At 64.0% G+C, this 57,671-nt stretch carries 52 protein-coding genes and 1 tRNA gene (2 of these 53 running past the window's edge); 23 read left to right on the top strand and 30 right to left on the bottom strand.

Annotated features, from left to right (window positions below):
* Together ASD80_RS03195 and ilvA are read right to left on the bottom strand one after the other, a co-directional pair.
* On the bottom strand, positions 1-455 hold the 5' portion of the coding sequence (locus ASD80_RS03195; protein WP_056228855.1) for a hypothetical protein. It extends 787 nt beyond the left edge of the window; 455 of the gene's 1,242 nt are visible here — the first part of the coding sequence; its start codon is at positions 453-455; its stop codon lies beyond the left edge, outside the window.
* A 193-nt stretch (positions 456-648) separates the two neighbouring features.
* Positions 649-2,172, bottom strand: a complete 1,524-nt coding sequence (ilvA, locus tag ASD80_RS03190; protein ID WP_056228852.1) for a threonine ammonia-lyase, biosynthetic — start codon at positions 2,170-2,172, stop codon at positions 649-651.
* Between the two features lie 428 nt (positions 2,173-2,600).
* Here ilvA and ASD80_RS03185 point away from each other — a divergent pair, with 428 nt between their 5' ends.
* The 4 genes from ASD80_RS03185 to ASD80_RS03170 all read left to right on the top strand — a co-directional run bounded on the left by ASD80_RS03185 (position 2,601) and on the right by ASD80_RS03170 (position 5,608).
* Positions 2,601-3,026 carry a nitroreductase/quinone reductase family protein gene (locus ASD80_RS03185; RefSeq protein WP_056228849.1) on the top strand — a complete coding sequence of 142 codons (426 nt, stop codon included), beginning with the start codon at positions 2,601-2,603 and terminating at the stop codon, positions 3,024-3,026.
* Between the two features lie 95 nt (positions 3,027-3,121).
* A complete protein-coding gene (locus ASD80_RS03180) occupies positions 3,122-3,406 on the top strand; it encodes a hypothetical protein (RefSeq protein ID WP_056228847.1) in 285 nt (94 codons plus the stop codon).
* A 106-nt stretch (positions 3,407-3,512) separates the two neighbouring features.
* Positions 3,513-4,118 carry a TetR/AcrR family transcriptional regulator gene (locus ASD80_RS03175; RefSeq protein WP_162247307.1) on the top strand — a complete coding sequence of 202 codons (606 nt, stop codon included), beginning with the start codon at positions 3,513-3,515 and terminating at the stop codon, positions 4,116-4,118.
* Between the two features lie 8 nt (positions 4,119-4,126).
* Positions 4,127-5,608: a DHA2 family efflux MFS transporter permease subunit gene (locus tag ASD80_RS03170; RefSeq protein WP_156460304.1), complete on the top strand. Its 1,482-nt coding sequence runs from the start codon at positions 4,127-4,129 to the stop codon at positions 5,606-5,608.
* 52 nt (positions 5,609-5,660) lie between these two features.
* On the opposite strand, the gene ASD80_RS03165 is transcribed toward ASD80_RS03170, so the two are convergent.
* Together ASD80_RS03165 and argB are read right to left on the bottom strand one after the other, a co-directional pair.
* Entirely contained in the window at positions 5,661-6,326 is a 666-nt protein-coding gene (locus tag ASD80_RS03165; protein ID WP_082555021.1) for an outer membrane protein, read from the bottom strand.
* Positions 6,327-6,462: 136 nt separating this feature from the next.
* The gene (gene argB / locus ASD80_RS03160) at positions 6,463-7,362 is read right to left on the bottom strand and encodes an acetylglutamate kinase (protein ID WP_056228839.1); all 900 of its coding nucleotides are present in this window, start codon (positions 7,360-7,362) and stop codon (positions 6,463-6,465) included.
* A gap of 200 nt (positions 7,363-7,562) precedes the next feature.
* On the opposite strand from argB, the gene ASD80_RS03155 reads away from it, so the two are divergent.
* From ASD80_RS03155 to ASD80_RS03130, 6 genes are all read left to right on the top strand, one after another.
* Positions 7,563-8,114, top strand: a complete 552-nt coding sequence (locus ASD80_RS03155; protein ID WP_056228838.1) for a sigma-70 family RNA polymerase sigma factor — start codon at positions 7,563-7,565, stop codon at positions 8,112-8,114.
* On the top strand, positions 8,111-8,830 hold the full coding sequence (locus tag ASD80_RS03150) for an anti-sigma factor domain-containing protein (RefSeq protein ID WP_056228834.1): 720 nt from the start codon (positions 8,111-8,113) through the stop codon (positions 8,828-8,830). The genes ASD80_RS03155 and ASD80_RS03150 overlap by 4 nt, the downstream gene beginning before the upstream one ends.
* A 253-nt stretch (positions 8,831-9,083) precedes the next feature.
* Complete coding sequence (locus ASD80_RS03145; RefSeq protein WP_056228833.1) at positions 9,084-9,647, top strand: fasciclin domain-containing protein; 564 nt, start codon at positions 9,084-9,086, stop codon at positions 9,645-9,647.
* Positions 9,648-9,830: 183 nt separating this feature from the next.
* Complete coding sequence (msrB, locus tag ASD80_RS03140; protein WP_056228827.1) at positions 9,831-10,334, top strand: peptide-methionine (R)-S-oxide reductase MsrB; 504 nt, start codon at positions 9,831-9,833, stop codon at positions 10,332-10,334.
* Positions 10,335-10,456: 122 nt separating this feature from the next.
* Positions 10,457-11,164, top strand: coding sequence for a glutamine amidotransferase-related protein (locus tag ASD80_RS03135; protein WP_056228824.1), 708 nt, complete (start codon positions 10,457-10,459; stop codon positions 11,162-11,164).
* A gap of 1 nt (position 11,165) precedes the next feature.
* Positions 11,166-11,561 carry a DUF1801 domain-containing protein gene (locus ASD80_RS03130; protein WP_056228821.1) on the top strand — a complete coding sequence of 132 codons (396 nt, stop codon included), beginning with the start codon at positions 11,166-11,168 and terminating at the stop codon, positions 11,559-11,561.
* A 39-nt stretch (positions 11,562-11,600) separates the two neighbouring features.
* On the opposite strand, the gene yihA is transcribed toward ASD80_RS03130, so the two are convergent.
* The 4 genes from yihA to rpmH all read right to left on the bottom strand — a co-directional run bounded on the left by yihA (position 11,601) and on the right by rpmH (position 14,807).
* Entirely contained in the window at positions 11,601-12,245 is a 645-nt protein-coding gene (gene yihA, locus ASD80_RS03125) for a ribosome biogenesis GTP-binding protein YihA/YsxC (protein ID WP_056228818.1), read from the bottom strand.
* Positions 12,246-12,424: 179 nt separating this feature from the next.
* The gene (gene yidC / locus ASD80_RS03120; RefSeq protein ID WP_056228816.1) at positions 12,425-14,257 is read right to left on the bottom strand and encodes a membrane protein insertase YidC; all 1,833 of its coding nucleotides are present in this window, start codon (positions 14,255-14,257) and stop codon (positions 12,425-12,427) included.
* The gene (gene rnpA, locus ASD80_RS03115; protein ID WP_244488925.1) at positions 14,257-14,649 is read right to left on the bottom strand and encodes a ribonuclease P protein component; all 393 of its coding nucleotides are present in this window, start codon (positions 14,647-14,649) and stop codon (positions 14,257-14,259) included. Before rnpA ends, yidC begins: the two co-directional genes overlap by 1 nt.
* A 23-nt stretch (positions 14,650-14,672) precedes the next feature.
* The gene (rpmH, locus tag ASD80_RS03110) at positions 14,673-14,807 is read right to left on the bottom strand and encodes a 50S ribosomal protein L34 (RefSeq protein WP_056228810.1); all 135 of its coding nucleotides are present in this window, start codon (positions 14,805-14,807) and stop codon (positions 14,673-14,675) included.
* A 230-nt stretch (positions 14,808-15,037) separates the two neighbouring features.
* Between rpmH and ASD80_RS03105 the strand changes: the two genes are divergently transcribed.
* The 7 genes from ASD80_RS03105 (at position 15,038) to ASD80_RS03075 (ending at position 24,316) form a co-directional block, all read left to right on the top strand.
* Positions 15,038-16,462, top strand: coding sequence for an FAD-dependent oxidoreductase (locus ASD80_RS03105; protein ID WP_056228808.1), 1,425 nt, complete (start codon positions 15,038-15,040; stop codon positions 16,460-16,462).
* Positions 16,463-16,519: 57 nt separating this feature from the next.
* Complete coding sequence (locus tag ASD80_RS03100) at positions 16,520-17,944, top strand: sensor histidine kinase (RefSeq protein WP_056228807.1); 1,425 nt, start codon at positions 16,520-16,522, stop codon at positions 17,942-17,944.
* Positions 17,945-18,073: 129 nt separating this feature from the next.
* A tRNA-Arg gene (locus ASD80_RS03095) sits at positions 18,074-18,150 on the top strand.
* A gap of 316 nt (positions 18,151-18,466) precedes the next feature.
* Positions 18,467-19,462: a hypothetical protein gene (locus ASD80_RS03090; RefSeq protein WP_056228804.1), complete on the top strand. Its 996-nt coding sequence runs from the start codon at positions 18,467-18,469 to the stop codon at positions 19,460-19,462.
* A gap of 129 nt (positions 19,463-19,591) precedes the next feature.
* A complete protein-coding gene (locus ASD80_RS03085) occupies positions 19,592-21,283 on the top strand; it encodes an alpha/beta fold hydrolase (RefSeq protein WP_056228801.1) in 1,692 nt (563 codons plus the stop codon).
* Positions 21,284-21,369: 86 nt separating this feature from the next.
* Positions 21,370-23,592, top strand: a complete 2,223-nt coding sequence (locus tag ASD80_RS03080) for a vWA domain-containing protein (RefSeq protein WP_056228799.1) — start codon at positions 21,370-21,372, stop codon at positions 23,590-23,592.
* 4 nt (positions 23,593-23,596) lie between these two features.
* Positions 23,597-24,316: a hypothetical protein gene (locus tag ASD80_RS03075; RefSeq protein ID WP_056228796.1), complete on the top strand. Its 720-nt coding sequence runs from the start codon at positions 23,597-23,599 to the stop codon at positions 24,314-24,316.
* Positions 24,317-24,715: 399 nt separating this feature from the next.
* Here ASD80_RS03075 and ASD80_RS03070 read toward each other — a convergent pair whose 3' ends face one another.
* The 9 genes from ASD80_RS03070 to ASD80_RS03030 form a co-directional block, all read right to left on the bottom strand.
* Positions 24,716-25,774, bottom strand: a complete 1,059-nt coding sequence (locus ASD80_RS03070) for a tartrate dehydrogenase (protein WP_056228789.1) — start codon at positions 25,772-25,774, stop codon at positions 24,716-24,718.
* 31 nt (positions 25,775-25,805) lie between these two features.
* Positions 25,806-26,456: a polysaccharide deacetylase family protein gene (locus ASD80_RS03065; protein ID WP_056228787.1), complete on the bottom strand. Its 651-nt coding sequence runs from the start codon at positions 26,454-26,456 to the stop codon at positions 25,806-25,808.
* Positions 26,443-27,951 carry a tripartite tricarboxylate transporter permease gene (locus ASD80_RS03060; protein ID WP_056228782.1) on the bottom strand — a complete coding sequence of 503 codons (1,509 nt, stop codon included), beginning with the start codon at positions 27,949-27,951 and terminating at the stop codon, positions 26,443-26,445. The genes ASD80_RS03065 and ASD80_RS03060 overlap by 14 nt, the downstream gene beginning before the upstream one ends.
* 114 nt (positions 27,952-28,065) lie before the next feature.
* The gene (locus ASD80_RS03055) at positions 28,066-28,521 is read right to left on the bottom strand and encodes a tripartite tricarboxylate transporter TctB family protein (protein ID WP_082555018.1); all 456 of its coding nucleotides are present in this window, start codon (positions 28,519-28,521) and stop codon (positions 28,066-28,068) included.
* A 27-nt stretch (positions 28,522-28,548) separates the two neighbouring features.
* Positions 28,549-29,739 (bottom strand): CaiB/BaiF CoA transferase family protein, encoded by a 1,191-nt coding sequence (locus ASD80_RS03050; RefSeq protein WP_056228893.1) that lies wholly within the window; start codon positions 29,737-29,739, stop codon positions 28,549-28,551.
* A gap of 21 nt (positions 29,740-29,760) precedes the next feature.
* A complete protein-coding gene (locus ASD80_RS03045) occupies positions 29,761-30,624 on the bottom strand; it encodes a fumarylacetoacetate hydrolase family protein (RefSeq protein WP_056228778.1) in 864 nt (287 codons plus the stop codon).
* Positions 30,621-31,016: a Zn-ribbon domain-containing OB-fold protein gene (locus tag ASD80_RS03040; RefSeq protein ID WP_056228776.1), complete on the bottom strand. Its 396-nt coding sequence runs from the start codon at positions 31,014-31,016 to the stop codon at positions 30,621-30,623. Before ASD80_RS03040 ends, ASD80_RS03045 begins: the two co-directional genes overlap by 4 nt.
* Before the next feature lie 10 nt (positions 31,017-31,026).
* Positions 31,027-32,229, bottom strand: coding sequence for a thiolase family protein (locus ASD80_RS18905; RefSeq protein WP_056228773.1), 1,203 nt, complete (start codon positions 32,227-32,229; stop codon positions 31,027-31,029).
* A gap of 92 nt (positions 32,230-32,321) precedes the next feature.
* Entirely contained in the window at positions 32,322-33,275 is a 954-nt protein-coding gene (locus ASD80_RS03030; protein WP_056228769.1) for a Bug family tripartite tricarboxylate transporter substrate binding protein, read from the bottom strand.
* A 294-nt stretch (positions 33,276-33,569) separates the two neighbouring features.
* Between ASD80_RS03030 and ASD80_RS03025 the strand changes: the two genes are divergently transcribed.
* The 3 genes from ASD80_RS03025 (at position 33,570) to ASD80_RS03015 (ending at position 36,691) form a co-directional block, all read left to right on the top strand.
* Complete coding sequence (locus ASD80_RS03025) at positions 33,570-34,985, top strand: CoA transferase (protein WP_056228767.1); 1,416 nt, start codon at positions 33,570-33,572, stop codon at positions 34,983-34,985.
* Positions 34,986-35,047: 62 nt separating this feature from the next.
* Positions 35,048-35,830, top strand: a complete 783-nt coding sequence (locus ASD80_RS03020) for an IclR family transcriptional regulator C-terminal domain-containing protein (RefSeq protein ID WP_056228764.1) — start codon at positions 35,048-35,050, stop codon at positions 35,828-35,830.
* Between the two features lie 18 nt (positions 35,831-35,848).
* On the top strand, positions 35,849-36,691 hold the full coding sequence (locus tag ASD80_RS03015) for an SDR family NAD(P)-dependent oxidoreductase (protein ID WP_056228761.1): 843 nt from the start codon (positions 35,849-35,851) through the stop codon (positions 36,689-36,691).
* A gap of 56 nt (positions 36,692-36,747) precedes the next feature.
* On the opposite strand, the gene tssH is transcribed toward ASD80_RS03015, so the two are convergent.
* The 13 genes from tssH to ASD80_RS18420 all read right to left on the bottom strand — a co-directional run bounded on the left by tssH (position 36,748) and on the right by ASD80_RS18420 (position 51,835).
* Positions 36,748-39,393, bottom strand: coding sequence for a type VI secretion system ATPase TssH (gene tssH / locus ASD80_RS03010; protein WP_056228759.1), 2,646 nt, complete (start codon positions 39,391-39,393; stop codon positions 36,748-36,750).
* Between the two features lie 23 nt (positions 39,394-39,416).
* Positions 39,417-40,424, bottom strand: coding sequence for a type VI secretion system baseplate subunit TssG (gene tssG / locus ASD80_RS03005; RefSeq protein WP_056228756.1), 1,008 nt, complete (start codon positions 40,422-40,424; stop codon positions 39,417-39,419).
* On the bottom strand, positions 40,421-42,370 hold the full coding sequence (gene tssF, locus ASD80_RS03000; RefSeq protein WP_056228753.1) for a type VI secretion system baseplate subunit TssF: 1,950 nt from the start codon (positions 42,368-42,370) through the stop codon (positions 40,421-40,423). The genes tssG and tssF overlap by 4 nt, the downstream gene beginning before the upstream one ends.
* On the bottom strand, positions 42,367-42,924 hold the full coding sequence (locus tag ASD80_RS02995) for a type VI secretion system baseplate subunit TssE (protein WP_162247306.1): 558 nt from the start codon (positions 42,922-42,924) through the stop codon (positions 42,367-42,369). The genes tssF and ASD80_RS02995 overlap by 4 nt, the downstream gene beginning before the upstream one ends.
* A 245-nt stretch (positions 42,925-43,169) precedes the next feature.
* Positions 43,170-43,652 (bottom strand): Hcp family type VI secretion system effector, encoded by a 483-nt coding sequence (locus ASD80_RS02990; RefSeq protein WP_056228747.1) that lies wholly within the window; start codon positions 43,650-43,652, stop codon positions 43,170-43,172.
* Between the two features lie 74 nt (positions 43,653-43,726).
* On the bottom strand, positions 43,727-45,220 hold the full coding sequence (tssC, locus tag ASD80_RS02985; protein WP_056228744.1) for a type VI secretion system contractile sheath large subunit: 1,494 nt from the start codon (positions 45,218-45,220) through the stop codon (positions 43,727-43,729).
* Between the two features lie 40 nt (positions 45,221-45,260).
* Positions 45,261-45,779, bottom strand: coding sequence for a type VI secretion system contractile sheath small subunit (gene tssB / locus ASD80_RS02980; protein ID WP_056228741.1), 519 nt, complete (start codon positions 45,777-45,779; stop codon positions 45,261-45,263).
* Positions 45,780-45,861: 82 nt separating this feature from the next.
* Positions 45,862-47,184, bottom strand: a complete 1,323-nt coding sequence (locus tag ASD80_RS02975) for an ImpA family type VI secretion system protein (RefSeq protein WP_056228739.1) — start codon at positions 47,182-47,184, stop codon at positions 45,862-45,864.
* 30 nt (positions 47,185-47,214) lie between these two features.
* Positions 47,215-47,727: an OmpA family protein gene (locus ASD80_RS02970; RefSeq protein ID WP_082555014.1), complete on the bottom strand. Its 513-nt coding sequence runs from the start codon at positions 47,725-47,727 to the stop codon at positions 47,215-47,217.
* Between the two features lie 89 nt (positions 47,728-47,816).
* Positions 47,817-49,082: a type VI secretion system-associated FHA domain protein TagH gene (gene tagH / locus ASD80_RS02965; RefSeq protein ID WP_056228736.1), complete on the bottom strand. Its 1,266-nt coding sequence runs from the start codon at positions 49,080-49,082 to the stop codon at positions 47,817-47,819.
* Between the two features lie 108 nt (positions 49,083-49,190).
* Complete coding sequence (locus ASD80_RS02960; protein ID WP_156460301.1) at positions 49,191-49,727, bottom strand: DUF6931 family protein; 537 nt, start codon at positions 49,725-49,727, stop codon at positions 49,191-49,193.
* 17 nt (positions 49,728-49,744) lie between these two features.
* Positions 49,745-51,472, bottom strand: a complete 1,728-nt coding sequence (locus tag ASD80_RS02955; protein WP_056228730.1) for a type VI secretion system Vgr family protein — start codon at positions 51,470-51,472, stop codon at positions 49,745-49,747.
* Positions 51,473-51,544: 72 nt separating this feature from the next.
* On the bottom strand, positions 51,545-51,835 hold the full coding sequence (locus ASD80_RS18420; RefSeq protein WP_082555023.1) for a PAAR domain-containing protein: 291 nt from the start codon (positions 51,833-51,835) through the stop codon (positions 51,545-51,547).
* 132 nt (positions 51,836-51,967) lie between these two features.
* On the opposite strand from ASD80_RS18420, the gene tssK reads away from it, so the two are divergent.
* The 3 genes in view from tssK to tssM are tightly spaced (at most 33 nt apart) and all read left to right on the top strand, a layout consistent with a single transcriptional unit that may run on beyond the window.
* Entirely contained in the window at positions 51,968-53,371 is a 1,404-nt protein-coding gene (tssK, locus tag ASD80_RS02945; RefSeq protein WP_320410337.1) for a type VI secretion system baseplate subunit TssK, read from the top strand.
* Positions 53,368-54,873, top strand: a complete 1,506-nt coding sequence (tssL, locus tag ASD80_RS02940) for a type VI secretion system protein TssL, long form (protein WP_056228723.1) — start codon at positions 53,368-53,370, stop codon at positions 54,871-54,873. Before tssK ends, tssL begins: the two co-directional genes overlap by 4 nt.
* Positions 54,874-54,906: 33 nt before the next feature.
* Positions 54,907-57,671, top strand: the 5' portion of a protein-coding gene (gene tssM / locus ASD80_RS02935) for a type VI secretion system membrane subunit TssM (protein WP_056228720.1). The gene runs 802 nt beyond the window's last position; the window shows 2,765 of its 3,567 coding nt (coding positions 1-2,765); the start codon lies at positions 54,907-54,909; its stop codon lies off the right edge, out of view.

Raw genomic sequence — 57,671 nt, 5'->3', positions numbered from 1 at the left:
GTGCTGAACGACTTGAACAACTGTATCAGCCCGATAGCCGGCACCGGATCGCCGGCCGGCAGATAGAAGCCTTCGGCAAGGATGTCGCTGAGGTTCAGGTGACCAGCAGGGTCGGCGGCGAAATCGGTGTCGATATCGGGAATGCTGACGGAATCGGCGATGTAGCTGCCATCGGCATTCTCGACCACGCCCGAAAAGGTGACTTCGGTATCGAAAACCATCGGCTCCAGCTTCGCATCGGGCGAGGAGACGATGGTCACGGTGCCGCCATCGACCGTGATAGTGTCGCCATCGAGCGTGGCGGCGCCAAAGGTGAAATCATAGCCGAGGGGCTTGTAGACTTCGGCGATGCGATCGACGAAGGCCTGGGCGTCGAGCGCCATGGCCTGACCCATCAGGGCGACGGTGGCAACGCCGCTCAGCAACAGCAGGCGGGCGGTCTTTGTGGTCCTCATGTCATCTCCGGCATTGTGTTTGTGATTTGATTTGTCGGGGCGGGCGCGTTGAACAGCAGAACCGGCGCCGTCTCGTGGCAGATGGCTTCTTGTCCGTTGAATTGCAATAGATTCCGGCCAGATGTTGGCCGGGGACTTTTGGTGTCGGTTTATTGCATCATAACGCCGATGACAGTGTTGCGACACTCCCGGTTCAGGGGCGGTCGTGGTCGAGGAATGCCCGGTAGGCGGGGTTGTCGGTCTCATCCCAATAGGGAAAGCCGATGGCGTCGACATGGGCGATGAAGTCGCTCCTCGTCGCGGGTGGCACCTGCACGCCCACCAGCACGCGGCCATAATCGGCGCCGTGGTTGCGATAGTGGAACAGCGAGATGTTCCAGGCGTCGTTGAGCCCTTCGAGAAATTTCAGCAGCGCCCCCGGCCGCTCTGGGAATTGGAAGCGATAGACCACCTCGTCGTCGAGGTCGCTGACCCGGCCGCCGACCATGTGGCGCACATGCAGCTTGGCCACTTCATTGTCGGTGAGGTCGGTCACCCTGAGGCCGTGGCCTTCGAGCAGGGTGATGATCTCGTGCTTTTCGGCGTCGCCGCCCACCAGCTTGATGCCGACGAAAATCTTGGCGGTGGCGCCATGGGCGAAGCGATAGTTGAACTCGGTGATGGAGCGCTGGCCGAGCAGGCGGATGAAGGCGCGATAGCTGCCGGGCCGCTCGGGAATCTCGACGCTGAGCAAAGCCTCGGCCCGCTCGCCGATCTCGGCGCGTTCGGCCACATAGCGCAGCCGGTCGAAATTGACATTAGCGCCCGAATTGATGGCGATCAGCGCGCCCGCCGGGGCCTCGCCCCGCTCCACCTGCCGCCGCAACCCGGCAAGGGCCAGCGCGCCGGCCGGTTCGGCAATGGCGCGCATATCGTCGAAAATGTCCTTGATGGCGGCGCAAATCTCGTCGGCGGTAACGGTGACGATATCGTCCAGCAGTTCGCGGCAAAGCCGGAAGGTTTCGGTGCCGACCTGCCGCACCGCCACGCCATCGGCAAACAGCCCGACCTGGTCGAGCGCCACCGGGTGGCCGGCCGCTATGGCGGCCTTCATGCTGGCCGCCTCCTCGGGCTCGACGCCGATGACACGGATTTCGGGGCGCAGGAACTTGACGAAGGCGGCAATGCCTGCCGCCAGCCCGCCGCCGCCAACCGGCACATAGATGGCGCCGATATCGCCCGGATGCTGGCGCAGCAGTTCCATGCCGATCGTGCCCTGGCCGGCAATGACATCGGGGTCGTCGAACGGGTGCACGACGACGTAAAGGTGCTTTTCGGCCAGCTCGGCCGCGTGGGCGCGGGCGGCGTCGAACCCGTCGCCGAACAGCACCACCTCGCCGCCCAGCCGGCGGACCGCATTGATCTTGATGACCGGCGTGGTGGTGGGCATGACGATGATGGCGCGAATGCCCAGCCGCGTCGCCGACAGGGCCACGCCCTGCGCATGGTTGCCGGCCGAGGCGCAGATGACGCCGCGGGCCCGCTCTTCGGCGCTGAGTTGGGCAATACGGTTATGCGCGCCGCGAATCTTGAAGGAGAAGACCGGCTGCATGTCCTCGCGCTTGAGCAGCACCTCGGCACCCAGCCGGGCCGAGAGCAGGTTCATCGTCTCGAGCGGGGTTTGCTCGGCGACTTCATAGACCGACGAGGTGAGGATGCGGCGGACATAGTCCTGCATGGCGGGCACTCCATTTCGTGCCGTGTTGGATGCCCGGCGCGGTGTTTTGTCAATCGGGCATGGGGAAGCGCCGCCTGCAACGCGGTTGTCGATAGACGAGCGGATCCCGAGACGGCTTTCGCCTCTGGTAAATTTAGTAATGAGACGGAAGCCGTCTCGGGATGCCGGGACTTGCTCGGACGGCGCGATCGCAGACCCTGGCGGTTAGCCGTAGCACTGATACGCGCGGTTTTGGGGTGGGGGATAAGTTTTGCTTTTGGGCACCACGCTTTCCTCATGCGCGGTGTCATCCCGGCTCAAGGCCGGGATGACATCGGGGGTTGGGGGGCAAGGGTGCTACCGCCCCGGATATTTTTCCCGCGTGGCGGGTTGAACTCTCGACGCCATCTACCGATGTCGGGATTGGTGCACACCGAGAGGATTTCAGCATGAACGACTTCAACACGCAGGTCATTGCCGATTTCAAGCAGCATGGCGGCAAGCCCGGCGGCCATTTCAAGAATTCGCCGGTTCTGCTGCTGCATGCCATCGGCGCCAAATCGGGGCAGGAACGGGTGCAGCCATTGATGTACCTGCGCCAGCAAGCCGATGGCCCCTGGCATATCTTCGCCTCCTATGGCGGAGCGCCCAAGCATCCGGCCTGGTTCCACAACCTGGTCGCCCATCCCGATGTTGAAATCGAGATTGGCGACGGCACCACGATCGAGCGCATCCCGGTGCGGGCGCGGGTGGTCGAGGGGGACGAGCGCGACACCATCTATGCCGAGCAGGCCCGTCGCTTCCCCCAGTTTGCCGACTATGCGGAAAAGACCACGCGCGAGGTCATTCCGGTGGTGGAGCTGGTCCGCCGCTGACAGCGGCGCGATACCGCATTATCCACTTGCCTGAAGTTCTCTTTTTGTTCTAATCTGCCTGGACTGAAGAATCCGGTTCGGGAAGACATTCGAAAATGCGGGCGCTGCAATCCTCTACCGGCCAGGCGCCGGAAGCCAAGCTCAAGACGCTGGTGGTATTGCTGGCCTTCGTCCGCGACGAGGAGGGCGAACTCCAGCCCGCCTTCGAAGCGCGCGAGGCGCCCTCTGCCGACAAGGCCAGGATGGATGGCCGCCGCATGGCGGCACAGGGCACCTATGCCGGGGTGATCGCCTGGTCGCGCACGGCGGACCTGGTCAATGGCGAATTTGGTGATCCGGTGGTGCTGTTCGAGCATGGCGACGTGCCGCAGATGGAGTGATACGTCCGGGCAGAGCCCTGCCATGAACGCATGGCAGCATTGTCTCAATCAAATGATTGATTGATTCCGCGCGCAGATGTATAGCACCTCCCGCCAAGAGGATGCGATGAACCCCGATCAACCCAATAGCAAGCGTGAGAGCGGCGATGACCGCCGGGTCGCCATTGCCCTGGCGGCGCGGCAGATCATCGTCGAAAAGGGCCTCGAAGGCCTGCGCACCCGCGATATCGCCGCTCGCGTCGGCATCAATATCGCGACGCTGCATTACCATGTGCCTTCCAAGGAAGCGCTGGTGGCGCTGGTCGCTGAAAGCATCCGCCATGACTTCAGGGCGCAGTCCATGCGCCACCCGCGCGAAGGCAAGAGCGCACTCGAGCAGATCCATCTTGAATTCGACGATTTCCGCGAAACCGTCCGCGATATGCCCGAGCTCATCATCATACTGACAGAACTTGGCGAGCGGGCGCGTAGGGATAGTGCCGTCGCTGCGATCGTCACGCCGCTGCATCAGTTCTGGCGCAACCAGTTTGTCGAAATCTACCGCCTCGGCATTGCCGATGGCTCGTTCCGGCCCGACCTCGATCCCGAGGGAGCCGCCTTGATCACCACCGGCGCCATGTCCGACTGCTGGCGCCAGTCCACCGTTTCACGCGTCGACCGGCTCGAACTGGTTCTGGCCGAACTCGAACGTGCGTTTTTCCGCAAATCCTGAGGTATCCGATGTCCAACCGCAATCCAGGGGCCGATGCCCCGCCCGATCCGCGCCGCTGGCTGGCGCTGTTCGTGCTGCTCATCGCCAATTTCATGAACCTGATCGACGTGACCATAGTCAACGTCGCGCTGCCCTCGATGCGCGATGGCCTGGGGGCCACCGACAGCCAGATCGAATGGGTCATCGCCGCCTATATCCTGGCCTTCGCGCTGGGCCTGCTGCCCTTCGGCCGCCTGGGCGATATCGTGGGCCGCACCACGCTGTTCCTATGGGGCGTGGCCGGCTTCACCGCCGCGTCAGCCCTGTGCGGGTTGGCGCCCAATATCGAATTCCTCATCGCGGCCCGCGTCATCCAGGGCCTGGCCGGCGCCATGATGACGCCGCAGGTGCTGGCCATCGCCACCGTCACCTTCCCCTCCCATGAGCGCAGCCAGGCCTTTTCGCTGTTCGGCCTGTCGGCCGGCCTCGCCTCGGTCTGCGGCCCCATCCTGGGCGGCGTGCTGATCTCGGCCAATCTGTTCGGTCTCGACTGGCAGCCGATCTTCCTCGTCAATATTCCGATCGGCATCGCTGCGGTGGTCGCCGGCTGGTTCCTCATCCCGCGCCTACCGGGCCATGCCGCCCTGCGCAATGACTATGTCGGCATAGTCCTGTTCGGCCTCGGCATTGTCGCGGTGGTTTTCCCCATCGTCGAAGGTCGCGCCTATGGCTGGCCGCTCTGGGCTTTCGCCATGATCGCTGCCGGTATTGTGCTGCTGGCCGCCTTCGTGCTGTGGACGCGCGGTCGCGCCGCTGCCGGCGCATCGCAATTGCTGAATTTCGACCTCATCACCAACCGGCAGTTCATGTTCGGCGCACTCGTCGTCACCATCTATGCCTCGGGCATTCCCGGCTTCTTCATGGTGATTTCCCTGCTGTTGCAAGGCGGCTTCGACTTCACCCCGCTGCAATCGGGCCTGACCAATACGCCTTTCTCGGTGGGCGTGCTGATCGCCTCGGGCATCGCCGCGCGCTTCGGCGCCAACTACCTGCGCTCCCGGCTGGCCATTGCCGGCGCCCTGCTGTCCCTGGGCATCCTCTGGCTGCATTTCTACATTGCCGGGGTGACCGACAGCATCGATTCATGGGCCTTCCTGCCGCCGCTGCTGATTGCCGGCATCGGCCTGGGCCTGGGTTTCTCCTCGCTGTTCCAGCTCGTGCTGGCCAATGTGCCGCCGCGCGACGCCGGGGCCGGCTCGGGGGCGCTGCAGGCTTTCCAGCAGGTGGCTGGCGCGCTGGGCGTCGCCATCATCGGGGAAATCTTCTTCACCAATCTCGGCAATGGCTTTGCCGGCGGCGCAACGCCTCATGCGGCCTTTGCCGAGGCGTCGAGCCTGGCGCTCTGGTACGTGGTGGGCAGCTTTGCCCTGGTCCTGCTGCTGTCGCCCTTCTTCAAGGGCCCCAGGCGCGGGCAGGGCGCTTCCGTCCAGCCGGTGCTGGTCGAAGCCTAGTAATGCAAAGGCCGCCCCGCGGGGCGGCCTTTTTGATTTTCGGGGATGGTGTCTAGAACTTCCAGGCGAGACCGGCGCGCACCACGACGTCGCTGGGCTCGCTGGTGCCGCCGCCGACCACCGGCACGGTGTTGACGCCATAATGGGTCCAGGTGGCGTTGAGGCGCGCCATGACATTGCTGGTGACCATCATGTCGACGCCCAAGCCAAGCTGGAAGCCGCCGGCGGTATATTTCGCGTCAGGGTTGCCATAGCCGGGGCTGAGGTCGAAATGCGCCCAGGAATAGCCCACCGTGCCATAGGCCAGCACATTGGGGGCCACCGGGTAGCCCAGCGTGGCGCGCACGGCCGCATCCCACTTGATGGCGCCGTAATTGACGGCATTCCACAGATATTCGGTGGCGACGTTGTTCGCTTCGGCATCGATGCCGAGCACGAACCAGTCGTTGATCGTGTAGCGGTAGCCCGCGAAGACGCCGGCATTGCCGCCGATATCGCCCAGCAACTGTTCGACGCCGACCACGCCGCCAATCTCGTGGGTCTTGGTGGCGACGAGGCTGCCCTGTGCACCGACATAAAAGCCGTCCCAGGCCGAATAGCCCGGCTGATACATGCCGCTGGTGACGACGGGCGCCACCATGGACTGGGCCTGTGCCGCCATGGTCGAACCGAGCACGGCAATAGCGGCCACTGCCGCCAACTTCATTTCGCTACGCATCACAAAAGCCCCCGCAACTGATGGCTAAAATTTGCCACGACTTGTCCGGACCGGACTAGGGCAGATGCGCCACAGCCCGGTCAAATCGACCGAGCTGTGCCAAATGGTTAGCAAAGCGTCAATGCGGCGGGCTGGCCTACCGCACGATCAGCGTGCCTGCGCCGAATTCGGTGAACAGCTCGACCAGCACCACATGGGGCATCTTGCCGTTGAGGATCACCACGCCCTCCACGCCATTGTCGAGCGCTTCGAGACAGGTTTCGACCTTGGGAATCATGCCGCCCGAAATCGTGCCATCGGCGATCAGTTCCTTGGCCTCGCGCACGCTGAGTTCGGGGATCAGCTTGCCGTCGCTGTCGAGCACGCCCGGTACGTCGGTGAGGAACAGCAGGCGCTTGGCGCCGAGCGAGCCGGCAATCGCGCCGGCAAAGGTATCGGCGTTGATATTGTAGGTATTGCCATCGCGGCCCGGTGCCACCGGGGCGATGACCGGGATCATCTCGGAGCGCGCCAGCAGGTCGAGCAGGGTGCGGTCGACCTCGATGGGCTCGCCGACAAAGCCAAGATCGAGCACCTTTTCGATATTGGACGTGGGATCCTTCATGGTCTTGATGGCCTTGCGGGCGAAGACCATGTTGCCGTCCTTGCCGCAGAGGCCGATGGCCCATTCGCCCTCGGCATTGATCAGCGCCACGATTTCCTTGTTGATGGAGCCGGCCAGCACCATCTCGACCACTTCCATGGTCCGCGCATCGGTGACGCGCAGCCCGCCCTCGAACTTGGATTCGATGCCCAGATTCTTGAGCATGGAGGCGATCTGCGGCCCGCCGCCATGCACCACGATCGGATTGACCTTGGACTGCTTGAGCAGCGCGATGTCGCGGGCAAAGGCCTGGCCGAGCTTGAGGTCGCCCATGGCATGGCCACCATATTTCACCACGACGGTCTTGCCCTCGTAGCGCTGCATATAGGGCAGGGCCTGCGCGAGGATCCCCGCATCGTGGCTGAACCGGTCGGTCGAAGGCTGATCAGTCATGGACGGACCCATTCTATTGGCAAGGAGGCGCTGAAAAGACCGCAACGGGTCTAGAACATCAATGGGCAAAGGAAAAGACGGTTCTGTGGCATTTGCGCATTGATCCATTTTGCGGTTTGTTGCGTTGTGATGCTGCCAGACGTCGCACCGGGCAAGGGGCGGGTCTGGCAGGGCTCGGGAGGCCAGCACCATCGATGTCTATGCAGACGACGACTCCATCTCAGGACATCGCCGACCTCATCGCCCGCTGCGCCCTGCGCGACCGGGTCGCGTTTCGTTCACTTTACGAGCGGACCAGCGCGAAACTCTTCGGGGTGACGCTGCGTATCTTGAAGGACCGTTCGGAGGCCGAAGAGGCCATTCAGGAAATCTACGTGAAGATCTGGCAGCGCGCCGACCGTTACGTGGCCGGCAATACCAGCCCGATAAGCTGGCTCGTTGCCGTCGCGCGCAACCATTCGCTCGACATCCTGAGGGCCCGTCGCCCGGCCGCCGACGATATCGATGTGGCGCTGGAAATCCCCGATAGCGGTCCGACCCCGGAACGCGCTGCCGAGGATAATGAGGAAAAGGGCCGCATCGAGCAATGCCTCGGCACGCTCGAACCCGATCGTGCCGCCGCCGTGCGCGGCGCCTATCTCGATGGCTACAGCTACGAGGAACTGGCGAGCCGCTTCGCGGTGCCCTTGAACACGATGCGGACCTGGCTGCGCCGGAGCCTCATCAAATTGAAAGACTGTCTGACGACATGAGCACCAGCGACGGCATCGGCCAGGACCACGAGGGGCATAACGCCCTGGTTGCCGAATATGTGCTCGGCCTGCTCTCGGCCAGCGAGCATGACCGCATCGGCCGGCTGATCGAAGCAGACCAGACGCTGCGTGCCGAGCGGGATTTCTGGGTGTCGCGCTTTGCCGCCCTCAATGCCGAATATGAGGAAACCCCGGTCCCTGCCCACCTTTATGCCGCTATCGAGGCCCGCGCCTTTGGCGACCTGGTGCGGCCGCGCGCAACCGCGTCCTTCTGGGAGAGCCTGATGGTCTGGCGGTCCATTGCCGCCGGCGCACTGGCCGTGGCCGTCGCCGCCATAGGCTTCAACCTCATGCAGCCGGCGCCCGATGTGAGCGCGCTCACCACCCAACTCGTCGCCGCGCTCGAAGAAGAAGGCAGTGACGTCAAATTCGTCGCGCTCTATGACGGCAGCGGCAATGTGCGGCTGACCGCCCTGTCCGGCGCCGATGTGCCGGATCGCGATTTCGAACTCTGGGCCATCCAGGGCGACCATGCGCCGATCTCTATGGGGGTCATCCCGGTCAATGAGCGCAGCGCCGTCGCCATCTCGCCCGAAGTCATGGCCGGCTGGGGCGAGGGCTCCGTCCTGGCCATCACGCTCGAACCCGAGGGCGGCTCGCCCAGCGGCTCGCCCACCGGCCCGATCGTCGCCAAGGGCGCCGTTACGAAAATCTAGGCTGGCTGGCACCGGTCCCTTGATCGGACAACCCACCCCCTCCATCGTTATTGCCCGGCTTGTCCGGGCAATCCACGCAGTGACGACGGGGCGATCGGCTGGCGCCCGGTCCCTACGCAACCCGGCCCGATAAAGTTTCACCCCGAAGGTGAAATAAACCCCTGAAACTGCCGAAACTGTAGCCCCCACGGCATCCGTTCCTTCCCATGTCCCCGCCGAACAAGGGGAACGAAACACAGGAAGGAACGACCAAATGAATTTCCGCACCCTCACGCTCGCTGCCATGCTCTCGGTCTCCGCTCTTTCGGGCGCTGCCTTTGCCCAGGACAATCCGATGGTTGGCGGTGCCGCCATGTTCGCCGACAAGAACATCATCGAAAACGCCGTGAACTCGGCTGACCACACCACCCTGGTCGCCGCCGTCAAGGCTGCCGGCCTGGTCGAGACGCTGTCGGGCGAAGGCCCGTTCACCGTGCTGGCTCCCGTCAATGCTGCCTTCGACGCCCTGCCGGAAGGTACGGTGGAAACGCTGCTGAAGCCGGAAAACAAGGAAATGCTGTCAACGATCCTGGCTTGCCATGTGATCCCGGCCAAGGCGCTGTCGACTGACATTGTCGGCATGGTCGAAGCCGATGGCGGCGAGCATGTCGTGGACACCGTCGGTGGCTGCAAGCTGACCCTCAAGGCAGCGGACGGCAAGGTCACCGTGACTGACGAGAACGGCACGGTTGCCAATGTCACCATCCCCGACGTGATCCAGTCCAATGGCGTGATCCATGTGATCGATGCCGTGCTGACGCCCAAGTCGGCAATGTAACCAAAAGAGGCACCAGTTCGAATGGTGCCCATAGAGAGGCCGCACACGGTGGCCTCTCACCATAACTTGACGTGTCATTGCCTTGCCCGAGGTTTTACAATGACCGTCGGCTCAGCCCCGCGCCGCCGCCCGCATCCCTCCTGCGGTCCCGGGCGCGGGGTACCTGCTGAAAGGGATAGAGAAATGGCTGTCATCGATCGTCGTAACCTGTTGCTGGGCGGTACCGCCATCGCCGCTCTCGCCGCCTTTGCCTGGCTGCGCCCCATGGGCGCGCCGGCCGCCGCCGAGGGTGATTTTCCCTACAAGCTGACCGAGGCGGAGTGGCGCGCCAAGCTCTCGCCCGACGCCTATTACATCCTGCGCGAGGAAGGCACCGAGCGCGCATTCACCTCGCCCTTGCTCGATGAGCACCGCGACGGAATTTTCGCCTGCGCCGGTTGCGACCAGCCCCTGTTCGAGTCCGAGACCAAGTTTGAAAGCGGCACCGGCTGGCCCAGCTTCTACACCTTCATCCCCGGCGCCATCGGCACCAATGTCGACAGCACGTTCGGCATGACCCGCACCGAGGTCCATTGCTCCAATTGCGGTGGCCATCAGGGCCACGTCTTCGAAGACGGCCCCCCGCCCACCGGCCTGCGCTACTGCATCGATGGCCTGGCGCTGCAGTTCATTCCCAAAGCGGCCTGATTCGATCCGGACGCCGCCAACAGCCACAATGATATCCCCGCGAAAGCGGGGATATCTGTTTGCAGCAAAGAAACGGCGGTTCCTGCTTTCGCGGGCATGAACCGGTGGGATATATGTGTCCCATGAAACTCACCATCATCCAGACCGGCGAAGTGCCAGTGTCGTTGCGCGACCGGTTCGGCCCCTATCGCAAGATGTTCGAGACCATGTTCGATGGCACCGGGCAGGGCTTTACCTATGACATGGTGGCGGTTTCCGATGGCGCGCCGTTTCCCGATCCGGCCACGCTGGAGGGCATCGTCATCACCGGCTCGGCCGCAGGCGTCTATGACGACTATGCCTGGCTCGACCCGCTGCGCGCCTTCATTCGCGATGCCTATGGCAGGCAGACCCCGATGCTCGGCGTCTGCTTCGGTCATCAGATCATGGCCGATGCCCTGGGCGGGGATGTGCGCAAGTCCGAAAAGGGCTGGGGCCTGGGCCGGCACAATTATGCCGTTGCGGCTCGTCCCGATTTCATGCGCGCTGCGCCTGCCGCGCTGGCCGTGGCCTGCTCGCACCAGGACCAGGTGATCACCCCGCCCGATGAGGCCGAGGTGATCCTGGCGTCCGATTTTACCCCCAATGCCGGACTGGCCTATCGAAACGGCGCGGCGCTGAGCTTCCAGCCGCATCCCGAATTCCTCGACGACTATACGCTGGCGCTGGCCGAGCTGCGCCGCGGCAAGGCGCCGGACAATGTGGTGGAAACCGCCATCTCCTCCATTGCCACGCCGTCCGACAGCGCTGACGTTGCGGGCTATATCGGACAGTTCTTTAGAGGACGCTGACATGGCCGTGGCGGAAAAGCTGTCAGCGGTGGACGCCTATCTCGATGGGCTCGAACACGGGCGCAAGGCGGAGATCGAGACGCTGCGCCGGCTGATCCTCGCCGCGGTGCCCGATCTCGTCGAGACCATCAAATGGAACGCTCCCAGTTTCGGGCCGGGGGAGGATGACCGCATCACCATGCGCCTCCATCCGGGCGACCGGCTGCAACTGATCCTGCATCGTGGCGCCAAGGCGGGAACCGATGATTTCTTCCGTTTTGAGGATCCGGACCGGCTTTTGTCCTGGGCCGCGCCTGATCGTGGCGTGGTGACGTTCAGGGATGCCGACGATCTCAGGGCCAAGTCGGCAGCGCTGGGCGAAGTGCTCAGGCGCTGGGTGGCCTGTACGACGCGGTAAGCGCCGCTTCACCTCTCCCTCTGGGGTGAGGTAGGAGTGTCAGCTCTCCAGCAGCATGGCGATTTCGGTGCGCAGTTCGCGCAGGCCCTCGCCCTTCTGGCTTGAAGTCAGCACCACATGCGGATGTGCCGCAGGACGCTTGAGGATGGCGGCCTTCGTCGCGGCGATGACCTTGGCGAGCTCGCCCGCCGAGGGCTTGTCGGATTTGGTCAGCACCACCTGGTAGCTCACCGCCGCCTTGTCGAGCTCGTTCATTACGGTCAGGTCATTGTCCTTGGGTCCGTGCCGGCCATCGACCAGCACATAGACGCGGCGCAAGGTGGCGCGGCCGGTGAGATATTGATGGATCAGCTTGGTCCACTGCCGCACCTTGTCCTCGGGCGCCTTGGCATAGCCATAGCCGGGCATATCGACGATGCGCAGGTTTTCGCTCTGGCTCTCGAAGATGTTGAGCTCCTGCGTGCGGCCGGGCGTATTGGAGGTTCGGGCCAGCGAGGACGTGCCGCAGAGCGCGTTGATCAGGCTCGACTTGCCCACATTGGAGCGGCCGGCAAAGGCGATCTCGACCTTATCCATGGGCGGCAGGTCGGCGATGCGCACGCAACCCTTGATGAACAGGAAAGGCCGCGCGAACAGCAGGCGGCCGCGCTCGATCATGTCGGGTGCGTAGTCGATATCGCTCATGGTGCTGCTCGCTTCAAAAGATTATCTCCGTTGCAACGAACATCTCGGTTCGGCGCCTCCCTCCCCCTTGAGGGGAGGGACCGAGGGAGGGGGTGGTTCAGTGGATCGCCGATGGACCCCCACCCCCGACCCCTCCCCTCAAGGGGGAGGGGAGGCCCTGCGCCTGGTTCAGTCTGAAGTCAGGACTTGGTGGGCTCACTCGCCTTCGGCTTGCGCTTGAAGGCATCGAGGATATTGCCGAGCAGGTTCACCTCGGCGCCATGGCGCTTCATGATGAAATACTGCTGGGTCACCGACAGCGTGTTGTTCCAGGCCCAGTAGATCACGAGGCCCGCCGGGAAGGTGCCCAGCATGAAGGTGAAGATAACAGGCATCCAGTTGAAGATCATCGCCTGGGTCGGGTCCGGCGGCGGCGGATTGAGCTTCATCTGCACCCACATGGTGATGCCCATGATGACCGGCCAGATGCCCAGATGCAGGAAGCTGCCGATGAAGGGCAGCACGGTCGGATCCCACGGGATCAGGCCGAACAGCGTGAAGATATTGGTCGGATCGGGCGCCGCCAGATCCTGGATCCAGCCGAAGAACGGCGCATGGCGCATGTCGAGGCTGATGAAGATAACGGTATAGAGCGAGAAGAAGACCGGGATCTGGATGAGGATCGGCCAGCATCCGCTGAGCGGATTGATCTTTTCCTTGCGGTAAAGCTCCATCATGGCCTGCTGCTGGGCCGGCCGGTCGTCCTTGAAGCGCTCCTGGATCGCCTTCATTTCCGGCTGCACGCGCCGCATCGCCGCCATCGAGGCGAAGGAGCGGCTGGCCAGCGGGAAGAAGATCGCCTTGACGATGACCGTCACGCACAGCACGGCGACGCCGAAATTGCCGATGATGCCGTAGAGGAAGCTCAGCAGGTAATACATCGGCTTGGTGATGAACGAGAACCAGCCCCAGTCGATCATCAGCTCCAGCCGGTCGAAGCCATAATCCGTCTGGTAGGCGGAGATGACGGCTTCTTCCTTGGCGCCGGCAAACAGGTAGCTCTCATGGGTCACGGTGGCGCCGGGGGCGACGGTGACCGGCGTCGTTTCCACGAAGCTGGTCTGGTAGTCGTCATAGCTGCCGGTATTCTTCCACGAGAACAGCGCGTTGATGGCGGCATCGGGCTTGGGCAGCACGGCCGTTGCCCAGTACTTGTCCGAGAAGCCGAGCCAGCCGGTGGTGTTGTCGAAGCGCGCCTGCTGGTCCTTCTGCAGGTCGGTATATTTCTTCGAGATCAGGTTGTTGCTGCCCAGCACGCCATGCGGGCCTTCATGCTGGATGAAGAAATTGGCCACCTTTGGCGTGCCATGCCGTGCGACGCGGGCATAGGGGAACAGTGCCACATCACTCGTGCCGGTATTCTCGATCGATTGGGTGACGGTGAAGAGGTAGTGCTCGTCCACCGAGAAGGTGCGGTGGAAGATCAGGCCCGCGCCATTGTCCCAGCGCAGGGTAACCGGCGTGTCGGCCGTGAGCGTGGTGGCCTCGCTTTCGACGGTCCAGACGCTCTTGCCATCGGGCACGGCAATCGTTGCGCCGGCGGCGGGCACCCAGCCCTGCTCGGCGAAATAGGCATTGGGCGCGCCGGCCGGCGTCAGCAGGGTGATGATCGGGGAGGCCGGATCGACCGTCTCGCGATATTGCTTCAGTTCGAGGTCATCGAGGCGGGCGCCGGTCAGGTTGATCGAGCCATGCAGGTCCTCGGTATCGATGACAACGCGGCTGGTCGCGGCAATGGCGGCGGCGCGGTCGGCATAGACGGCGCTGCCATCGGCGGCCGGGGCCATGGTGCCATCGGCGGAAACGGTGCTGGTGGGCGTTGCCAAGGCGGCTTCGGCCTGGGCCTGTTCGGCGGCGACCTGTGCCTGCTGCTGGGCGCGTTCCATTTGCGGTCCGGCCACGAAGAACTGCCAGCCGAACAGCACGACCATGCTGAGCACGATGGCCAGGATGATGTTGCGATTATTTTCCATTATCTTGGTTTCCGTGGGCCGCGGCCGGAAGATTGGCGCTCGTCGGGCGATCTGGGCTTGTGTACGCGCTCGATCAGCGCGCCCAGATCGTCGACCAGCTTGGTGAAGGGTTCGCCGAGCGCTTCCCGTCGTCCGACCAGCACATAGTCATGGTGAGCGACAAAGTCACGCGCGCATGCTGTCACAGCCGCGCGAAGGCGACGTTTTATGCGATTGCGCTCGGGGGAATTGCCGGTTTTCTTGGTGACGGTGAAGCCGATGCCGGGTTCGGCACTCTCGGCAGCAATCACCTGCAGCCCAAACGCAGAACGCCCGGCGCGATTGCCCCGGGCGGCCCGTTGAAACTGCGAACGCTTGATCAGCCGGCGCAAAGGCCTGGTCGGCTTTTCCACGGCCGTCATCCGGCCAGGCGGCCTTAGGCCGAGAGCTTCTTGCGGCCGGCGTTGCGGCGGCGATTCAGGATGATGCGACCGTCCTTGGTGGCCATACGGGCACGGAAACCGTGACGGCGGGCACGCACGAGCTTGGAGGGCTGGTATGTACGCTTCATGACATCAAACCGCGACAGGCGCGGTTCCTCTTATTGGCTCTGCTCAAAGCAAGAATTTCGGACACACATCAGGCGCCAGGCGCCAAGGGTGCGGGTTGGTGGGGTCTATAGGGAAAACGCCGACACAAGTCAACGCGCGCCGCACGACTTCCTTGTGTCTGGTGACCCGTTGTTTTCGTGGGCGTCTCGCCCCATAAAGTTCCCTTCACGCATTCTGGCCGCTGGCGGTAATGGCAGACACACTCAAACCCGATCTCTGCGTCATCGGCGGCGGCGCCCTCGCTATCGATCTGGCCTTGCAGGCGGCGCAAGGCGGCCTCGACGTCGTGCTGGTCGCCAGCGCCGCCACCGAGGCGGTCGATCCGCCCCAGGGGCAACTGCGGCGCGCGGCTTTTCTTGCCAGCGCTGCGCGGGCCCAGGCCATTCGTACCGGCGGCCAGGTCGGCCTCGACAATGCCGAGCCCAAGCCCAATTTCCGGGCCATCGGCGAACATGCCGCATCGGTGGCTGCTGCAACCGCCCCACGCGACGCCGATGAACGGTTGGCCGCCCTGGGCATTGCCGTGCTGAGCGGCGCGGCGCGCTTTACCGACCAGCGCAGCCTGAATTGCGGCGACACCGCCATCCGCGCCCGCCAGTTCGTGCTGGCCACTGGCGCCGCGCCGGTCATTCCCCCGCTGCCGGGGCTCGACGCGGTGCCCTATTTCACGCCCGATACCATCGCCGACAATATCCGCAAGCTCAGCCATCTCGTGGTCATTGGCGGCACGCCGGAAAGTCTTGAGCTGGCACAGGCCTACCGCCGGCTCGGCGCGATGGTGACCGTCGTGCCGCAGGGCGGAATGCTGCCCGGTTTTGAACCCGAACTGGTGGCCGTGCTCCTGCAGGCCCTGCGCGAGGAGGGGGTGGTGGTGCGCGACGATGCCGAGGTCACCGCAATCGTGCCGCGCAGCCAGGGCACCGGCGTTACCCTGCGCGCCGCCGGCGGCGAGGACAGCCTCGACGTTTCCCATGTGCTTGTCGCCATGGGCCGGGCGCCATTGCTGGATAGTGGGCTGCTCGACAAGCTGAAACTGCGTCGCGATCGGCTCCGTCCCGATCACCTGCTGGTCGGTCCCGACGGACAGACGTCCAGCGGCCGCATCAGCGCCATTGGCGGTGCGGCGGGTGAGCACCAGCCCCACGTGGCTGCCCGCCAGGTCAACCTGCTGGTCGAGCGTTTGCTGGGTCTGGGCAATGGTCGGCTCGATCCGCGGCATGTCCCGCTTTTCGTCGTCACCGAGCCGGCTTTGGCCCAGGTGGGTCTGGTCGCCGCCGGCAAGCCGCGCGCCGGCCATAACGTGCTGCGCGCCAATCTGGCCGAGACCGATGCTGCGCGCGCCGCCGGGCAGATGCAGGGCGCCGTCCGGCTGGTCACCACGCGCGGTGATGTCATTGTCGGCGCGGGAGCGATCGGAGCGGGTGCCGGCGAAATCGTCGCCATGCTGGCGCTGGCCATGGCCCGCGGCCTCAGGCTGGGCGATCTCGGACGCCTGGCCCTGCCGCAGCCCAGCGCGGCGGTGGCGCTGCTCGATCTGGCGGCCCGGCACCAGGCGCAGCAGCCCCGTCCGGGCTGGACCCGGCGCCTGTCTGGCCTGAGGCGTTTGCTGCCCTGACAAATCCCGCTGTCCGGGGGCTTACGCGCCGGGCGGCTTTCCCTATAATGATTTGAAATGACAGCCGAACGCAGCGTCCTGCCCGGCCGGTTCTCCGGCCTCTCGATCAAGCTCATCGCCACCATCATCGCGGTGATACTTCTGGTCGAGGTCGTCGTGTATCTGCCCTCGCTGGCCAGTTTCCGTGCCAACTGGCTCGACGACCGCTTGCGCGTTGGCGTGGTGGCGGCGCGCGTGCTCGACGCCGTGCCCGACGTCATGGCCCTGCCTCGCGAACTGACCGATCGCCTGCTGACCTCGGCTGGTGCCAATGCCATCGTCTATCGCCGCCAGGGTCAGAGCCAGCTCATCGAACTGGCCAGCCCCGTGCGGCCCGACCTGGTGGTTACCGCCGACATGCGCCAGGCCGACCTGATGACGCTGATCCTGGGCGCCATCGACGTGCTCTTCGCCACGCCCGACCGCACCCTGCGCATCGTCGGCCAGGGCGATCTCGACGATAGCCTCGTCGAGCTGCTGATGTCCGAGCGCCCGCTGCGCCAGGACATGCTGGCCTATTCCCGCCAGATCGGCATCGTCTCGCTGGCCATTGCCGCCGTGACCGCCGTGGCGCTCTACCTGCTCGCCAGCTACCTTTTCATCTATCCGGTGCGCCGGCTGACCCAGAACATGCTGGCCTTCCGCCAGGCGCCGGAAAATGCCAGCCTCATCATCACGCCGTCGCCGCGGCGTGACGAAATCGGCATTGTCGAGCGCGAACTGGCGGCGATGGAATCCGATCTCTTCTCCATGCTGCGCCAGCGCCGGCACCTGGCCGATCTCGGCCTGGCCGTCGCCAAGATCAACCACGACTTGCGCAATACCCTGACCTCGGCACAACTACTGTCCGACCAGGTGGCGACGCTCGACGATCCCAAGGTGCAGCGGCTGGCGCCGCGTCTTGTCACCACGCTGGACAAGGCCATCGGCTTTGCCCAGTCGGTGCTCGACTATGGCCGGGAAACTGCCGCGCCGCCGGTCATGGCGCCGGTGGCCATGGCGGCGCTGGTCGATGATGCCGCATTCGAGGCCCGGCTGGTCGGCCACCCCACGATCACCTTTGCCAATGGCACGCCTGAAGCGCTGGTGCTCAATGTCGATGCCGCCCAGCTGGGCCGCGTGCTGCTCAACCTGCTCAAGAATGCTCGCGAGGCGCTCGAAACGGCCAATGTCGCTGCCCCGGTCGTGTCGGTCACGGTGGTCGAGGGTGCCGATGCCATCACCCTCTCGGTCAGCGACAACGGCCCCGGCCTGCCGCCACGGGCCCGCGACAATCTGTTCGTCGCCTTCGAGGGCTCGGCCCGGGCCGGTGGCACCGGCCTCGGCCTCGCCATTGCCCGCGAAATTACCGAGGCCCATGGTGGCCGGCTGATGCTGATCGACCAACCCCAGGGAACCCGCTTCGACCTCATCCTGCCCGCCGCCCTGCTCGTCCACCCCTGAGCGCTCGCCACTGACGAAAAACTGTCACCAGCGCGCTTGCCAAGCCCGGATCACCCATGTATGGGTTGCCCCGCTTCAGGCCGAAGAGCACTTCGCCTCCGCCTGAAACCGCCGCCACCGCGGCAGTGCGCGCCCTTAGCTCAGCTGGATAGAGCACCAGACTACGAATCTGGGGGTCAGGAGTTCGAATCTCTTAGGGCGCGCCAAAGACCTGCCATTCAGAATAGAACTGCGAACTCTGAGGGCTTGGTGCCGCCTTTGGGCCTGCAGCGGATAGTCGGCTTTCCTACATGCGCGAGGCAACAACGGGCGTTGAGGGATTTGCCCGGCTGCCGGCAATCGATGCTCATATACCATTTTGGGCATGCACAGGTCTCAGCATTTGCTCTAGCCTCGAATCCGAAACGGCGCCCCCCGTGAAACGGGGGCAGTTGGCGCCCGGATAGACACTCCTTTCACAACGCTACAAGGGATCACCTGCATGCTCGAGTTTGCCGCCGCTTCGCCTCAGCGAGGCCGATAATGTGGGATTTCTCGGTTGCGCGCTCGCTGGGGCTCATGGGAAGGACCATGCCTTTTATTGTCCTGCGAATAGTCGTTTATTTCGGCATTGCGGCAGCCTATGTCATCGTGACTGGCGCGGGCGCAGGCATCGGCTGGGGAGTCGGCGCGTTTGGCGACGATGATTTCCAGGCATCCTCGGTCTTCTGGGGCGGAGCAGCCGGCTTCGGGCTGACCGCGGGCGTGCTCTATTTCCTGCGCGAATATATCCTTTACATCGTCAAGGCCGGCCACATAGCGGTGCTGGTCGAACTCCTCGACGGGCAGGCTCTGCCGGATGGCCGGTCGCAGGTCAATCACGCTACGGAGGTGGTCAGGCAGCGCTTTGGCGAAGCCAGCGTGCTGTTTGCCATCGACCAACTCGTCAAGGGTGTATTGGGGGCGATTACCGGCCTGATCCAGGGCATTGCTTCCTTCCTGCCCATTCCCGGACTGCAACAATTGACGGGCATATTGCGCGCCTTCCTCAACATAGCGGTCGGCTTTGTGGACGAGGTGATCCTGGCCTATGCCATCCGGACCGGCTCGACCAATCCCTGGCAGTCAGCGCGGACGGCACTGATCCTCTATGGCCAAAACTACCGGCCCATGCTCAAGAATGCGGCCTGGCTGACGCTGATCGTCTACGGCCTGTCATTCCTTGTCTTCCTGGTCATGCTGGCGCCCGCCGCAGCCCTGGTGTGGCTCATTCCCGGCGCCTGGTCGGCCGGCGGCTTCGTTTTTGCGCTGATCTTTGCATGGGCGGTCAAGGCGGCGCTGATCGAACCCTTCGCCATCACCTGCATGATGGATGTCTATTTCCGCACGATCGAAGGCCAGTCGCCCGATCCGGAATGGGATGCGAGGCTGTCGGGCCTGTCGAAAAAATTCAACACGATCAAGAACAAGGCGGCCGATTGGCGTCCAGCCCCTGCGCGTGCGAGTGGAGGGCTTTCCCAGCAGGACGGGACCATCTAGCGGAACGCGGCGCTACCCGAGCGTCGGAGCAACAACACTGATGCGCAATATCGCCAATGTCGCTTGCATTGGCATGACGGTTCGGCTTGAGTTCGTCGCAGCATGAAGCTGTAATCGGGCCGAATTCGCATGACGCGTGCAGAGTATAGTGACGGCCCGTCCGCCGACCTCGTTGCGGAAATACTCGACCTGCGCGAGCAAATCCGCGAGGGCGATCCCGGCACCGGGTTTCATGAACTTGTGGGTTCCCTGGCGGAGCGCTTCGAGCATCAGGATGATGCGCTGGCAACGCTTGCAGCGCGCTACCTGGCGCCGACACGGCACGCACTCAACCATTCGCTCATGGTTCGCAGGCTCGCCATCGAAGCCGCCGTGGACGCATCCGCCACCGCCGCTGTGGTATTGTCGCCAAGCGGGCTGGTGCTGGCAACGAACCCGGCCGCCGCAAGGGACTTTAGTCTCGGCCCAGGCGACACGATCAGCGCATTCGGGTTGGCCCGGGCGGATTATGCCGGCTTTGTCGATCGCTGCCGCAATGCCAATGGCGGCGCGTCCATGCTGCTGGGCGAGCAGGCTTCGAACCACCGGCGGCTGGTCCTGGCGGGGCGGCGGCTGGTCGAATGCGACGCTTATCTCCTCATGGTGGTCAGTTGGGCCTGGCCGGACGGGCTCATGGGCAATCTGCGCCAGGCCTTCGGGCTGACGGCACGCGAAAGCATCGTGCTCGATGCGATGATGTCGGGGCATGGCGCTGAAGACATCGCCGTGCGGGAGGGGCGTTCGCTGGGCACGATTCGCCAGCAGATCAAGGCCATTCTCGCCAAGCTTGGCGTGGGCACGCAGTCGCAGGCCGTAGCGCTGGTTGCCGCGGCCAGTTCCGCCTGGAGCCGCCTGCAGCAATCATTGTTGAGTAGTTCCTCGCGTCTCGACAGCCCGCTCGAATTGTCCACGATCAGCCATGGCGATCGCACGATCGGTGTCAGGACCTTCGGCCGCCATGATGGCTTGCCGCTGGTTCTCATTCATGGCGCTCTTTTCGGCATCGGTGAAACCGCGGCCGAGCGCTCCATTGCCAGCGCCGCCGGGCTTCGCATCCTGGCGGCGGAAAAGCCGGGATATGGCCGGACCGACATATCACCGGCGCGCGATCAGATCGAGGCGATGGCCCGCGATGTCCTGTTCATGATGGACCGGAACGGGGTCGAGCGCACCGTCCTGATCGCGCACGACATTGGAACCATCGTGGCCTTCCGGCTGGCGAGCCTGGCGCCGGAACGCGTCGCCGCAATCGTGGCCGCGCCGGCGACGCCGCCCATGCTGTCCTGGTCGCAGACGGCCGACATGCCGAAAGCACATCGCATCCATGCCTGGGCGGCCCAGCGCGTTCCCAAGCTGATGGACATGCTCGTCACGCTCGGGCTGGCGCAGGTGCATCGGCAGGGTGTGTCCATCCTGCCCGATCTCTTTTTCGGGGGCTGTGATTTCGACCGGGAAATCTGGGCCCAGCCGCACTATGCCACGGCCCTTGATGGTACCTATCGCCTGATTGCCGCGCAGGATGCGCGGGGCTTCCGCCAGGACATGCTGCTGACCAACCTGGACTGGACTGACTGGGGTAGCGGGGTGCCGGTGCCGGTGGACCTGCTGCACGGCGCCCGGAGCCGCACGGTGTCCCGGCAGGCGGTCGAGCATTTTGCCGACAGCCTGCCCGCCGGCCGGTTCTCCCTGGTTGCGGACGCTGGCCATACCTTGCCGCTGACTCATGCCGGGCTGATCTATGAGCGGGCGGCCGAGCATGCCGCGAAAGCCGGGCTCGCCTGACACGCGATCGCGCCTATACCAGTTGGTACATGCGGGCTCGCGCGCGGGCTTGGTAGTCTCCGCCTCCCACCGGAGGAGGTTGCTGCATGAGATGGATCGTTCTGGCCCTGGTTTTTGTCCTCGGCATGGGCATAACGCCCGGTTTGGCGCAGTCGCCGCGCACGATCATCGTCATGGACGGCTCCGGCTCCATGTGGGGCCAGATCGACGGCCGCCCCAAGCTCGAGATTGCCCGTGAAACCGTGGGCGAAGTACTCGCGCAGATCCCCGCGGAACAGGAAATCGGCCTGATCGCCTATGGCCACCGCGAAAAGGGCAATTGCGGCGACATAGAACTTATGGTGCCGCCCGCAGCGGGCACGGGCGCAGCGATCTCGCAAGCGGTCAACGCCATGCGGTTTCTCGGCAAGACGCCATTGTCCGACGCCGTGCGGCAGGCGGCCGGGGCGCTGCATTACACCGAAGATGCCGCGACGGTCGTCCTGGTGACCGACGGGCTGGAAACCTGCAGCGCCGATCCCTGTGCGCTGGCAACCGAGCTGGAACAGGCCGGCCTCAATTTCACGGCGCATGTCATCGGGTTGGGTCTCTCCCAGACCGAAAGCGCACAGGTATCCTGCCTCGCCAGCGGCACCGGCGGCCGCTACTTCGATGCGGCCGATGCCGATGGCCTCGCCGACGCCCTGCGAGAAAGCGTGACCGCCCCGCCGATGGCGGCAACGCCGCCGACGCAGCCCTTGCCGGAAGCGAGCCTGGACGCGCCGGCAACCGCGCTGGTCGGCCGGACGCTGGTGGTCGGCTGGACCGGCCCGGCCATGGAGCTCGACACGATCGAGATTGGCTTGCCGGGCGACCGTGAACGCTGGGCCTATGTGTATGTCATCGAAGGCGAGCCGGCCGAACTGCTGATGCCGGGCGAACCCGGCGACTATGAACTGCGCTACAAGTTCCGCGACCAGGTCGTCATCGCCACGCGCGCCATCGCGGTGACGGAAAGCGCAGTCACGCTGACCGCTCCCGATCAGGTTCTGGCGGGCAGCGAGGTCGCCATCGCCTGGATGGGGCCGGATGCGGACTATGACAATATCCAGATCGCCGAGCAGGGCAGCGACAGTTATCTCTCCTACGCCTATGTGCGGGATAACAACCCGGTGCTGATGACCATGCCCGACCAGCCGGGCCACTACGAACTGCGCTACAAGCTGGCCGATACCGAGGTGATTGCGACACGCGCCATCGAGGTGCTGCCCGCCAATGCCGTTCTCCCCCAGGTTCAGGTCGCGCCTGCGCCGGTCCCGGTCACGCTGGCCGCTGACATGGGCGATATGGGTTTCAATATCGTCTGGTCGGCCGTACCCGTTCCCGGTCAGGACCTGCCGCCGGAGGCCTGGGCCCTGTCCGAGGCGACGCCCGACCCGGTCAATGCGGACTTCCTGCCGGGCGAATATGACGTGCGGGGCGATGCCGGCGACCAGGTCTTTGGCGGGCGCATCCGGGTAGAGGCCGGGGCGGAAAACCACTTCACCATTCCCTATTCGGCCGAGCTCAGCCCGGCCGGTGAGGATGCGCCGGGCAGCGGTCCCGATGCGCCGGTGCCGGTAGAGATCATCGGTGTCTATGAAGGGGCGTTCAGCCGCTGGGCGGCCTTCCCAATCGGCGGACAGGACAGTCCCACGATTGAAAGCCCGGATAGCGCACCGGGCATCTGGCGGACCCAGCTTGATCCCGGCACCTGGCTCATCCGCGGGCGGCATGAGGGTGCGACCGGCGCCACCTATCTCGGCGTGCTGGAGGTTGCGGCCGGCATGGCCAATCCAGCCGTGATTGCCCAGCCGCGCTTCGGAACCACCCAGGCCGGCGGCAGCCGGGTCTGCGACGGCAATCTGCCCTGCTTCGTGCGCAACGACGAAACCGGATTGCAGCTCGGTCTGCCCATCGGCTGGAGCATGCAGCAGCCCGTTTTGTTGGCGACGGCGGCGGGGGTCGATAGCGGCGAGGTGTTCACGACATTCGAGCGCGCCGACAGCAACGAGACCATGATCGCACTCAATCCGCGCCAATGGGACGCCATGCTCGGTCCCTGCGAGGACATTCCCGCTGGCCGCCTGTGCCGCAGCGAAGCGATGGCGGCAGGGGACTTGCAGGCCTACGGCATCCTGCGCGCCACACTGGAACTGGGCCAGGCCGGGCCGGTTACCCAGGCGGCCTTGCCGAGCGATCTGGCGGGTCGCATTGAGGGCGTGGAACTGCCTGCGCCGGATGGCGTGAATCTGCTGGACCTGATCGCACCCCAACTGGCATCGGAGTAGGGCGATGCGGCTGCTGTTTGTCCTGGCGTTTCTCGCCGCTCTTCCCTCCTCGCCGGCATCGGCGCAACCGACCGGCGAAAAGCTGGTTGTCGCCAAATGCGATGGCGGTGGCTGCGTCTGCACCCTGACAGCATTGAACGCCGACGACCTGGTTTTCCTGCTCGGGCCGGACATTCCGGCCAATGCGGTCAGCATGACCTATGTCAGCAGCGGCGGAAAATCCTATCTCTCGCCGCTGAGCCCGGATCAGGTGCACCAAGCGGCAGGCGGTATCGGCCGCTGCGAGATCGTCCTGTTCGATTCCGTCCAGCCGCTGGATGGCGCCTGGACCGGTACGGTGCGGGTGCAGACCGTCACCGGATGCCCACCCCAGGTTGACGAGATGGTACGTCCGGTCGTGGCAGGCATGGTGATGCAAAGGCACGTGGCCTGGGGCGGTCGCTATGATCCGGCCAAACTCAGCGTCGGGGACAGTTCTACGCCGGTCCGGTGGTCGGAACGGTCGCCGGGGCAATTTGTAGGCCACCTGCAACTGGAGGCCAATCCGGTTCTGAGCGTGACCGGCGCGCTGACCTCGAGCCTGCTCACGCCGGAACGGGCCACGGCGTCGGTGCAGATACGAATTGCCGCGGCGAACGGCGCCAATGCCTCCGCCCTTGCTATGCTTGGCATGGCCGACTGCCGGACGACCGCAGTCTACGATTTCGTCCGCACGGGGTCCTAGGCTGAAGCTCTTCGATGACCGTGATCGGGCAGACGCCCCCCCTTTCAGAAGTTCGCAAAGCGGCGTGCATGACTGAATTGAGCGCCGGCCGTCGAATTATCGCTACGGCAAATTGCTGGATCACGAAGTGTGCTTTTTGGGTGGCAGAGCAGACAGGGCCACCGCAGATCGATTGAATTTATCGTTCGACTTCAATAAGATATGAGTTCGCAGTTTCATTCTGGCCGGTGTGCCATTTCCACGCATTCAGAATTGCCAACGCGTTGGCGCATTCCGCGTGCCAGGGCGAGCATACGTCTATGCTGGACGGGTGGAGCTTGGCCAAAGCGCGTAGATTCGCTCTATGCGCTTTAGCTCCTGTTTTTTGCGCATGTCTTGGCCCGGAAACGGGGGCCACCTTCAGACGGCTTCGGCTATGGCCGTGCCGCAGGTTGCGGTATCGGCCTGGCCGCCGAGGTCGCGGGTGCGCAGGCCGGGATCTTCCAGAACCTGCTCGATCGCCCGCACGATGGCCTGGCCGGCCTCGACATGGCCAAGATGGTCCAGCATCATCGCGCCAGCCCAGATCTGGCCGATTGGATTGGCGATGCCGCGGCCGGCAATATCGGGCGCCGAGCCATGCACCGGCTCGAAGAGCGAGGGGAACCTTCCTTCCGGATTGATATTGCCCGATGGGGCAATGCCGATGGTTCCCGTGCAGGCCGGACCCAGGTCGGACAGGATATCGCCGAAGAGATTGGAGGCGACGACGACGTCGAACCGGTCGGGTTTGAGCACGAAATGGGCGCAGAGAATATCGATATGGTATTTGTCCCAGCCAATGTCGGCAAATTCGGCTGCCATCGCCTCCACCCGGCTATCCCAATAGGGCATGGTGATGGAAATGCCGTTGGACTTGGTGGCCGAGGTCAGGTGTTTGCGCTCCCGCTTGCGCGCCAGTTCGAAGGCATAGCGCACGACCCGGTCGATGCCGATGCGGGTCATGACGGTTTCCTGCAGGGCAAATTCCCGCTCGGTCCCGGCGAACATGATCCCCCCGACCGACGAATATTCGCCTTCGGTATTCTCCCGGACCACGACGAAGTCGATGTCGCCGGCTTTCCGGCCCGCCAGCGGAGACGGCACGCCCGGCATCAGCCGGCAGGGCCGAAGATTGACATATTGATCGAATTCCCGGCGGAAACGGATCAGCGATCCCCACAGGGAAATGTGGTCCGGAACCCTGGCCGGGTCGCCCACGGCACCGAAAAAGATGGCATCGTGGGAGCCGATCTGGCTCTTCCAGTCGTCCGGCAGCATCTTGCCATGTTCGAGATAGTAGTCGCAGGACGCAAAGTCGAAGCTGTCGAAGCTCAGTTTCAGGTCGAACTTGCGGGCTGCGGCCTCCAATACCCGGATGCCCTCGGGCACGACCTCCCTGCCGATGCCGTCGCCCTCGATCACTGCTATTCTGGCCATTGCCGGCACCCCTTGTCGTTCGAAATTTCGTTCAATTTGCGAGTACGCCACCGAGGGCCTCGGTCGGCTGGCCTCTTTGGATGACGATCGTGCTGGCCGGCAGCTCCTGGCGGAAGCTATAGCCTTCGTCTTTGAGGGTTGAGACGAAGCGGTCGAGCCGCGTCATGGCGTCACCATGAATGTCATGCAGCACCACCAGGGGCCAATCGATCTCCGATATCTGGCGCCTCGCGGTGTCCGGCCAGCCCACGGCATCGCGGAAGTCCCCAGGGACGCTGTTCCACATCACGCAGGTAAAGCGGTGCTTCCGGAGGTGTTCGGCCGCCACCGAATTGAGGGCGCCATCGCGCCGTCCCGCGCCCCCATAGGGGCGAAACAGCTTGTCGTCATGCGCCAGCGCGCCGATCGCCGATTGGGTGCGATCTATTTCGCTGGCGACGAATGCCGCGTCGCCCTTTTCACGAAACGGATGGGAATGGCTCCAGGTGTGGTTGCCGATCCAGTGCCCTTCGTCTCTGGCCCTGCGCGCAACGTCCAGGTTCTCGACGAGTTTCTGGCCGACCACGAAAAAGGTCGTGCGGATATCGTGCCGCGCCAGCACATCCAATACCAGCGGCGTGACCTCTGGATGGGGGCCATTGTCGAAGCTCAGGGTAACAGGCTTTTCACTAGTCCTCGGCATCGGCGAAGACCCTCCTTCTCCAGCCCAGCAACGTTGGCATGAACATCGTGGCAGCAAGTCCAAAGGCCAGGGCCATCAGACCGGCACTGATCGGTCGGGTGAAAAACACCGTGGCATCGCCCTGGGAGATCAGCATGGCGCGGCGGAAATGTTCCTCGACCATGGGACCGAGCACGAAGCCGAGGAGGAAGGGAGCAGGGGCACAGCCCAGACGCGAGAACAGGTAGCCCGCCAGCCCGGCGACCGCGAGGACATAGAGTTCGATCTCAAGACCGTTGGCGGTGAAGGTGCCGATGCAGCAGAATGCCAGGATTCCGGGAAACAGGACGGAATATGGTATTCTCAGCAACCGGATCCAGAGCCCGACCAGCGGCAGGTTCAGGATCACCAGCAGCATATTGCCGATCCACATCGAGGCGATGAGACCCCAGAACAGCTCCGGCTGCGTGACGATGACCCGCGGACCGGGCTGAATCCCCTGGACGATCATGGCGCCGATCATCAGCGCCATGACGGCGTTGGAAGGGATGCCCAGCGTCAGCATGGGTATGAACGAGGTCTGCGCGCCGGCATTGTTTGCACTCTCGGGCCCCGCGACGCCCTCGATGGCGCCCTTGCCGAACTCCTCCGGATGCTTGGACAGCTTTTTCTCGACGGCATAGGAGGCAAAGGAGGACAGAAACGCCCCGCCACCCGGCAGCACACCCAGCAGCGAGCCCAGTCCGGTCCCTCGCAAGATGGGGCCGATGGCGCGCCTGAAATCCTCACGGGTCGGCATGAGCGTGGAAATGGCGTGCGACCGGCGGGTCTCGGCGTCATTGCCCTCCAGGTTGCGGATGATTTCTGCGAGACCGAATACGCCGATGGTGACGGCGATGAAGTCGATGCCGCTGCGGAATTCGTTGATGCCATAGGTGAAACGGGTCTGGGCGGTGAAGACGTCCGTGCCCACAAGGCCCAGCATCAGGCCGATCACGGCCATGCCCAGCCCCTTGAGTGCCGAGCCTTGCGCGAGCACCACGACCATCACGATGCCGAGCAGGGTGAGCGAGAAGAATTCGGGCGCTCCGAAGCGAAGGGCGATCTGGCTCAGCGCCGGAGACGCGACGGCAATCACCAGGGTCGCGATGGTGCCGGCCACGAACGAGCCGATCGCCGAAATGGACAACGCCACCCCCGCCCGGCCCTGGCGGGCCATCTGATAGCCATCTATCGCGGTAACGGCCGAGGACGGCTCGCCCGGCAAATTGACCAGGATTGCGGTGATCGAGCCGCCATATTGGGCGCCGTAGTAGATGCCGGCGAGCATGATCATCGCGTAGATGGGATTGAGCGTCAGTGTGATGGGCAGCAGCATGGCAATCGTTGCTGCCGGGCCAATGCCCGGCAGGACGCCGATAAGCGTGCCAAGCGTGACCCCGAGCAGGCAAAGCATCAGTGACATGGGGCTGACGGCCACGCTCATGCCCAGCATAAGGCCTTCAAATATTTCCATTTTTCTCTCCGGCCTGAAGCGCGTCGCGATCTTTCAGATTCGCTCCATGCGCTTCAGTTCTTTGTTTGCGCATGTCTTGGTCCCGGAACCGGGACCACTTTCGGAAGACATGCTTCAGGGCAGAAATCGGCGATTGATCAGGTCGTAGGGCACGCGGATGCCGAACTTGAACAGCACGACGCAGAATACCGTCACGCCCACGATGACCAGCACGGCGTTGAGCGGCCTGATACTGCTGCTGGACAAGGTCGCCAGGGCCACGCTGACAATCAGGGCCGGCACGAGCCCCAGGCTCCGCACCGTCAGCCCGAAGGCAACTGGCGCGGCTCCGATCAGGCAGACCGCCCGCCAGTTCACGGGGGGCATCTCATCCTCGTCAGGCTTTACGCTGGCAAGGACGACAACGCCGATTACGCCCAGAATGACTCCCAGTGCGAGTGGGAAGAAACCGGGCCCCATCTGGTCCAGGCTTCCGATATCCAGCCCCACCAGGGTCGAAACACTCACATAGATGGCGATGGCCAGGAACATCAGTCCCGACACGGCGTCCCGTGACTTCCAGTCAATCATTGCATTATCCTCCCGGCCGATCGCGGCCTAGCTGGTCTTGGTCGCCTTGCCGTAAAGCTCGGCCAGTACCTCCTGGGTATGCTGCCCCAGACCCGGCGGATTGCGAAGCACCTTCGGCGCGGCCACGTCTTTCCAGGGCATGCCCGGTATGGTCGTCATTATCCCCGAATTGGGCGGATACTCGATTTCCATCAGCGACCCGCGTTCGAGGACGTGCGGCAGTTCCACCACTTCGGCCAGGGTCAGGATGGGCTCGGAGGGAATGCCGCGCTTGTCCAGTTCGGCCAACCAGTAATCGGCCGTATCGGTGGCGAAGATGGCCCGGATTTCCTCGACCATGGCGCCGCGGTTGATGTTCCGCTCCACCTGGCTGCGATAGAGCGGATTTTCGCCCAGATGGCCGAATTCCTTGAGGGACACGAAGGCCTTCCAGGCCTTTTCATTCGTCACCGCCATGACGAATTCGCGATCCGAGCCGGCAAAGCTCTCATAAGGCGCCATGAGCGGATGGGCATTGCCGGTGCGCGGATAGGGCTTCTTGGTCGAGGTGTAGGTGACGATCTGCTGGTTCAGCACCATCAGCACGGCATCGAGCATGGCGATGTCGATATAGCGGCCCTTGCCGGTCTTGCCGCGCTCCATGAGCGACGCCATCACCGACATGACGGCGGAGAATCCGCCGACGATATCTGCAATCGGGCCGCCTGCCTTGTAGGCCGGGCCATCGGGCGCCCCCGTGGTGGACATCAGCCCGCTGATCGCCTGCACCATCAGGTCGATACCCGGTCGATGCGACATCGGTCCGGTCTGGCCATAGGCGCTGATCGACACATAGATGATATCGGGCTTCACCGCGGCCACGGCGGCGTAGTCGAGGCCGAAACGCTTCATCGTGCCGGGCCGGAAATTTTCCACCACGATGTCCGAGGTCTTCACGAGGTCCATGAACAGGCGCCGGCCCTCTTCGGTGTGAAGGTCCGCCTCCACCGAGCGCTTGTTTCGGTTCGATGACATGTAGGTGGCAAAGGGAGGGCCCCAATAACGCGACTCGTCCCCGGTTCCCGGCATTTCCAGTTTGATGACGTCGGCGCCCAGATCGCCCAGCAGCATCGTGCAATAGGGACCGGCCAGGGCCCTGGATACGTCCAGCACCCTGATCCCGTCCAGCGCACCCTTCTTGCCGGCGCTTTCGGTCGAATGTGAAGTCTCGTGCAGCATTTCTGTCTCCCGCATCGGTGGTCAGACCGCGCGTATGGTGTTGGTGATTGAGCCGATGCCGTCGATTCCGGCTTCCATGATGTCGCCGTCCCGCAGCCAGACCTGCGGATCCATGCCCAGGCCGACGCCCGAAGGCGTTCCGGTGGTGATGATGTCTCCGGGCTCGACGGTCAGGCCGGCGGACAGGCTCTCCAGGATCGCCGCACAGTCGAACACCATGTCGGTGGTCAGCGAATCCTGGCGCATTTCTCCATTGACGCTCAGCCAGATACGGTGGTCGGCGGTCACGTCGAATTCGTCGGAGGTAACGATCCACGGTCCGACAGGGCAGGTGGTGTCGAGCGATTTTCCCTTGAACCACTGGCCATGGCCACGCTGCAGGTCACGCGCCGTTACATCGTTGAGAACCATGTATCCAAGGATATGATCCCCCGCGTCCCGCGCCTTGATATCCCGGCCACGCTTGCCGATGACGAAGGCGAGCTCGACCTCGTAGTCGAGCTTCTGCGTGATGCCCGGCAGGCGAATGTCATCACCCGGTCCACACACGGCGTGGGTGGCCTTGGTGAAGAATTCCGGCATGCGGGGATAGTCCGCGGCGACGCCGCGGGCGCGTGCGCCCTCTTCGATATGCAGCTTGTAGTTCCGGCCGACGCAGAACACGTTGCGCGGTGGATTTGGGATCGGCGCCCGCAGGGACACCGCGTTCAGGCGATATCCGCCGCTCGTGCCGGCCGAAGCCGCCAGTTTGCCGGCCTCTGCGATTGCGCTGGGGCCGGCCTGGATCAAGGCCAGCAGCGAGGCATGGGGCGTCGGCACGATCCGGTCGCCGACCACTACCCCCGGCCGTTCCACGCCCTCATGGACGAAGGTCGCCAACTTCATGACGCCACCTCGAAAACCGGCAGGGTGATGTCATCGGAGACCGGTTCGTAGGCCAGCCTCACCGGCATGCCGATATGGACGCCGTGCGGATCGTTGGTCTTGATGTTGGAGGTCATCATCGCGCCCTCTTCGAGCTCGATCAGCGCCACCACGATGGGTCCGTCGATGCCCTCGAAGACCGATTGTGCCGCGACGGTGTAGGTATAGACTGTTCCCCGGCCGCTCACGCGAGTCCATTCGAGCTGGCGGGACGCGCATTCCGGACAGACATAGACCGGGTAATACGCATAGGTTCCGCAATCGGCGCAGCGCTGGATTTCCATCGCCTCGGCCTTGCAGGAATCCCAGAACGGCTTCGATATCTTGGTCGGTTCAGGCAAATATCGTGTCATGACTGTATCCTCAGTCCCGGCCGAAGATGGCAATGGAGTGATTGGAGGCGACGGCGCTGACATTGGTTGCCAGCGAGAGTTCCACGTCCTTGACCTGGCGCTCGCCGCATTCGCCGCGCACCTGGCGGACGGCCTCGATGATGTGGTTGATGCCACCCGAGGACCCGAAGGACAGCAGGCCCCCATGCGTGTTGACCGGCAGGTCGCCACCCAATTCGATGCGTCCGTTTTCGGTGAAAGCCCCGCCCTCGCCCTTGGCGCAGAAGCCGAGATCTTCGAACTGCATCAGCACGGTGATGGTGAAGGAGTCATAGAGCTGGGCGACATCGATATCGCTCGGTTTGACGCCTGCCATGCCAAAGGCGCGTTCGGCGGCAACCGACTGCACCGTCTTGGTCAGGCTGAAGCGGGACTTGTCTTCCGGCCGCGCCCCCGTGGCGCGGGCGAGATGGGCCAGGTGATAGTAGGACTGCGCCTGCCCGGTGCCCAGGATGCGTACGGGCTTGGCTTTGAGATCCCTGGCGCGCTCGCGCGAGGTGATAAGAATGGCCCCGGCGCCATCCGATGGCGGGCTGCAATCGAGCAGGTGCAACGGGGTCGAGACGAGGCGCGAATTCAGCACATCGTCGACCGTGATCGGGTCGCGCTTGAATGCCTTGGGGTTGAGCGCGGCATGTTTCCGGCACGCCACGGCGATATTGGCCAGTTGCTCGGATGTGGTGCCGTATTCGTGCATGTGGCGCTGTGCCAGCATGGCATAGACGCCCGGCACTGAAATTCCGAAGGGAACTTCGAATTCGATGGGGTGGGCGCCATATTCGATATAGGCCTTCATCGAGGTGCCCTTGGGCACGCCGGATAAGGTCGTGTCGCCCCGCAGCAGAAGCACGGCCTTGCACAAACCGCTTTCCACGGCCCACTGGGCCACCTGCACGCCGTTGAGATAGGAATGCCCGCCGGTGCGCAGCGTGTCGACGAAGGTCTTGCAGTGAATGCCGAGATGCTCGCCGATCATCATGTGATGGCGGATATTGTCATTGAGGAACGTGCCGGTGGTCATCAGACCATCGATATCGTGCTTGTCGATGCCCGAATCCTCGATCGCCAGCATGGCGGCATCGATGTGAAGCTCGGTGGGGGTTTTTCCCGTGAGCCGGCCGACAGGGGGTTCCCCCAATCCGGCAATAACGGCCTCGCTGCCTGGACGTGGCATCAGTAGTCTCCAAAGATTTGATGGGTGGATCGCGCCGCGGTGGCGGCGGGCGGAGGGGCGAACGCAGCCGCCCCTCCGTGATCGAATGTCGATCAGCGCTTCTCGAGGCCGATCGCCTCGACCAGCGCAGCATAGCGGCCGCGCTCGGTTGCCAGGAATTCAGCGAATTCTGCGGGCGAACCGCTGGTCCATACTTCGGTACCGGTTTGTTCCAGCGCCGCGACGACCTCGGGATCGGCGAGCGCTTGGTTCAGTGCGTCGAACAGCGTGTCGATATAGTCCTCGGGCGTACCGGCCGGCGCGAACAGCGCATACCATGACGACACGAGCACATCGTCATAGCCGAGTTCCTGCATGGTCGGCAGGTCGGGCGTGAAGACCGAGCGTTGTTCCGCGGTAATCGCGAGCAGCGTCAGCTCGCCCGATTGCAGGCCGGGCTGGAACTGCGACAGGGAGTAGAACATCATGTCGGTCTCGCCGCGCATGAGATCGAGAACCGCCGCTGAACCGCCTTCATAGGGAATATGGCGCAGCGAGATGCCGGCATCGCGCATCAGCATCTCGCCGAGCAGGTGATTGGAGTTGCCAATGCCGGTTGAGGCGTAAGACAGACTTTCGTTCTTGGCCTTTTCAACGAATTCGGCCGGCGTGGTGATGCCGGACGCGGTGGGCACGGCCATGATCAGCGTTTGGGCCGAGGCCCGGCCGATGGGGGCGAAATCCTCGGCCGCATAGGGCAGGTCGGCATAAAGATTGGGATTGGACGAGAAGTCGGCGATGGTCGCCCAGAGCAGATGATAGCCATCGGGATCCTGCTCGGAAGCGCGCACCATGCCTGGAATATGCGCGGCGCCACCGATATTCTCGATGACCATAGGCTGTTTCAGGATTTCCTCCATCTTGGGAAGAACGATACGCGCCACGCCGTCGGCCGCCGAACCGGCGGGCAGCGGCACGATCACGTCGATCGCCCTAGTGGGGTAGTCCTGTGCCTGGACCATGCCTCCTGTCATGGCCAGCGCCACGACCGAGGTTGCGGCGATCAACGAAGTTTTCAACCGGCTGCAAATCAAAGTTCCCTCCCTTAGCTATTTTCCGTATAGCGGAAATTTTTCCGTATATCGATAGTGCGCGCTGTGGCTGGCGCCGTCAACCCCCAACTTCAGCGTGCTGGAATCCGCCAGAGAAGGGCAGGCGCGGAAGCCGCGGTGCACGTGCTGAGCCTGCGCCAGCCCCCTCATCATGACGACCACGGAACATCTATTGCTTATGCCGGCGCCTTCGCTATTATTCCGTATAACGAAAATATATCCGCATTACGGAAAACTTTGAGGCAACGCATGACATATGCAAATGCGGCATTATCGGATCTCCTGCAAAAGCTGGCGCTGCCCGCTGACCATTGGTCCGAACACATCACCATCCGCGGGCAGGATCCCGTTGTGCCCAGTCGGTACCGGCCGGGCCTTGCCAGCGCATCCGCGCTCGCTGCTTTTGCGGCCGGCATTGCCGAGATATGGCGGTTGCGCGGCAATGGCTCCCAGTCCATCGACGTCGATCTGGCAAAGGCGGCGGTGCCCGGCCTGCGGACGCTCGCCTATGTGCGGCGTGGTCGTCATGCGCTGCAACTGCAGCGGCCTGCCAGCGAGCGTCAGGTGTTCTTTGAAACCCGCGATGGGCGCCAGATGTATCTGCTGCGCCACGCCTTCTACCATGAACATTTCACGCGGCTGCTCAGCTGCCTCGACTGTTCGCCCGATACCCAATCCATCGCCCGCGCCGTCCGGCGACATGACGCGCTCGAACTGGAGCAAGTCCTCGCCGAAGCCAAGGCGATGGGCGCGCTGGCCCGTACCCGTGAGGAATGGCTGTCCCATCCCCAGGGGCGCAACCTGGCGGGCAGGACTCCGGTGGAGGTAAAACGGATGAGCGAGAGCGACGCCGAGCCGCTGGGGCCGGCCAGGCGCCCGCTGCAAGGGATTCGCGTCGTCGACATGGGCCATGTCCTGGCCGGGCCGGTCGTGTCTCGCACCCTGGCCGAACAGGGCGCGGACGTCATTCACGTATCGCCGCCGCATATGCCCGATCCAAACCACGTTATCGCCGACACCGCCTTCGGCAAGCGCACTGCATTCGCCGACCTCCGTTCGGACCGCGATCGCGACGAACTCCTGGCCCTGATTGCCAAGGCGGATGTGTTCGTCCATTCGTGGCGGCCCGGCTCGCTCGAAGCATATGGCCTGTCTTTTGAGCAACTGGCCGAATTGCGACCCGGTCTGGTTTATGCCAGCGTCAGTTGCTATGGCAGCGACGGCCCTTGGGCCAACCGCGCCGGCTACGACCCCTTTGGTCAGGTGGTCAGCGGCCTGGCCATCGGTGAAGGCAGCATGGATATGCCCGCTTTGGCCTCGACCTTCACGCTCAACGACTATCTGGCGGGCTATTGCGCCGCGGCCGGCGTGGTGAGTGCCCTGGTCCAGCGCGCGCGGGCAGGTGGCTCCTATCGCGTCAATGTATCACTCACCGGCACCTCGATGTGGCTGCAGGATCTCGGTCAGCTCCCGGCATCGCAATGGCCGGAAGCGCCGGGAGGCGTCGCTGCCTTGCCCCAGGTCGCCAGCGAAGACCTGCAGGTGACGCCGTCTGCCTTTGGCCCGATCGAGCACCCGCGGCCGATCGTTGCCTTTTCCGAAACCCCCTCCTATTGGGCGACGCCCCCCAAGCCTGCCGGTGTTGACCACCTGGCTTGGGACTAGGCGCACATGAACAGCCATGAAATGATGACGCAGCCGCTGCCAGTTGCCGGAAAGAAACACCCTTGAAAGCCGAACACCCTGACGACCCCGAATTCATAAAATCGCTGGCCAAGGGACTGGCGGTGATCGAGGCTTTCGATGCCGATGCGCCGCAGATGACGCTGAGCCGCATCGCCAGCAAGGTCGGGCTCAGTCCGGGGTCGGCTCGCCGCGTCCTGCTGACGCTCACGACGCTGGGCTATGTCGGCTATAGCGAGGAGGACAAGCGCTATCATCTGGCGGCGCGCACGCTCCAGCTCGGTTACACCTATCTGATGACGCTGCCGGCGCTCAACCTGCTGCAACCACGGCTGTCCGAGCTATCCGACAAACTCAACGAATCCTGCTCGATCATGATGCTGGTGGACCGCGAGGTGGTCTGCGTGGCGCGTGCGACGGCACGGCGGCTGGAGCGGGACTATATGACCGTTGGCACCCGTTTCCCCGCCCATGCCTCATCCACCGGGAAATTGCTGCTCGGCGCCATGAGCGATGAGGAATTCAGCGCGCTCTACGAGGGGATAACGACCCTCCCCGAGGTTACGCCCTTCACTGTTCGCAGCGTGGCGACGCTGAGAGAACAGGCGCGTGCCGCATATCAGAAAGGGTGGAATCTGGTCGATCAGGAAACGGCCATCGGAATGGCTTCGGTGGCAGTGCCGCTCGTCGTCAAGGGTCGCGTTCGCTACGGCCTGTCGACGAGTGCGACGCTCAAATATGAGGGGTCGCAGTTCGTCGACCGTTACCTCCCCGAACTCAAGCAGGCCGCGCGGGCCATGCAGGAACTCCTGGACGCGCGCCAGTGAACGAACAGGAGCAGGTCGATGGACCCCGCTGCGCAGCAATTCGGTGAGGCAGAACTCGACGGCAAGGTGGCCATTGTTACCGGCGCCGGTCGAATGCGCAGCATTGGAAGGCGCATCGCAACGACACTGGCACGCGCCGGTGCCAGCGTCGTGGTGACAGGGTCCGGGCGGTCTTCGCAGTCCTATCCGGACGATGAGAAAGCGGCGGGCTGGCGCGACGTGGAAAGCGTTGCCGAAGAAATCCGCCAGTTGGGCGGCACGGCGCTGACCGCCATCACCGACATCGCCGATGAAGCATCGGTGGATCGCCTGATTGCCGACACGCTTGGCGCGTTCGGGCGCCTTGATATTTTGGTCAACAACGCCGCAATGAGCCGGGGCTCGGATCGACGGCCCGTCGTGGAGCTGGATATCGAGACCTTGAGAAAGGTCTATTCGATCAATGTCGAGGGCACGTTTTTGATGTCTCGCGCCGCCGCGCGCACCATGCTTGCCCAGGGTTCCGGCGGCAACATCGTCAACATATCGACTGTTGCGTCGCGCACGGCTGGCCCCCGGCTCGGCGCCTATGCCAGCTCCAAGGCGGCGATCAACGCGCTTGGCCGCGTGATGGCGCTGGAACTCGCGTCCGAGAATATTCGGGTCAATACGATCTGCCCCGGTTTCAACGACACCTCTCGCCTCGACGATCTGCCCCGCGGCGAGCAGTTCGACAAGATGGTCAAGGACATGGTGCCCCTCGGATGGGCAGACGATGGTACGCAAGTGGCCGAGCTGACGCTGTTTCTTGCATCCGACCGCGCAAAGTGGATCACCGGCCAAACCCTGATGGCCGACGGCGGGCGCGTTTGGGGCCAGTAACGCCTGACCGGCAACTCTGGCGTCCACGAGGCTCTGTGGATTCCCGATAGCTGCGTCTAAACGATGTCGTATACCAGGACGCCGTCCACGACATCCACGCTCTCCCTGGAGATCGGTTGCTTGCCGATCATGCGGTTGAGATAGTGCCGCGACAGTTCCGGCAGCAGCGAGTTGGTCAGGATGTTGTCGATCATTCGCCCGCCGGAATCGGGATCGTTGCAACGCGATGCGATGTAATCCACCACCGCGTCCGAATAGACGAACTCCGCCTCGTGGTTTTCGGCCACCCGGCGCTTGATGCGGTTGAGCTGGATGCGAACGATCCCCGCCAGCATGTCGGGCGATAGCGGAAAATACGGGATCGTCACGATGCGGCCGAGCAGGGCGGGCGGGAACACCTGCACCAGCGATGGCTTGAGCGCCTCTTCCAGTTCGGCCGGCGTGGGCCTGGTCTGGCCGCGCTCAGCCATGTGCATGATGATGTCGGTGCCCACATTGGAGGTGAGGATGATCAGGCAGTTCTTGAAATCGATCACCCGACCATTGCCGTCTTCCATCTGGCCCTTGTCGAACACCTGGAAGAACAGCTCGTGCACATCGGGATGGGCCTTTTCCACCTCGTCGAGCAGCACGACGCTGTAGGGCTTGCGCCGCACCGCTTCGGTCAGGCGGCCGCCTTCGCCATAGCCGACATAGCCCGGAGGGGCGCCCTTGAGCAGGGACACCGTATGGGCTTCCTGGAATTCGGACATGTTGATGGTGATGATGGACTGCTCGCCGCCATAGAGCGCCTCGGCCAGCGCGAGCGCCGTCTCGGTCTTGCCGACGCCGGACGGGCCGCACAGCATGAACACGCCGATGGGCTTATTGGGATTGTCGAGCTTGGCCCGGTTGGTCTCGATGCGCTTGGCGATCATCTCCAGGCCGTGGTCCTGCCCCACGACGCGCTTCTTGAGCGTTTCGGCGAGCTTGAGGATGCTGGCCATCTCGTCGCTCACCATCTTGCCCACCGGAATGCCGGTCCAGTCCGACACCACGGCTGCCACGGCCTGCTCATCCACATAGGGGTAGACCATGCGCGTATCGGCCTCGAAGCCGTTCAGTTCGGCCACGAGGGCAGCAATCTGCTCGCGCGTCGAAGGCCCCTCGGCCGGCACGGTCTCGTCGGTTTCCTCCAGCAATTTGGCGCGCAAGGCCGAGATTTGGTCGACCAGCGCGCTTTCGCGTTGGTGTAGTTCGGTCAGTTCTGCCAGCCGGACCTCGATGTCGGCGATCTCGCCGTCGAGTTCGGCCGTCCGCCGCGGATTGCCGCCGCCGATGTCGCTCTGGCGGTCGATGGCCGTCAGCTCTTCCTTGCGCGACTGGATGGCGTCCTTGAGATCGGCTATCGCCGCCGGCGTCGTGCTCTGGCTGATCGCGACGCGGGCGCAGGCGGTGTCGAGCAGGCTGACCGCCTTGTCGGGCAATTGGCGGGCCGGGATGTAGCGGGCCGAGAGGGTAACCGCCGCGACCACTGCCGCGTCGGAGATGCGGACCCGATGATGGGCCTCCATCGGCTTGAGAATGCCCCGCAGCATATAGGCGGCCTTTTCGACGGACGGCTCCTCCACCGCGACCGGCTGGAAACGCCGGGTCAGGGCGGGATCCTTCTCGAAATACTGCCGATATTCCGACCAGGTCGTCGCGCCGATGGTGCGCAAGGTACCACGGGCCAGAGCCGGCTTGAGCAGATTGGCGGCGTCGCCCGTGCCAGCATTGCCGCCGGCGCCGATCAGCGTATGGGCCTCGTCGATGAACAGGATGAGCGGGGTCGGGGAGGCCTGCACCTCGTCGATCAGCGAGCGCAGCCGCTGTTCGAACTCCCCCTTCATCGAAGCACCGGCCTGCATCAGGCCGATATCGAGCGCATGCAGGCGCACGCCCTTGAGCTGGGGCGGCACGTCGCCCGATGCCAGCCGCTGGGCAAAACCCTCCACCACCGCCGTCTTGCCGACGCCGGCCTCGCCGGTCAGGATGGGGTTGTTCTGGCGCCGCCGCATCAATACGTCGATCAGCTGGCGGATTTCGTCGTCGCGCCCGACAATCGGGTCCATCTTGCCGGACTCGGCGGTGGCGGTCATGTCGATGGAATAGCGCGATAAGGCCGTGTTGCCGCGCGGCGCATCGCCCGAGGCGCCAGCGGCCGGCGCCGCCAGTCCCGAGCCATCCATCGGGCGCAGATTCTCCTCATCGGACTGCGCCCAGACCGTGTTGGCCTCGCCTGCCAGCGTATCGGCGCTGATCTGCATCAAGCTGCGGGAGGCCTGTTGCAGCGAAGGGCGCAGCTTGAGATCCTTGAGGGCAGCCAGCAGAATGTGCCCGGTGCGGATCTGGGCTTCTCCGAACATCAGCGTGGCATAGTACCAGCCGCGATCCAGCGCATCGTTGATGGGATCGGCGATGCCCGGCATCTCGGTCTCGTTCTTGCGGAAGCCATCGAGCGCCGCGCCGATCTCGGCCAGCACCTTGGAGCGGTCGATACCGTAATGGGCCAGCGTCAGCGTCACGTCCGAACGGTCGTTGCTGACGATCTGGAACATCCAGTGCGCCAGCTCCAGATTGCGGTTTCCGGCGTTCTTGGCGTGGCGCAGCGACTGCATGAATGTGTCGTAGCCCAGCCGATTAAGTTTGCCGGTAACGGTCTCCAGGCTGATGTCGCTCATCGTATCCCCCGATCAAATGAATGCTACAAGGCTCCGGCGCTGCGCCGCTGGCTCAGGTCGAACCGGGCGTCATCGAGATAGTGGTCGTCGTCGGCCGCCACTGGTGGCGGTGCTACCCATGCTGTCCAGCCGAGCTGGCCGCTGACCCCGAGCCGGGCCGCCGGTGCGAGCTTCGCGGGCAGTTGCAGCTCGACATCATATTCGAAGCGGTGCCCGGCGTAATAGAATACCAGGTCGGCAATCTTGCGCGCCACCTCGCCGCCCGGCAGCATGGTATTGTATTGCTCCAGGCTCTCCGCCTTGAGCAGGATGCGGAACTTGTCGTTGATCGAATAGGCCCGCGTGCCGAGCACGGTGTCCTGGCCCAATGATGAGCCTCGGGCGCCCAGCGATGTCCGCGCATCGGGCTCGAATGTCAGCCAAGCGCCCACGCGCTCGACAATCCAGACATCAAGGCCCATGGTTCCGCGCAGCAGTTGCGCCAGCCGGCGCGCGCTCTTGACCCGCGACGAGACCAGTCCCGAATAGGCGAGCTTGGCGAGGTCAGGCACCGCGTCGCGCTCGGTGGCAGCGGGGGTGCCGATGCCTGAAAAGGCCCCCACATAGCGGGCGAATTTGTCTTCCCTGGGCCGATCGTGATGGGCGATCGGGCGGGAATCGGCCCAGGCGCGAAAGAACAGTTGCTGGAACCGGTTGGCGAACAGGTCGGCAAAGCGCGCAAAGGAAGGGTCGCGCTGCAACCAGTTCAGGGCATCCAGCGTGGTGTTGAGGGGCAGGGCGCCCTGCGGGCCGAAATAGCCCATGAACTGGGTGAAGACGCGCGGCGTGCCGCGGGCGGTGGCGTCGATCCTGGTGATATTGGACGCGGCAAAGCCGGCGAACGGATCCTGCGCCAGGGCCACGACTTCCTGCGCCACCGTAGTCCCGTCGCCGATACGCGGCTTGTCCGGGGATGAGCGTTCCAGTTCGCGCAGCACGCGGAACAGGTCGAACAACTGGGGGTTCCGTTCGAGGTCCTGCCGTTCGGTCACAACACGCTCCCCAGCCCGGAGCGCGGTGGCCAGCGCATCACCGCGCCGCGTTGACTCGAGGCAATGACAGTCTGGGTGAAACTGTTGATCGAGGTGTATTCGGCAAAGAACCGGTCCAGCGCGGCCCCCAGGATCATGATGCCGGCGCCCTCGAAGGCCTTTTCGTCCAGCGTGACGGTGATCTCGATGCCGCGTGCTGCGTTGAAGCCGTTGGCCTGCCGCAGGTGGCGGACGATGGGGCGGCTCTCGATGCCCGCAATACCCCTGATCTGCCGCTCGGTCAGCGTGTCGGAAACATCGGCGAATACCGCCAGCATCTCCCGCAGACCGCCGGCACGCGCATCGGGCCGATCGACCAGTCCCAGATGGCTGAAGGACAGGAAGTTGATCAGGCGCCAGGCAATCGGGCTCGGGCGGCTGGCATCGCGTTCCACGCGGTCGCGATGCACCAGCGAATCCCGTGGCGGCGTCGGCCCGGCCAGGCACCGCAGCGAAATGGCCATGTCGTCCGAAAGACGGAAATCGGCGCCGCTGTCGCCGACCGGCAGCGCTTCGGTGAGATGGCGGTTCGAGACCAGGGCGCGAACGCTGATCTCCTTTATCCGCTCATTGTCATCGAGCCCGGCCGGCTCGACGATCGAGATAAAGGTTTCGGTTCCGACATAGCTGCTCTGGCTGCCGAACCGCCGCTCGCGCTCGGTGGGCAGGCGGGGCAGGCGCCGCACGGTGTAGTAGACCGCGTTTTCCGCCCGCACGCCGCCATCAGGCAGGCTATAGAGCGGCAGCACGGGAACCTTGTCCTTGCGGTTCGGATAATGGGCAAACACGTCGAGCACGCGATGCGCCTCGAAATCCAGCGTGCGGCTGCGATCGGGCACGATCTGGTACTCGTGCTGATTGCGGCTGAGCGGGATGCGGCTGCAGCTCAATTCGAACAGATTGGTCGCCGGCACGGCGTAGAGCGCGAAGAAGGATGCCGTGACCAGCGGGGCGAGCCGAGGGGTCGCCTGGTCCATCTCGAAGATGATGTCGACCCGGCTCACCGGCAGACGGCCGAGCGCCATGCGCAGATTGGTCAGCACGAAGCCGCGAAACTTGGCGGGAAAGGCAAAATACTCGCGCAGCCGGTCGAAGCCGGCAAAGACCCGGTCATCGCCCGGCACCAGGGCGTCGGAATCCCCGAAGCCGATCTGCTGCAGGCTGTCGAGTGGCAATGGCCGGAACTGGACATCGCCATCTGCCGTCTCGTAACGCAGGGTGATACGCGCGCAATGGGCGAACAATTGCTCGTAAAGCGCGCTGCCATCGGCGGCGTTGGTATTGAAATAGATCGGCAAACGGTCGATGGCCAGATTGGCCATCGGGGCGCCCGGATGCGGCCTGCCCGCTACGTCGCGGTCGGGGCTGCTGTTGCGGTTGAGCAGGGTCAGCCGCAGGCCGGCCAAGGTTTCGGGCGGCGTATTCATTCCCAGCGCATGCAAGGGGGCGGGGGTCGGGTAATATTCGGCCCGCTCGATCTGCAAGGGCCAGAGCGTCAGGTCGGCGCCAAGCTGATAGCGGCACGACACGCGCCGCTCGCGTTCGACATAGACGGCATCGATATAGCTTCCCGCCGGGAAGTTCACGCCTTTCAGCAGATTGGGATTTTCGAATTTGGGCGACGCCTGCACCAGGACCGAAGAGGCAAGAGGCGCCAGATAATTGGGCACCAACTGTTCCAGGAGCGCATTGGTGAATTCGCTGAACTCGCTCTTGAGCTTGAGCTGCACGCGGGCGGCCAGAAAGGCCGCGCCCTCCAGCAGCCCGGCCAGGCCCGGATCCATTGCATTTTCGGTCAGGCCGCCAAGCCGCTCGGCAATACCCGGATATTCGGCGGAAAAGTCGCGGGCCTGTTCGTAGAGGATCCGCAACTCGCGCTCATAATGCTCGAGAAATTCGCGGTTCATGACACCCCGGGCAGGCGCGGGACGTGTACTTTGCCCGCCCCGACATCCACCTCGGCTACGAATTCGACCAATATGTCCAGCGGGCGGCTGAGCAACTCGGCATAGACCTTGAAGCGGACGCGCTCGTCGAGGTCTTCGCTGCCCTCGTCGCGCTGCACCGACAGCGTCCTGGCATTGAGGCGCGGTTCATGGCGCAGCAGGGCGGCTCGGAGATTGGTGCCGACGACGTCGACCTCGTCGGTGCCGACCGTGACACCGGACAGGTCCGGCAGCCCGAAATTGAGCACCGACCGCGCGACATAGGGGAGGGGTTCCAGGTCCACGCTCGACGCCAGGTTGACCGTATCCACGAGTGACCCGAGATCGACGCCCAGGTCGCGCTTGAGCATGGACTCGGCCGCGCCGCGGCGAACGCTGTTGCGATCGGCGATGACGCGCTCGCCATCGACCCAGCTTCCCTCCTCGCTGGCGGCGTCTCGCTTCTCGAACGCATCGCGAAAAGCGAGCATCAGGGGAATTTGCAGGCGCTGCTTCTGCTGTTCCGATGATACCACGAGCGCCCTCCATACCCGCACCGGCCTGCCAAGGCGCATCGCGATCTTTCAGTTTCGCTCTACGCGCTTTAGCTCTTCCGGTGCCTGCTTTCGAAAGACATGCCCCGCAGGCCACCGCCATCCAACCGATGTCGGCCCGCAAATGCCGGTTCTCTGCACTTCCGGTCCTCACACAACTACATGCGCTTGGGTCCGGCATCGAGCGCCGCCATTTTCGGCACGCCTGCGCCGAATGTCGATCGGTCCTAGGCCTTCTTGTTTTCGACGATGCTCCAGCCGGCTTTCACCACGGCGTCGCCGGAGCCATCCTGCTTCTGCGGTGTATATTCGATTTCGATCTTGCCGTAGGCGAGGGTGACATTTTCGGTCAGCCGGTCTTCGCCGAGGCTTCCGCCATTCGACAGGGAAGAAATCAGCACGTCCGTCAGCTTGATCTTGAGATAGTCCAGCGGTTTGTCGCCGGCCTTGCGAACCACCATTTCCGCGGTTTTGTAGTGGGTGCCCTGGGCACAACCGAGAAACAGCAGCGGGCTCGCCTTGTCCTGATATTTGGTGAGCGACAAATCCTGGACATTGACCTTGCCAGTGCCGCCGCCACCACCCGATGCAAACGAAGCCGAGTTGGACGCACCCCAACTGAAGGCGAGTACGTCGATCAGGTCCTTGTACTTAGCGTCCTTGGACTCCCCCTTGATCGGGTCAATCTTCAGGAACATGTCAACTGCCATTTCGGTCTCCCATTTCTACCGAGATGCGCTGGTCCAGCGGCCACGCCAGCGCCGAGTGGTACGCAAGAAAGGTGTTATTCCTTCGTGCCGGGAAGTCGCGACACGAGGCTGAGTCCGATGTCCATGCCTTCGAGTTGATAATGCGGCCGCAGATAGAAGCGGGCGCCGTAATAGCCGGGGTTTTCCTCATCCTCGAACACATCGACCCGCGCCTCGGCCAGGGGGCGCTCGGCCTTGGCCGCCTCGCCCGCCGTGGACGGGTTGGCCAGGACATATTGCATTACCCATTCGCTCAGCCGGCGCTGCAATTCCTCGCGCTCGTAGCCCTGGCCGATCCAGTCCCGCACCATATGCTTGAGGTAATGCGCAAAGCGCGAGACCGCGAACATGTACGGAATACGCGAGGACAGGTTGTCCGAAGCAGTCGCCTCGGCGTCGAGATAGCTATGCGGCTGATAGACCGACTGCGCGCCGATAAAGGCCGCCTTGTCGGTATTCTTGCGGTGAATGAGCGGCAACAGGCCGGACTTGGACAATTCGGCTTCGCGCCGGTCGCCAATGGCGATTTCGGTCGGGCATTTCAGGTCGACGCTGCCATCGTCGGTAGGGAAGGTATGCACCGGAAGGTCCATGACCTCGCCGCCGGACTGCACACCGCGAATTCGGGTGGTCCAGCCATATTCCTTGAAGGCCCGGTTGATATTTGCCGCCATCGCATAGGAGGCGTTCATCCAGGCGTATTTTTCGCCCGTATGTCCGTCGGTCTGCTCTTCGAAGGCAAATTCGGCAACCGGCAGGGTCTTGGCGCCGTAGGGTTCGCGCGACAACACGCGCGGCAGGCACAGGCCAAGATAGCGGGAATTCTCGGAGTCGCGCAGCGACTTCCAGGCGGCATATTCCGGAGTATCGAATACCTTGCCCAGGTCGCGCGGCTTGGTCAGGTCGGTCCAGCTATCCATGCCCATCAGCGTGGGATTGGCGCCCGAAATGACCATGCAATGTGCTGCCGCGCCGATCTTGCTGAGCGACTTCATGACGGCAATGTCGGGCGCCGAGTGGTCGAAATAATAATCGCCGACCAGCGCGCCATAGGGCTGGCCGCCGAGCTGGCCGAATTCATATTCATAGAGCTGCTTGAACAGCGGGCTCTGGTCCCACTTGGCGTCGGGAAAGTCCTTGGCGTGACGGAACAGCTCCGACTTGGTGACATTCATCACCTTGATCTTGAGCGTTGAATCCGTCTCGGAATGGTTGATCAGGTAGGTAAGCCCGCGCCAGGCGCTTTCCACCGACTGGAATTCGGGCGCATGCAGGATCTCGTTGACCTGCACCGAAAGTTTCTCGTCGAGCCGGGCGATCATCTCCTCGATCGTGTCCAGCACGTCTTCGCGGATGACGCTCGAATCGGCCAGCGCCTGCTTGACCAGCGTCGTCACGGCATTGTCGATTTCGGTCTCGGCGCGCTCGGTGCGCGGCTTGAAATTCTGCTTCAGCAGATTGGCAAACTCATCGACCTGCTCGGCTGGGGCCTGTCCGGCGCGGCTGGTATCGGATTCCAATTGGCTCATCTGGTCCCCCGTATCTCGAAACTAAGCGGATAGCAGGCGCTTATGCCTTTTCGTCGTCCGACGTCACCTTGCGCTCCTGCAGAGCCGCCATGAGTTGTGGGTCGGCCAACAGCTTGCGGAGCTGTTCCTCGGCCCCCGTCTTGCCGTCCATGTAGCGCTGAAGATTGGCCAGTTGCTCCCGCGCCTCAAGCAACACCTTGAGCGCCGGAACCTGCCGGGCGACGCCGGCCGGCGAGAAGTCGTCCATGGAATTGAACGTCAGGCTGACGCCGAGTTTTTCGCCGCTGTTGTCGCTGAGCTTGTTGTCGACGCGGAACGCCGCCGCCGGAGCCACCGATTTCATGTATTTGTCGAGATTGTCCATGTCGACATCGACGAGTTTTCTGTCGGCAATTGCCGGCTTCTCGACCTCGGAAGCATTGCCGGACAAATCCGACATCACCGCCATTACGAATGGCAGCTCGATCTGCTTCTGGGAGTCGTAGGGGTCTTCATAACCGATCTGCACACGCGGTGGACGGTTGCGCTTGATGAATTTCTGACCGGAATCCGATGCCATCACAAGCCTCCTACTTACTGCCAAGCAGACCAGACGGGCCGCGTTTTGTCAAACTTCTTAACTGCCTAAAAGTCAACCAAAGTTACGAGTCCGATGGCGGAAGCAACTCGCCCAGAAGTGCGGAAAAATCCTTGTTGAGCAAGGCTCTTGCTTTGCTCAGCAGCAGCGGTATCGGGCTCGATGGCTCGACCAGACGGTAAAATCCCTCGACGCCCAGCATCAGCGCGGTCGCGTCGCTGCGCGATTCCGCGCTGAAGACCGTGCCGTCCGGAGCCTGCTCGGCCTCGCTCGCCGCCGCTCCGGCCACGGCGGCATCGTCGGTTACGGAGCGCATCTGGTCAAAGCCGATATCGAACTGCCCAGCCCCGTCGAACCGCAGCGCGATCACGGTGGCCGCATCGGGCAGCAGCGCCTCGAGCACGCTGACCAGCGGCTTGCCGAACAGCATGCGGGCCTGGTGCACCAGGATCAAGGCCGGGGCCGAAGGTTCACGGGTCTGGAAATAGTCCTCGATCGCCCGGAGCGCCGATGAGGCCTCGCTCTGGGTGGCAATCCTGACGGCGCCGACCGTGGGGGCGGCCTGCACGGGCGCCGGCCCGGCGATGTCCGCGCCCGGACCAGCCGCTTCGGCGGCGCCGGATGGCACGAGGTCCGGCCGCAGTTCCGCGAGCAAGGCCGTGATGTCGCCCAGTAGCTTGAGCTGCCGCTCGAAGCTGGGCACGCTGGCATGACCCGCCTTGCTGCGAAACATGGCCTGGATGGCATTCAGTGCTGCGACGGCGTCCGATACGGCCGTTGCCGCGATCGTTGCCTGTTCGGTATTGCGCGGCGAGGAAAGGCCCTCGGTGACGGCGTCGAGTGTGGGGACCGGCTCCTCTTCGCGGGGGCGCGCCCGTTCGGTGGCGAGCATGTAGCTGCGATAGCTGGTCGCCCCGCCGCCGCTGCCGACGATCGGGGCAAAGGTCAACGGCAGGATGACGTGGACCTGGTTTTCCAGTTCCTCGATGGCATTGGTCCGGCGGGTGAAGTCATCGCCTTCCGGGGCAGGATGCACGCTGTCCCAGAAACGGTCCACCATTTCGGCAAGGTCCTGCAGGCTGTCGGCAAAGCCGCGAAACGAGCCGCTCAGCGCTTGGAACCGGGCCTCCAGCACCAGAAGCCGCACATCCCGCGTGCGTTCCAGCAGCGCGTCGATCGCCTCGGTCTCGGCACCGATATCGACGCGGCTGCGATCGAACGGCACATCGCGGTTCGAGCCGTTTCCCTCGTTGGAAAAGAAGCGGTCCGGCAGGCGGGCGCCCGCCAGCATCATATATTCGGCGTAAGCCTCGTCGCCGGTCTCATCCAGGTCGGGGCCGCTGGGGGCGGATTCCGACACTGGCTCATGCAGGCTGGCATTGCGCATGAACGCTTCCGCGGTTGGTGGCGACGGCGACTACTGGATGTTGAGCTTCATTTCGACGCGGCGGTTGAGCGGATCGAACGGATCGTCGGTGCGCGGATCCTTTTCGCCCAGCCCGAATGATGTCAGGCGATCGGCCGCAATGCCATTGGCCACCAGGAAGTCGGCAACCCGCGTGGCGCGCCGCTGCGACAGCGTGTCGTTGTAGGCGTCGCCCCCCAGCGCATCGGTGTGGCCTTCGACGAGAAATTTCGCATCGGCCAGCCGGTCGTCGGCCAGGGCCTTGGCGATCTCGGTGAGATTGCTGACCGCTTCCGGGGTCAACTCGTCCGAATTGAGTTCGAAGGTGACCAGCATGTCGAATGGGGTTGGCGCCAGCTTGTCCGCGCATTCTTCGTCGGTGCCCACGCAGATGGCGCGAGACTTGCCCACTTCCCCGGCAAAAAAATTGGCGACTTGCGCTGCGCTGAACTCCTGAGCCTGTCCTGCAATGCTCATGAGCAGCGTGATTGCGGTGGCTATGGTCGTCGCTCCAAATAGGCGCATCCTAACTCCTCCAGCGAAAGTCCAGGCAACCTGCGGGGCAGCTTAGGCGCGCCGAACTGCCTTGACAAGTATGGCGCCGACTTCGCCGGTTACTCCGACTTCTTGCCCATTGCATCGTAGAATTCGGAAAAGTAGCCGAAAAACACATCGAGAATTCCATTCTCGAGGTGTTCGGTCTTGCTGTTCCAGCGCTGCACGTAGATTTCCCAGGCCTTGGCTTTTGCCGAGCCGAATCCGCCGCCCACCTTCTCCTCGATACTGTCAGGCGTCAGATCCTCGGTGAGCCTGGACAGCGCGCGCTGCATGGCGGCAAACGTGGCCTTCTCATGCTGCTGGATATCGGCAAACGCCTCCTTGAAGCTGGCCGGTGCGTCGAGATAGCCGGCCCGGTGCCGCTGGAACATGATTTCCAGGGCCTCGGTCGCGTCGGCGGTAAACTTGAGGGCGTTGTTGTCGGCCGCCCCGATCATGGTGCGATTGGCGCTCCTGGCAATCCGCTTGGCGTCGGCGCGGCCGTGCAGCAGCGTGGCGAGCTGCTCGGTGGAGGTGCGCAGCACGAGGCCGATTTCCCTGGCCACCTCTTGCGGGTCGCGTCCCGCCATGGCGTCCGGCTTGAGCCCGGCGGCCTGGCAGATCAGGGCGAGCACCTGCTCGGGAGAACCGCCGCCCCGAGCGGGCGGTGGCGTGATTGCGGGCGCGGCATGCTCGGAGATCGAGGAGCCCGGCAGATTGCCGAGTGCTGGAGAAATCGGGTGCAGCTCGTCAATCGGCGGTCGGGCGGCGACCGGCAACTCGATGAACTGTTCCAGCGCGTCGGGCGGCCGAATGCCCCGGTCCTGCCGCGCCTTTTCCAGGAACCAGTTGCGGTCCACCGGCGCCGGGGCGGCCGCCGCGCCCGGTAAGGCCCAGATGTCATGCACGGGAGCGGCAGGCGAGGATGCCGGCGCAAATGGCGACTGCCCCGCCGGCTGGCCGAATGGCGCCGGTTCGGGCGAAAAAGGCGATGCCGAACTGCTCTGGATTCCGCCGGGCGAAGGTTGTCCGTCGAGGCTCACCTCGATCTGGTAATTGCCGATCTGCAGACGATCGCCATGCGCCAGACGATAGGGACTCCTGACGCGAATGCTCGACCCGTTGACGAAAGTGCCATTGGTCGAAATGTCGTCGAGCCAATAGCCGCCGTCCCGGAACCGGACCTGGCAGTGATGGCCCGAGACAAACCGTTCCGGATCGGGAAGGCACCAGTCGAGGTGCTGCTCACGCCCGATATCGAAGCCGCGCGCACCGGCGCTGAACTTGATCGGGCCGCCGTCGGGCAACTGATCCCGGTCGACAATGGTAAGGGTAATAGGCATTCGATTCCCTCTTGGCCTCGGCCGGCCATCGAGACAATTGTAGGTCAGCACGGGTTGCCGTCGCAATGCCGCTGCGCCGGACAATTGTCTGGCCGAGCCGCTGCCGGACTATTGCCCGGCCAGGCCGATGGCCGCGTCAACGAATGTCCGCAGCGTCGAAGCGCGGTGACCGTTATCCACGCGCGCGAGCGCGCCGAGGATACCTGCATTGACCGCGCGAGGCGTGAGGTGAACTGGCGGCGATACCGTGGGCAGGCCGGGATCGGACATGCTGCCGCCGCTCCAGCCGGCGGCCAGCGCGATCCAGACGCCGGGCGTCTTGTTCTTGCCCTCCATCGCCGATGTCAGCGCGCGGACGCGCTGGTCCTCCTCGGGTTCGCGCACCCAGGCCTCCGCCAAGGCCAGCATCTGCCGGTCTTCCTCGGTGAGCAGGTGCAGCAGGCCGCGGGCACATTCATGGCCCCACCACACCGCCTTGCGTCGCGGCAGCAGGTAGGCGGCATAGGTTATCGCTTCCTCGGGCGTGGCGCTGCGGCCGAGCAGCGCGATGAATTCCAGCGGCGCTTCGCCATCGGGGCGTGCGCGGATGTCTTCCCCCGCCGTGGGAAACGCATCGAACAAATCCTGGGCTCTTGCGAAATGCACCTTGGTCTCGGCTGCTATCAGTTGATCTTGACGAGGGCGCCCTGGATGGTCACCACCGCCGACGCCTTGTGTGTCGCCGTGCCGCCGCTTTCGGTGGTCAGATCGGCGCCGGCCTTGTGGGAGGCGCTGATCTTGCCCTCGGTCTTGAGCGTGGAGCTGGCCTCGATGGTGATGTTGGTCGATTTCATCGTGATCGAGTTCCCGTCGATCACGATGGTACTGCTGCCGACTTTGAGGGTGATCTGGTGCACGGCCTCGATCTCGATGTCGCGCTTGCCATAGATGCGGACGAGCTCCTTGCCGCCCGTGTCGTCGAACTGGATTTCGTTGTCGCTGCGGGTGATCCAGCCCGACAGGTTTGCCTCGTCGCTATAGGGAAGGCGATAACTGTCGTTCGGCACCGTGCCGATGATGACCGGCCGGTCGGGGTCCCCCTCGATGAACTGGATGAGCGCCTCCATCCCGATCCGGGGAATGAACTGGGCGCCCCATTCCTGGCCGACCCAGACCTGGGCGACGCGGCACCACATCGAGTCGCCCTCCGAGCCGGATTTGTGCCAGTGAAACTTGACCTTGACCCGCCCGAGGTTTTCCGGATCGTCACCCGGATCGGTGACGACGATGGCAATCTGGGGACCGGCAATGAAGGGGCGCGGGGTGACCTGGGGGGGAGCGTAGGAACGGTCGGTCCTGAACAGCTCGTAGCTGCCGCGATAGACCTCGCCCTGGTCGCCCCCTCCGGAGATGTACTCTTCGCTCACCAGCCGGTGCGACGCTCTCAGGACCAGGTACTCGGCTGCGTCGGCATGTTTTTCCAGCGTGAATGTCAGTCCCGCCGAGAAGCCGATGCAGTATCCATCGGCGTTGAAGAGTCCGTCCCGCGCCTGGACGGCATCCCGCGCGGCAGTGGCGTAGACATTGCCTTCGTCTTGATTCAGGAACTGCCCCGGATGGTGGTAGATTTCGAGGCCGCCATGGGCGTAGCCGGCGCTGGCCTGCCGCTGCGCCATCATATCGGCGTTCGCTTGTAGGTAGTTATAGTCCTTCAGCGCCACGGTACCGCTGACAAACTGGCGCTTGGCGACCCAGCTATTGAGATATTCGCGCTCGTCCCGCACGCTGGCCTCGTCCGGGTAATATGGGCGGGTGCCGCCCGGCACGGTGCCATAGCCGGACCGGCTGTCGGTCAGCACCATGGTCTGCTTGTTGTTCCCGAACTCGAAATGATAGGCGATGCCATGCCGCTCCAGCAGGCGGGAGACAAAGGCGAAATCGCTCTCACGGTGCTGCACGCAATATTCGAGCTGCATCTGTCGGCCGGACGTGCGGCTATCGATGTCCGGGCGATACTTCTGGAGAACGGCCTTGATGATCTCCTCGGGCGTCATGTTGTGGAAAACGCGGGAGTTGACCCGTTGCGTCAGCATCCAGAACCAGGGGCGCAGCACGAGGTGGTAAAGCGCGCCCCCCTTGGCGGGACCGATCCGCGCCGCTTCGGTCAAGGTACCGCAGAAATAGCGCTCGCCTTGGTCGGGGGTGAGCACCCGGACCGTGCAGTCCTGCCCCAGCGCCTTGTCGAAATTCAGCGGTCCGGTGAATTGCTCGTCGCAGAGGGCGGTGATGTCGAACTGGAAGAGTTCGCTCATCCCCTCCGTACCGGAAAATTCGACCAGTGCCAGCGTGTCCCGGCCCAGGGGCGTGGACAACTCGCCGATCCGCGTATCTTGCCGGTATGGGGTCGACATCAAAAACCGCCATCAAGCTCGAGAAAAAAACCAGACCGTGGGCCGCACGGTCGCCGGTCTACCAAAGCGTGTCTAGCCGCCGATCAATACCGTCGGGGCGCCTGCGACGATCACGCCGCCATGCGCGGTCGAGTCGCCTATTCTTGCTGCCGGACTTCCTGCGATGAGTACGGTCGCCGATCCCTTGATGATGCTGTCGGGCGGGCCGACGCAAACACACATGTCTCCCATGCGCGCCGCGGGCGCCCCCGAGACCAGAACCGTCGGAGCCCCGACCACGATGGGGCCGCCGACATGCGGCACCAGTGCGGTCACCATCGGGCAGACATGCAGGTCGCCGATCCTTGCAGACGGACTGGACATGATCGACCTCCGTTTCGGCAGCAACACTAGCGCCACCTTGTTACCATCTGCAAGGGCAGCCCTGCTTGCTGGCTTTCATCAATTGCGCGCAAACAAGACTATTGCGGCCTGCATGGTCGTAGGCGACTATCCATGACAACGTCGTTGCTTGGTCTTATCGTTGGCGCCGAAGCATGGTGCCTTGATCTTGGGGTGGTGCAGCCGATGTCGCGTTACAGCAAGGTGACCTGGTCCGAGGGGCTGTTCCTGCGCCAGCACCATTTGCAGCAGGCCGATCGATACACCGAGCAACTGGTCGAGAATCGCGCGCGCTACGCGAGCCCCTATCCGTGGGGCTTTGCCACGCTGGAGATCGACACCGACCTGTCGCAGCGCAACAAGTTCGGCCTGCGCCGCGTCAGCGGCATTTTTCAGGATGGCACGCCGTTCGACATGCCCGGCACCTCGCCCCTGCCCGAGCCCATCGATGTGCCCGAGGGATCCGACAAGCTCTCGGTCTGGCTGACGGTCCCCGCCGCCATGGCCGGCGGACGCGAGGTCGACATGGCGGACAATGCCAGCGGCAGCCGTTTCGTCCGCGAGTTGGAAACGATCACCGATTCGACCTCCAGCATGCATGTCGAGCAGGAGATAGAGGTCGCCCATCTGCGGGTGGCCTATGATATCGGCAAGACGGCCAGGTCGGGATTCCATTGCCTCAAGCTCGCGCGGATCCTCGAAGTGCGGGACAAGTCGGTCCTTTTCGACCCCGCATTCGCGCCGCCAGCGCTGGTGACCCATGCGCATCCGGTCATTGCCGGCTGGGTGGATCGGGCGATCGGCTGGATGGATACCAAGCTCGAATCCCTGTCGCGCTATGCCGCCGACCCGAGTTCCGGCGGGGGGCTGCAGACCGTCGACTATTTCATGCTGCAGACGCTCAATCGCGAGATCAACGTCCTCAAGCACCTGCGCAATTCGCGCTATGTCCATCCCGAGCGGCTCTATTCGGAACTGCTGCGGCTGGCCGGGGAGCTGTGGACCTTCTCGCCGAGCCGGCTGGCTCCGGCATATCCGGCCTATGACCAGGATGAGCTGGCAAACACCTTCGAGCCGTTGCTTGCCGATATCCAGCGGCTGCTGAGCATCGATGTCGGCCGCGCCGTTCATCTCGACCTGACGCTGCTGGCGCCCAATGCCTATGGCGCCACGGTCACCGACCGCACGCTGTTCCGCAACGCGACCTTCGTGATCGAGGTGGCTGCAGACATGCCGCTCACCCAGATTCAGCAGCAGTTCCCGGCCTTGTGCAAGATCGGCCCCAATACGCGGATGACCGATATCGTGCAGACGCACCTGCCTGGCATCGACATCATCCATATGCCGACGCCGCCGCGGCAGATCCGCTCGGTCACCGATCACGTTTATTTCTATCTCGACAAGTCTTCCAGCCTGTGGCCCGAATTCAGCACCGCCAGCGGCATGGGGCTGCACTTTGCCGGTGAGTGGCCCAATCTGAAGCTCGAATTGTGGGCGATCATGGAAAATCGCCAATGAGCGACCGCGACAATCCATTCGGATCGGGCGGCAAGACCGTCATTCGCCCCAATCCGGGGGGCGCGCGCCCCGCCGCGCCGCAACCCGCCGGCTGGCCCGCGCCGGCCCCCGGACAAGGCTTCGATCCGCGCGTGAACGCCGCTCCCGGCGCCGCGGCCGGACAAAATCCCGGCATGCCCGGTCAGGCGCAGGACGACTGGGTTCGCATGACCAATCCCGCCCCGATATCGCCGGACCCGGCTGGCGCCGCCCCGCCGAGCCAGAAGATACCGCTGGAAGTGGCGCTCAATGTTCAGGATCGGCGCGACGTGCCTTCGGCCAATCCGATCATGGCCGCGGCAACGCCGCTGCTGGTGCTTCTGGGCCGGTTGCGCATGATGATCGTCGATGTGCAGGCCGTGCCCCTGATGACCAATGTCGCCAGCAAGATTCAGGAATTCGAGCGGACCGTCCTGGCTGCGGGGGTCGATGCGCAGGATGCGCGGATCGCAAAATATGCCCTGTGCGGCACTGCGGACGACATCGTGCAGAACCTGCCAGGCGCGGATCGCCATGTCTGGCTGCAATACAGCATGCTGGCGCAGTTCTTCCAGGTGCGGACCTCCGGCGTCGGCTTCTACGAGGAACTGGCCAAGATCCTGCACAATCCCGCGCCGCGCTACGATCTTCTCGAGTTGATGTATGCCTGCCTGTCCCTTGGCTTCGAAGGGCAGTATCGCGGCTCACAGAACGGCGCCAGCGAATTGCAGCGGGTGCGGCGCGACGTGTACCAGACCCTGCGCCACCTGCGCGCCCGCAGCGATGACGATATCTCCCCGCACTGGCGCGGCCTCAATCTCAAGATGGCCAACCTGACGTCACGCGTGCCCATCTGGGCTATCGTGAGCGTTCTCGCCGTCATTCTCGTCGGGGTGTTCTTCCTGTTGCGCGTGCTGCTCGGCAATAATGCCGACCTGCTGGCCGACCGGCTCGCCGCGCTTCATTCGGGGCCCCAGGTCGCGCTCGAGCGCGCGGCATTCACCCCGGCCGTCATTCCCGATGTTCGTGACGAAACCCAGATCGAGCGCATCCGCGCCGCGCTGGCCGAGGATATCGCGGCCGGTGGCGTTGCCGTCGACACCGTCGGCGACCAGATCGTCGTCAATATCAGCAATACCCTGCTCTTTGCTTCCGGCAGCGCCGATGTCGTTCCCGAATTCGCCGATCTGGGCGCCCGCATCGCGCTTGCCCTGCAGAACGAGCCCGGCACGATCAGCGTCATCGGCCACACCGACAGCGTCAAGCCGTCGGCTGGCGGCCGCTTCAAGTCCAACCACGACCTGTCCGTCGCGCGCGCGGAATCGGTGCGGACGGCGCTGGCCGCCACGCTGACCGACGAGACCCGTCTGCTGGTGGAGGGACGGGGCGATCTCGAACCGGTCGGCGACAACGCCACGGCCGAGGGCAGGGCCCTTAACCGCCGGGTGGAAATCATGATTCCGCGTGAGGAGACACTGCAATGATCGCGTCCGACCCTGCCGGTATCGTTCGCTGACATGAATACGCTCCTCCGCCTCGCCCTTGTCCTGGTCGGCCTTCTGGCGCTTGCCGCCGTGGTGTGGTTCGCCACGCCCTTCATCGCCTTTGGCGGCGTGGCGCCATTCGATCCGATCTGGGTGCGCCTGGTGATCATCGGCGTCATCGTGCTGCTGGTGGGCGGGTTCTATGCTTTTCGCTGGTGGCGTGGCCGCAAGGCGGCGGAAGCGCTCGAAGAGGGGTTGGTCGTGCCCGAAGAGGGCGTCACCGATGGCCAGGTGCTGTCCGAGCGCATGACCGAAGCGCTCCAGACCATCAAGGCCTCGACCGGGCGCCGGAACTACCTCTACGTTCTGCCCTGGTACATCATCGTGGGCCCGCCCAATGCCGGCAAGACCACGGCATTGCTCAATTCGGGCATCAAGTTTCCGCTGGCCGAGGCCAATGGCGGCGCCCCGCTGGCCGGCAGCGGCGGCACCCGCTATTGCGACTGGTGGTTCACCGAGGAAGCCGTGCTGATCGATACGGCCGGCCGCTACACGACCCAGGATTCCGACCCCGGTGCCGATCGCAAGAGCTGGCTGTCCTTCCTCGGCCTGCTCAAGAAATACCGGCCTAAGCAGCCGATCAATGGCGTCATCGTCGCGATCAGCCTCGAAGACGTGATGCGGCTTTCCCCCGAAGAGCTGTCGGCCCACGCCACCGCCATCCGCAAGCGCCTTGTCGAAGTCCACCAGGAACTGCGGGTCGATTTTCCGGTCTACATGCTGTTCACCAAGGCCGACCTCGTGGCCGGCTTCAGCGACTATTTCGGCAATTTCACCGAGAGCCGCCGCCGCAAGGTCTGGGGCGCGACCTTCCAGACCGAGGATCGTCGCAAGAACATGGTCGGGCAGGTGCCCGAGCAATTCGATGCCCTGACCAGGCGCCTGACCGAAGAACTGTCCGATCGCATGCAGGAGGAGCCCGATCCGGTTTCCCGCATCGCGATCTTCGGCTTCCCCGAGCAGTTCGCTTTGCTCAAGGATCGGGTGTCCGGCCTGCTGCGCGAAATCTTCGAGCCCAGCCGCTACCAGGTGAATGCCAATCTGCGGGGCTTCTACTTCTCGTCCGGAACCCAGGAAGGCACGCCGTTCGATCAGGTGCTGGGGGCGCTCGATCGGGCCGGCGGGGGCGCTTCGCCGGGCGCCGGCCACATGTCCGGCCGCGGGCGCAGCTTCTTCCTGCATGACCTCATCAAGTCGGTCATTTTCTCCGAGACGGGCTGGGTTTCGACCGACATGGGCGCCATGCGCCTGTCGGCCATCCTGCGCTACGGGGCGCTGACTGCCGCCGTGGTGGCCGCGCTCGGGCTGGCCGGCCTGTGGGGTTGGAGCTATTTTTCCAATACGACGCTCATCGCCAATACCGACCAGTTCGTCAGCGACTACCGCGTCAATGCCAATGACCTGCTGACGGCATCGTCGGTCTCGGATTCCGAGGTGATGTCGGTGCTGCCGGCGCTGGACATGATGCGCAACAATCCGGTCGGCTACGCCCATCTGGGCGAAGGCACGCCGATGGGCGAGACCTTCGGCCTCAGCCAGCGCGACCGGCTCGCCGCGTCGTCCGAGGCCGCCTATCGCCAGGCGTTGGAGCGCACCTTGCGTTCGCGCCTGATCCTGCGCGTCGAGGCCCAGCTCGAGGCCAGCCTCAATGATCCGATCCAGGCCTATGAGGCGCTCAAGGTCTACATGATGCTGGGCGGCAAGGCGCCGGTGACCGATGACGACTACATCGAGTCCTGGTTCAGCCAGGATTGGGAGCAAAACCTCTATCCGGGCCCCAACAATAAGGCCGCCCGTGATGCCCTGACGCAGCACCTCGAAGCCATGCTGCACCTGGATGACGGCAAGCAGCCGTCCTTCGAGCTCAATGGACTGCTGATCGACTCGGCGCAGCGCACCCTGACGCGCCTGACGCTGGCCGACCAGGCCTATGAATATCTCAAGTCCCTGCCCCCTGCCGTGCCGATCGAGGATTTCAACGTAGCGGACCGCTCAGGCCCGGAATCGGCGCTGGTCTTCGAGACCGTGGATGGCAGCGACTATGCCGCGCTGACCGTACCGGCGCTCTTCACCTATCGCGGCTTCCACGAGCATTTCCTGGCCGAGCTGGCCTCCATCGCCGACCAGTTGGCCAGTGAGCAATGGGTGCGCGGCGAGGTTGGCCAGTCCATGGTGACCGAGAGCGAGTTCCAGGGGCTCGGCCCCAAGCTGCTGGCACTGTACTCGGCCGATTTCCTGGCCAACTGGAACCGGGTGCTCGACAATATCAAGCTCAAGGCGCTTCCGGGCGAAAAGCCGGACTACATCATCCTGTCGGTGGCGTCCAACAAGGCCTCCTCGCCGATCAAGACGCTGGTCCAGGCCATCGCGCAGGAGACGGCGCTGACGCGCGAGGCGCCGGCAGAGCAACCGGCCGATGGCAACCTCGATGCCGCCCTCGACCAGGCCACCGCGCTGGCGACCCAGCAGATCACCAACCGCGCCGGCGGGCTGGCGCGCATCGGCATCAATCTGGCGCTCAAGGGCGATGGCCGGCCGGGCGATGCCCCGTCGGCGCCACAGGTGCCCGGCGCCAATATCGAAGCGCAGTTCAAGCAATATGCGCTGCTCCTCGATGGCGCCCCGCCGCCGATCGACCTGGTGCTCGACAGCCTCAACGAGATCTATCGCAACCTGGTCGTGGCGGCGATGACCCCGTCGCAGGCCGCCCAGGCCATCGCCGCGACCCAGTTGCATGT

Source organism: Devosia sp. Root635, from assembly GCF_001427605.1.
In the GTDB taxonomy this organism is placed as follows: domain Bacteria; phylum Pseudomonadota; class Alphaproteobacteria; order Rhizobiales; family Devosiaceae; genus Devosia.
The sequence above is the reverse complement of the archived record's forward strand: the minus strand, read 5'-3'. Positions and strand labels throughout refer to the sequence as shown.

Coding starts and splice junctions, on each gene's coding strand:
- argB (WP_056228839.1), bottom strand. CDS start 7,362: ATGACTGATCAGCCTTCGACCGACCGGTTCAGCCACGATGCGGGGATC.
- ASD80_RS03075 (WP_056228796.1), top strand. CDS start 23,597: ATGCGGCTGCTGTTTGTCCTGGCGTTTCTCGCCGCTCTTCCCTCCTCG.
- ASD80_RS03055 (WP_082555018.1), bottom strand. CDS start 28,521: ATGATTGACTGGAAGTCACGGGACGCCGTGTCGGGACTGATGTTCCTG.
- ilvA (WP_056228852.1), bottom strand. CDS start 2,172: ATGCAGGACTATGTCCGCCGCATCCTCACCTCGTCGGTCTATGAAGTC.
- ASD80_RS03145 (WP_056228833.1), top strand. CDS start 9,084: ATGAATTTCCGCACCCTCACGCTCGCTGCCATGCTCTCGGTCTCCGCT.
- ASD80_RS02975 (WP_056228739.1), bottom strand. CDS start 47,184: ATGCGCAATGCCAGCCTGCATGAGCCAGTGTCGGAATCCGCCCCCAGC.
- ASD80_RS03080 (WP_056228799.1), top strand. CDS start 21,370: ATGAGATGGATCGTTCTGGCCCTGGTTTTTGTCCTCGGCATGGGCATA.
- msrB (WP_056228827.1), top strand. CDS start 9,831: ATGGCTGTCATCGATCGTCGTAACCTGTTGCTGGGCGGTACCGCCATC.
- yidC (WP_056228816.1), bottom strand. CDS start 14,257: ATGGAAAATAATCGCAACATCATCCTGGCCATCGTGCTCAGCATGGTC.
- ASD80_RS03175 (WP_162247307.1), top strand. CDS start 3,513: ATGAACCCCGATCAACCCAATAGCAAGCGTGAGAGCGGCGATGACCGC.
- tagH (WP_056228736.1), bottom strand. CDS start 49,082: ATGCCTATTACCCTTACCATTGTCGACCGGGATCAGTTGCCCGACGGC.
- tssC (WP_056228744.1), bottom strand. CDS start 45,220: ATGAGCCAATTGGAATCCGATACCAGCCGCGCCGGACAGGCCCCAGCC.
- ASD80_RS03100 (WP_056228807.1), top strand. CDS start 16,520: ATGACAGCCGAACGCAGCGTCCTGCCCGGCCGGTTCTCCGGCCTCTCG.
- ASD80_RS03165 (WP_082555021.1), bottom strand. CDS start 6,326: ATGCGTAGCGAAATGAAGTTGGCGGCAGTGGCCGCTATTGCCGTGCTC.
- ASD80_RS03180 (WP_056228847.1), top strand. CDS start 3,122: ATGCGGGCGCTGCAATCCTCTACCGGCCAGGCGCCGGAAGCCAAGCTC.
- tssH (WP_056228759.1), bottom strand. CDS start 39,393: ATGAGCGACATCAGCCTGGAGACCGTTACCGGCAAACTTAATCGGCTG.
- ASD80_RS03155 (WP_056228838.1), top strand. CDS start 7,563: ATGCAGACGACGACTCCATCTCAGGACATCGCCGACCTCATCGCCCGC.
- ASD80_RS02970 (WP_082555014.1), bottom strand. CDS start 47,727: ATGCGCCTATTTGGAGCGACGACCATAGCCACCGCAATCACGCTGCTC.
- ASD80_RS02990 (WP_056228747.1), bottom strand. CDS start 43,652: ATGGCAGTTGACATGTTCCTGAAGATTGACCCGATCAAGGGGGAGTCC.
- ASD80_RS03070 (WP_056228789.1), bottom strand. CDS start 25,774: ATGGCCAGAATAGCAGTGATCGAGGGCGACGGCATCGGCAGGGAGGTC.
- ASD80_RS03045 (WP_056228778.1), bottom strand. CDS start 30,624: ATGAAGTTGGCGACCTTCGTCCATGAGGGCGTGGAACGGCCGGGGGTA.
- ASD80_RS03170 (WP_156460304.1), top strand. CDS start 4,127: ATGTCCAACCGCAATCCAGGGGCCGATGCCCCGCCCGATCCGCGCCGC.
- ASD80_RS18420 (WP_082555023.1), bottom strand. CDS start 51,835: ATGTCCAGTCCGTCTGCAAGGATCGGCGACCTGCATGTCTGCCCGATG.
- ASD80_RS03105 (WP_056228808.1), top strand. CDS start 15,038: ATGGCAGACACACTCAAACCCGATCTCTGCGTCATCGGCGGCGGCGCC.
- rpmH (WP_056228810.1), bottom strand. CDS start 14,807: ATGAAGCGTACATACCAGCCCTCCAAGCTCGTGCGTGCCCGCCGTCAC.
- ASD80_RS03090 (WP_056228804.1), top strand. CDS start 18,467: ATGTGGGATTTCTCGGTTGCGCGCTCGCTGGGGCTCATGGGAAGGACC.
- ASD80_RS03185 (WP_056228849.1), top strand. CDS start 2,601: ATGAACGACTTCAACACGCAGGTCATTGCCGATTTCAAGCAGCATGGC.
- ASD80_RS03150 (WP_056228834.1), top strand. CDS start 8,111: ATGAGCACCAGCGACGGCATCGGCCAGGACCACGAGGGGCATAACGCC.
- ASD80_RS03015 (WP_056228761.1), top strand. CDS start 35,849: ATGGACCCCGCTGCGCAGCAATTCGGTGAGGCAGAACTCGACGGCAAG.
- ASD80_RS03135 (WP_056228824.1), top strand. CDS start 10,457: ATGAAACTCACCATCATCCAGACCGGCGAAGTGCCAGTGTCGTTGCGC.
- tssL (WP_056228723.1), top strand. CDS start 53,368: ATGAGCGACCGCGACAATCCATTCGGATCGGGCGGCAAGACCGTCATT.
- ASD80_RS03065 (WP_056228787.1), bottom strand. CDS start 26,456: ATGCCGAGGACTAGTGAAAAGCCTGTTACCCTGAGCTTCGACAATGGC.
- ASD80_RS02955 (WP_056228730.1), bottom strand. CDS start 51,472: ATGTCGACCCCATACCGGCAAGATACGCGGATCGGCGAGTTGTCCACG.
- ASD80_RS03050 (WP_056228893.1), bottom strand. CDS start 29,739: ATGCTGCACGAGACTTCACATTCGACCGAAAGCGCCGGCAAGAAGGGT.
- tssK (WP_320410337.1), top strand. CDS start 51,968: ATGACAACGTCGTTGCTTGGTCTTATCGTTGGCGCCGAAGCATGGTGC.
- ASD80_RS18905 (WP_056228773.1), bottom strand. CDS start 32,229: ATGCCACGTCCAGGCAGCGAGGCCGTTATTGCCGGATTGGGGGAACCC.
- yihA (WP_056228818.1), bottom strand. CDS start 12,245: ATGAGCGATATCGACTACGCACCCGACATGATCGAGCGCGGCCGCCTG.
- ASD80_RS03025 (WP_056228767.1), top strand. CDS start 33,570: ATGACATATGCAAATGCGGCATTATCGGATCTCCTGCAAAAGCTGGCG.
- ASD80_RS03040 (WP_056228776.1), bottom strand. CDS start 31,016: ATGACACGATATTTGCCTGAACCGACCAAGATATCGAAGCCGTTCTGG.
- ASD80_RS03060 (WP_056228782.1), bottom strand. CDS start 27,951: ATGGAAATATTTGAAGGCCTTATGCTGGGCATGAGCGTGGCCGTCAGC.
- ASD80_RS03085 (WP_056228801.1), top strand. CDS start 19,592: ATGACGCGTGCAGAGTATAGTGACGGCCCGTCCGCCGACCTCGTTGCG.
- tssF (WP_056228753.1), bottom strand. CDS start 42,370: ATGAACCGCGAATTTCTCGAGCATTATGAGCGCGAGTTGCGGATCCTC.
- ASD80_RS03130 (WP_056228821.1), top strand. CDS start 11,166: ATGGCCGTGGCGGAAAAGCTGTCAGCGGTGGACGCCTATCTCGATGGG.
- tssB (WP_056228741.1), bottom strand. CDS start 45,779: ATGGCATCGGATTCCGGTCAGAAATTCATCAAGCGCAACCGTCCACCG.